This window comes from Myroides indicus, from assembly GCF_004364575.1.
In the GTDB taxonomy this organism is placed as follows: Bacteria; Bacteroidota; Bacteroidia; order Flavobacteriales; family Flavobacteriaceae; genus Flavobacterium; species Flavobacterium indicum_A.
Map to the genome: position 1 here is coordinate 60,307 of NZ_SOAG01000006.1, position 46,844 is coordinate 107,150.

The window sequence follows — 46,844 nt, forward strand, 5'->3', positions numbered from 1 at the left end:
CGGAGCAAATTCACTTAAACTTCGAAGTGATACGCGCGGAATTAAAATTCCTTTGTCTTCAGCTTCTACATCTAAATAGGCTGATGTTTTGGGAGCATCAGTGCCAATTCCAACCTGTGCTTTTGCAAAATAAACCGAACCGAATAAGGCTGCGATTAATGTAATTTTTTTCATAAACTTTGATTTTTATTATATATATATATATATCTAGAAAATATATTTTTCTTTATTTTTTAATACAAACGCTGAATAGATAAGAAGATCTTTCTCACATTATCTGTATCACCTGTTGTATTTAAGTTATCTACAATAGGGAAATAATAAATGCGATACCACTTGTCATCCAATGAGAGATCAACCTGAACGATTTCCTGTCCACTTACTCCATTTCCGCTAGGTCTAGGTGTACTTACTCCTAACACATCATTAGCTCCATAACCATAGTAAATACCATTATCTAAATTTACCCATCCGCCATCCGCTGCCAAAAGATGGTTTCCTGATCTAAAACTGTCTATAGTAGTCATAGCGCTAAACCATATTTTTACGGGTTGTCCCGAAACATTCACCAATCTCGGATTAAAACTGACTCCCCCAGCACTATTTGAGCTGGCATTAAAGTAACCGTCTAATCTGATTTTACCTCCTAAAATAGGCAGATCGTCTGCATAATAGCTCATCCATCCTTTAGCTTCAGTACCGTTTAAGGCAGTTCCACTTCCAGAGACAGATGCTAAAATCGGAGGAGTCTGATAATACACCAAATCCCCTAACGTAATACCGTCATCAGCACCAATAACCGCATCACAATTTTTCCCTCCTATTTCAATGGTAAAAACGGTTGTTTCAGGTGAACTAATTGTTGGTGTACCCTTTATTGTATAACTTAGTGTACCTGCGCCGTTAGCAAAGCTTCCAGCAGCAAGAGTTGCTGTTAACCCATTTACAGGTCCTATAGTTTGAGCGGGATAAACCCCACCGTTTCCTCCTGTATATGGAACATTCATAACTCCTTCAAAAGGCTTTCCATTTTCATATCTGCTCGGTATTAGGGTTATTGCATTACAAGTTATATCCCCTATAGCTCCATCCGCCAGAGATGAACCGCTTAACGCTCTCCATTCTTCACCATCCCAAAAAACATAACCTTTGTAAGAAAAACCACTGCCTGTTCCTAAATTGTAAACTAACAATCCTACTGCAGGATTAGGTATCGTCGTTGTATCTAATCTTGAGTTCAACGCTAACCTGGGAGCCAAAAAACCCTTTTTATTACCAGACTCTAGATTGTTCACATTTAATTCCAAAATTGCCGAAGTATCGGGTGTAGGAGTACCAATACTCATTTGAGCAGATCCGGTTAAAGAAGCTGTTAAAAAGCCTATTAAAAATGTTGCTCTTAGTAATTTGTTTTTCATAAACAATTTTTTATTCAGTTAAACTTGAAAAATAAGTTTTGTAATTTTTCGAAATAATCACTAGGCAAAGAGAAGGCTTTATTTTCTCTTTTAATTCTCAAATTATTGAGAAGAAGTTCGTCCCAATAAAATAAACAAAACGTAAGTAGCTAAATTACAGTAATTTAAAAAAATAAATGATTAAATAATTGGGAATAACACTAAAAATTTAGTTTTTTCACACAAAAACATTCATATAAAACACTTTTTTATTGTCTTTAATAATAAATAAAAACAATAAAAAAGTTTTTTATACAATTTATATTAAAAAACATATTATGTTTATTAAAAAAGCAAATACATATATAAATAGAATGGAAATGAATAATTTCATAAAAGATAAAACTATATTATTCCGGTAAAAGATGCGTAATAAATATTTTATAGTAGAATATTCACAAGCCAAAAATCATGTCGATTTAACCTTCAAATTTAATTTATGATTCTCTGCTTGTTTTTTAATATTCTTGTACTCTATCTAAAGAAAGACTTTTTCAAATAGAAAATTAATAAGAATAAAAAATCGCCTAAATAAATAGGTAAATTCAGCAGTACCAAACAAAGAGATTATTTCTTCTTCTGAAATTCTTTAGGAGACATATTGTAATGTTCTTTAAAAACTCTGTAAAAAGATGCCTGAGAATTAAACCCCGCCATAAAAGATATATCAGCAATACTCAGCTGTTTTTCTGCCTTTAATAGTTTAACCGCAAAGTCAATCCTTTTTTTATTGACATACTGACTGTAATTAGTATTAAATATCAACGAAAAAACCTGCGACAAATCATGAGATGTTATTTTTAATTCTCTTGACAACTTTTCAATAGTCAAGCTGCTGTCTATAAAAAAAGTTTCCTGCAGTGCCTCAATTTTATTTGCATAATCCTCCAATACGTTCTTATTTTTTTTAGATCTTGTGTATTTTTCTACAAGTGCATTATCACTTTTGTGAGCTAATGCTTTTTGACTAAGAAAACGTTCATCCTTTTTAACACTTTTAAATAAAAGATCTTTCAACCAAACTCGATGAATTTGGATAATAATAAATAACATGAAAATGTGCGCTACCAAACCACTGATTAGATTGTCAGTATAGCTATAATCGAGTCGCAACGCATCTCCTATCAAAAATATACTTCGTATAGCAAGAAGTAACAATCCGTCAAAAAAAAGTCTCTTCACTCTTTTTTTATTTTTTGTCAAACTATGGCAATACATAACATACATGCCAATCAAAGCATATACAAGCATCTGTATTCCTGATATCCATTGCAATATTGTAATATACACAATCAGAGATACACGCTCTAAAAAAAAACTATAGAAGATAATTTGAAGCAGAAACAATATAGAAAGTATGATTCCTGGTACTAAATGCAAGTAAAGTTTTTTGCTTTTTAACCGCAGCAAATTTTTTTCAAAAACGGCACTTCTGACAATATATAAGAATAACGGTCCATAAAATAATTTAAAAGGTGCACCTAAATTTAAGAATTGCCAATCGGGCCAAAGTAATCTTATTAAAAATGCATAACAAGAATGAACTAGAATTAAAATATTTAATGCGTAAATAGAGAAATCTGAATCATTTTTTAACCCTTTTCGCTTATATAAAACAATATTATATATAGAAAATCCAATTGCCCCCGATAGAAGTAATAACGATAAAACTTGCTCGTACGTAAACATTCTATTTCCCTTAAATATTTAGTTTTTGATCTCTGAACTCAGATGGAGTTTGTTTAGTATACTCTTTAAAATAACGATTAAAAGATGATTTTGATCTAAAACCTGCCTGAGCCATTACATAATCAATAGTATAGATATCAGCATATTTTTCCAGTAATTTCTTAGCGACCTTAACTCTTTCTTCTGCAAGCAAAGAATAAAAGCTTTTATTAAGTATATGATTTAATAAAAAGCTAATATCTTTTTTATCCATTTGTAGAGCATCCGATAAATTATCTAGCGAATAATCAAGGTCTAAAAAATCTTTACTTGTTTGAAAATAAGTATTCAAAGAATCTATTTTTTCTTTATATTCTTCTGATAATTTTTTACAGTCTTCTCTATTTTTTTGTTCGCTATTGCTTCTTTGTAAAGACCACAAAATCATCACTGTATATATGATAGAAAGTCCGATTAGTCCAATTATTAGAAAGAATGAATTAACATTTAAATCAAAAACTCCCCTTTTATAAAAAGAATACTCTACTGATGTAATGCCTAAAAGCAATAAAAACCATGCATTGTATTTTAACCAAAATTTAAAATCTGAAGCTATGTAATTATTGCTTTTATCTAATAAATATATTAAACTATATATAACCAATAATAAACCTAAAAGTACAAAATCATAATCAGCAAAAGGTTTTATAGGCAAGATAACTAAGAGTAGATATGCTATCGGTACTACAAAATAGGACAAAAACTCTAACAAATTGTATTTATTTTTAAATACGGCAGCTAATACAAGTAAAAGTGGAGCGCAAAAAACCAGTACTGTTACTTTTTCAAATAGAACAAATAGAAACAAGGATATAACAAGCCAAAAAGCATATATTTTTGAAAGCACCAATGCCAGCTTATAGGAAGATTCCGCTAATAGAATACTTTTTTTAGTAAACATAAGATGTAAAAATTAAGTTTTAAACTAAAAACTATTCATAATCAAGATTACCCGTTTTATTAAAAAACAGTTACTCAATATTTCATTAACATAAAATATTTATTTCTTGCTTCTGCTTTTTAAGCATAAATCAGATAAATCCCACAATAAACACAATACACAGCTTTATTTTTATTTACATAAAATTTACGTATATTTTTATCTTTTATACAAAAATAAAAATATTTATTTAATAATCTATATTTTATTCTGAGCATTTAACTTTATTTTCCTATCTTTGAAGTTCTTATCATTTCATTATCTTGTCTAATAAATATTTTATTTCTCATTACATAAATACTCTAAAAAGACAAATCTTATTTTATATTAAAATAATTACTAAAAATCTTAATTTTCAGTTTACCTAATAACAGAAAATCATAACTATTTAAACTAACTGTATGAATAAAACTCCAAGAGTAAGAACCACACTAAGTAAGGGAATCATCTTTCCGAGTTTGATTTTTATCATGGGGATTTCTCTCCTGTCAGCTCTATTTCCTAAAGTTACGGAAAACCTGCTAAACACTATTAAAGAATTTATCTTTATAAACCTCAACTGGATATATGTATGGGCTGTAACTATCATTGTTTTATTTCTTATATACCTTATGGTTAGCAAATACGGTAATATAAGATTAGGTAGAAATGACAGTAAACCTAAGTATTCTTTTTTCTCGTGGATCTCAATGTTATTTGCCGCGGGAATGGGAATAGGATTAATGTATTTTGGTGTATCAGAGCCTATGCAACATTATTCTAATGAAGTTTTTGCTTCGGGCTCAGTTGTAGATCAAGCAAAAAATGCCCAATTATACACTTTTTTTCATTGGGGAATCCATGCCTGGGCAATATACGGAATTGTGGGGTTGGCGCTTTCCTATTTTGCTTATCGCTATCGTTTACCTCTTTCTTTGCGGAGTTGTTTTTATCCGCTATTAAAAGATAAAATTAAAGGAAAATGGGGAAATACCATTGATGTCTTTGCTCTATGCAGTACATTTTTTGGTATAACTACTACTTTGGGTTTTGGAGTTGTACAAATTGCATCCGGATTAGAAACGCTAAACTTTATTCCTGAAAGCAATTTTATGTATTACGTAATTATCGTCTGTATCTTGGTTTCTCTTTCCATTCTATCTGCAGTCAGCGGAGTAGATAAAGGAGTGAGAATATTGAGCAATATTAATGTAATAGGCGTTATTACCTTATTATTTTTTGTATTGGCATTAGGTCCGACCGTATTTTTGATAGGAAGTTTTACAGAAGGGATAGGAAGCTACATCAACGATTTCTTTAGCCTGACCTTTAACACACATATCTATGAAGAAAATAAGCTTCCGTGGTTTTATGACTGGACAATTCTTTATTGGGCATGGTGGATTTCCTGGTCGCCCTATGTAGGTCTATTCATAGCCAAAATTTCTCAGGGAAGAACTATAAGAGAGTTTATAGCTGCTGTGCTTCTTTTGCCTACTTTATTCAATTTTATCTGGATGACAGTTTTGGGAAACAGCGCCATTTGGTTTGATCTTCATATTGCGGAAGGAGCATTAAGCCAGCTTGCCGGAAACCCTGATGCACTTATGTTTCGCTTTTTAGAGTATCTACCTTTTTCCAAAATAATCAGTTTCCTCACTATTCTTATCATCGTCATTTTCTTTATCACTTCGGCAGATTCAGGGATGTTTGTCATGAACAGTATTGCTACAAAAAATGCGCGCATTTCTCCTAAATGGCAAACCATCGGATGGGGGATCTTATTAACAACTTTAGCATTAGTTTTACTAAATGCAGGCGGATTAGTTGCCTTGCAAAGTATGACATTAATTACTGCTTTACCCTTTTCGGTTATAATGCTTCTTTTTATTGTAAGCCTTATGAAAGCATTGATTATTGACAAGGATTATTACGAACGAGATCTTTCTGTCACTTCAACCCACTGGTCTGGTGAATACTGGAAAGAACGCTTAAAACTTATTATTTCGTTTAACGATAAAAAATCGGTAAGCAGTTTTATCAATACAACAGTCAAAAGTGCTTTTACAGAACTGCAACAAGAGTTTTCTGAAAATGGAATTGAAGCTAAGATAAATCATTACGAAAAACCTTACAGAGTTGAGATTGAAATCAAACACGATATGGTTAACAATTTTATCTATGGAGTAAAAAATGAATCCAAAACGCTCTCCGATTACCTGCTTGACGAAGATAATTTGCCGGACGCAGAAGAAAGTCAAACTTATTTTCCGGAATCTTATTTTGGAGACGCCCGCGAAGGATATGATGTTCGACTTTTTACCAAAAACGAACTGATCTCCGATGTGTTGAAACACTACGAAAGATTTATCGAAATTATTTCAGAAGAACGCAACGAAATGTTTATCAGCAGTAATGCTAATCAGAGGTTCAAATAGTTTAAATATCAAATTAAAATAAGGTCAGAAATTGCCGCGTATTATTACGGTTAATTTCTGACCTTATTCTTTTTATATAGTCAATTTCTATTTAAGAAACAGAAATATCCGATCGGTTTCTAGCTGAGAACCATACATAAGCAAAATACAATAAGTGAATTGCTGCCATTATTAGAGAAAAATAATATAAAACGGTGTCTCTGCCTTCTGTATTAACATGATGCAGAATGGCAATAAAAATAAGAATTACTGCTAAAATTATATTAGAAATAGCGATCACTTTCTTAGTTTTTGTTGTTACTTTATTACCGGTTTGATTGAGCAAACTGTGTTTAGCTCCGTAAAAATAATAAAGATCAAGTCCGATAATCATCCAAATAACCAGTCTTACCCATGTGTCAAGAGGCAAAAATGCCATCATAAAAAAACAGGTTATAATTCCTAATACAGGAACAAGAGGAACCAACGGAGTTTTAAAAGCCCGGGGCGCATCAGGCATTGATTTTCGCATAACCATAACGCCTGTACAAACTAAGATAAAAGCAAACAGCGTACCTATACTGGTCATCTCTCCCACCACTCTTCCCGGTATAAAAGCAGCAAAAGCACTTACAAATACAAGAAAAAACAAATTGGATTTATACGGTGTTCTGAATTTTGGGTGAACCGCAGAAAATACTTTGGGCAGCAAGCCGTCTTTACTCATAGAATAAAAAACCCTGCTTTGTCCCAATAGCAAAACTAAAATTACAGAAGCATATCCCAATAAAATAGCAATAATAATTGACGTGTTTAACCACGGATAAGCTGGAATAACAGTTCCTGAAGCATCAATATTCCCCATATTATCAATAGCTATAGCTACGGGAGCCAGATGACTGTTTGCATCACCCGCAGTAAAAGCTCTATAGTCTACTACTCCGGTCATAACATAAGCAAAAGCAACGTATAGTATAGTGCAAATCAGAAGAGATCCCATAATACCGATGGGCATAGATTTCTTCGGGTTTTTAGTCTCCTGAGCCGCCGTACTGACAGCATCAAAACCAATATAGGCAAAAAATACAACCGCAGCTGCACGTATAATACCCGAAAAACCAAATTCTCCAAAATTGCCTGTATTATCGGGAATTAGAGGCATGTGATTTTCTGGTTTTACGTATTTAAATCCTACAACAATAAACACAATAACTATAGATACTTTTAGAATAACAATAATCGCATTTACAAATGCAGATTCACTAGTTCCTTTAATTAAGACTAATGAAGTAATAAAAACTATAAATACAGCCGGAAGATTTAACCACCCGCCGTCAAAAGGAGTATTTATGAGTTCGTGAGGCAATGAATACCCGAAATTCCCCAATAAAGCGTTTAAATATCCCGACCAACTGGATGCTACTGTTGCTGCTCCTACTGCATATTCCAACACTAAATCCCAACCTATAATCCAGGCAATATATTCCCCCATAGTTGCATATGAATATGTATAAGCACTACCCGCAACTGGAATCATTGAAGCAAACTCAGCATAACAGAGTCCGGCAAATGCACATCCCATCGCAGCAATTAAAAAAGAAAACATAATTGACGGCCCCGCATAATTTGCTGCTGCCATTCCTGTTATCGAAAACAATCCTGCTCCTATAATTGCCCCGATTCCCAAAGCAATCAATCCCCATGTGCCTAAGGTTTTTTTAAGGTTATTTGCTCCACTCGCATCAGCTTCAGCAAGCAAACCCTCCAGTGTCTTTTTAGAAAATATACTCATAATGAAATTCTTAGTTTATATCAAAAATATAAATATATTTTGTTTTTACTAAATAATAGTTAAAAAACAAAATCAATAAAAAGAATTACATCAATAAAACCATTTATTTTACAAATAAATATTCAAAAAACATACTTACATCTTTTGTACAAACCTCACTCCAATACTTAGTAAAGAAAATGTCATATACCTTTGAGCAAGCGTTCAAAAAGTTATCTCCCTCCGTTGTCTATACACCGCGAGCCGATACCCTGCCTTCTTGGGATAGAAACACATATTTTAAGCATCTTTTCTAAATAAAGCCAAAAGAACAAATCTTAGTACAGCGCATTAGGTTATCTTTAATTTTGAGTAAACCTTGATGATAATTAACCATTTAATAACACGTAAATAATACACAGGTTATACAAACAATAGAGTTTTGTTCTGATGAAAAAACAGATTTTTTTGTAAGTAATTTTTTATGTCTTTTGCCTGTCTTTTTGCTAATATCATGCGGAGATAAAGATCATTCCATTAAAATGAAAGGATCGGATACCGAAGTAAATCTGGCTGTAAATCTGGCAGAACAATACACTGAAATAGATCCTGATTTTAGTATTGCGATTTCCGGCGGCGGATCTGGATTGGGAATTACCTCATTACTGAATGGTCAGGCAGATATAGCCAATTCTTCCCGCCCTTTATCTGATGAAGAAACAAAACAATTCGAACGCAAAAATATTGTCTTACGCACAGTAGTTTTTGCTGAAGATGCCACCGCTTTTGTAGTGCACAAAGACCTGCCTTTAGACGAAATAGATTTAGCGACCTTAGCACTTATTCTCAAAGGAGATATTGTCAACTGGAATCAGCTAACCTCAGTTGACTTACCTATTAACATATACGGGCGCCAAAGTAGTTCAGGAACTCACTCTTTTATCAAAAAGAAACTTAAAATAGAATTTTCTTCGGCAGCCAAAGAAATGACGGGCAATGCCCAGATTTTAGAGGGAATCAAAACAGACAAATCCGGAATCGGGTATGTGGGTGCCGGATATATTGCACATGAATCCGGCAATCAAACAGTAAAAATACTCAACATCAAAGAATCTTTTAACTCACCTGCCTATTCTCCTATTGATGCTCATACCATCAACAATAATCTGTATTTCTTTCAAAGACCATTGTATCAGTTTATTCTAGAAGATTCATGGAAAAAAGTAAAGCCGTTCATCGATTTTGAAAATAGTGAAAGAGGTAAGCAACTAATCATTCAACACGGATATTATATTAAAGATCGTACTTCAAATGAAATATAAAATCAGAATATTGCTGGACACTATATTCAAAGACATTTTTAAAGCAACGGGGCTTTTAGTTCTTTTTTTACTGGGAGGAATTTTAGCTCTGCTAATCTACAATTCTATTTCTTTTTTTATGGATGTAAAACCGTTGGAATTCATTACTGGAATGGAATGGAATCCGACTGGTAAAAGTCCAAAATATGGTATGCTCCCCCTTATTCTGAGCACAACGCTGGTAACTTTTGGAGCCATGATCATCGCCATACCATTAGGAGTAGGAACGGCTGCTTTTATTTCAGAATATGCTGGTTCCAGATTAAAAAACATTCTTAAACCAGCGATTGAAATGCTCGCTGCCGTTCCTTCTGTGGTAATAGGTTTTTTAGGTATCGTTGTAGTTAGCCCGGGATTAGCTAATCTGGCAGATTTACCAAATGGTTTAAATGCTTTAAACGGAGCCATTTTACTCGCTGTTATGGCTTTGCCTACTATTATCACGATTTCTGAAGATGCCATACACGCAGTGCCTAAAACCTATAAAGAAGCAAGTTACGGCGTTGGAGCCACCAAATGGCAAACCTTGCGCAAAGTAATTATCCCGGCAGCCGGCCCCGGCATTATATCTGCCATTATGCTGGGCGTAGGACGTGCTATTGGTGAAACAATGACTGTTTTAATGGCTACGGGTAATGCCGCTCTCATTCCCAAAGGTTTCTTTGACTCTGTCAAAACAATGACGGCAACAATCGCTATAGAAATGGGCGAAGTACCTTATCAAACTACCCATTATTACGGCTTATATGCCTTGGCAACTATGCTTTTTTTTATGACCCTAATAGCCAATTTAGTGGGAGAATACTTTATTAACAGATTTAGAAAATATCATGCAACATAAACGATTTAAACTCTCCTCTATCATTGAATGGGGATCATTAACAGGTACAACTCTCATTGTTTGCTTTTTTCTTGTTGTCATTATATTAGAAATTGTATTTAAAGGAATCGGGAGCATGTCTTGGGAATTTATTTCTTCTATACCCAAAGAGGGCATGACAAAAGGCGGTATTTTAACCCCCATTATAGGAACCGTTCTCATAACATTAATTACTGCTGCTTTTGCAATTCCGTTTGGTATTTGTTGTGCCATTTATTTGAATGAGTATGCAGAAAATAATAAATTAACGCGCATCATTAGAGCAGCTATACGCAATCTGTCGGGGGTTCCTTCAATTATTTACGGATTATTCGGGTTAGCTTTATTTGTACAGACTTTACAATTAGGAACATCTTTATTAGCTGCAGGATTAACTCTGGGTTTGTTATCACTACCTTATATCATCACAACCACAGAAGAAGCATTAATGCAAATACCCAATAGCACCCGCGAAGCGGCTTTGGCTGTAGGAGCAACTAAATTTGAAACGATTAAAGATATTGTTATTCCCTCAGCCGTACCCGGAATATTGACAGGCGTAGTTTTAACTTTGTCCAGAGCAGCAGGCGAAACAGCTCCTATCCTATTTACCGGAGCTGCTTTTTATATCAGTGATACCAACGGATACATCAATCAAGAGTTTATGGCATTGCCATACCATTTGTATATGCTGTCCACACAGCATCAATCAATTGAAGAGGTGAGACCAATTGCATATGGCACCGCTCTCGTATTAATTTTGGTAGTCTTTTTATTAAATCTAAGTGCCTTTTATATTCGCTATAAATTCAGAAAAAATGAAAACTAAATTATCTGCTGAAAATTTAAACATCAGTTTTGCCAACAAACAAATTCTAAAAAACGTAAACGTTAATTTTCAGGAAAATGAAATAACTGCACTAATCGGACCTTCGGGGTGCGGAAAAAGTACTTTATTGCGAAGCTTAAACCGCATGCATGATTTAATTCCCTACGCTGATATTCAAGGATTAGTAAAACTTGAAGACATTAATATTTATGCAAAGAGTATTCCGGTAACAGAAATTAGAAAACGCATCGGAATGGTTTTTCAAAAAGCTAATCCTTTTCCAAAAAGCATTTATGAAAATATTGCTTATGGACTGCGAATTAACAATTTGCCCCATGACAAAACAGTCATTGAAAAAGCATTGACAGAAGCTTTTTTATGGGACGAAGTAAAAGATGATTTAAAAATGCCTGCCCATCGTTTGTCAGGAGGTCAACAGCAAAGATTGTGTATCGCTCGCGCCGTTGCCTTAAGACCAGAAGTTATTTTAATGGACGAACCCTGTTCTGCCTTAGACCCCGTGAGTACTTTAAAAATCGAAGAGTTAATTCTTCACCTGAAGCAAAAATACACTATTGTTATTGTAACGCATAATATGCAACAGGCACAACGAATAGCTGATAAAACATTTTTCATGTATTTAGGAGAAGTAAAAGAAAGCGGCAATACAAAAGACATTTTCGAAAACCCTAAACACGAAATGACAAAAAACTATATCAGCGGCATATTTGGGTGATTTTTGTCTTTTACTTTTCAAATCTACCGAAACATATACATAAAACTCAAAATATATTAAGGGTACAAATACCTGTTAATCCGACTAAATAAATATAAAAAGTACTGAAAAAAGCTCTTTTAATGAAAGCATTTTTCAGTACTAAAACAACAGCCAGCTACTTTTTTCTATTGTATTTTCTGTTATACAAAATTTTTCGTTGGCTAAAAGTGACCACTTATCGCAATCCGATTCCAGGCATTAATTACAATTACGGCCATCACGATCTGTGCTATTTGATTTTCGGTAAAAAATTTAAGAGCCTGTTCGTAAGTTTCATCGGTCAATCCATTTTTATGAATCAATGTAACTTCTTCCGTAATGGCAAGTAATATTTTTTCTTCTCCTGTAAAAACAGTATCCGTTTCCCGCCATACCATCAACAAAAAAATTCGCTGATTTGTTTCTTCGTTTTTCAAAGCATCTTTCGTATGTATATCAATACAATAAGCACATCCATTGATTTGTGATGAACGGATTTTAATAAACTCTTTCAGTGCTTTTGAAATAGAAGTCTGAGAAAGATAAGCTTCAAGTCCCAGCATTGGGTTATACGGAGTTAATGTTGATTCGATTTTGCATTTTTCTATATTTTAAAATGATAATGCAAAAATCAAGAACAACAGTTTAAAAAATATTAAACTGGTTTAAGAAAAATATTTTTTCTTTATTTCACTCAAATATTCGGGAGTAAATACCAAAAAAGAAGCAATAAGATATTGAGACACACGCTGCACAAATGCCGGATAAGTATTAGCTAAAATAAAATTCTTCCTTAGATAATGAAAAAAGATACTTTATCCGCATTTGAGAGGCCGCATACGCTCGCTGATAAACAAACCGAAAATAGCGTTCCATCACTGGAAACTTATTCACAAGTTTTTCCTGATTATCTGTCAACCACCAATTTTCTATTTCAAACTCTGTTGTTTGCTCAGTACCCTTTTCATTGATAAAAAATTTCCGAAGCAAACCATTCAGTACAAAATAATGGTATTTACAAACCTGACCTCTTCCATCAGATTTTCCCTTTTAGCAATAAGTTTTTCACTAAAATTATTTAGTACCTCATCATACTCTGAGTCTTCAATACGGATAAATTTTTCTAAATGATGTTTAAATAGCTGAGACATACAGAATTATTTTTTGCAACAATCGTCCAATTGTTCATAAGCAACCGGATCTGCTTTTACATCGTCAGCATCAAATCCTAATTTAGAGATATAGATTCTTATGGTATTTAAATCTGTTTTTTGTCCATTATAAAATACTGTAATTGTATTTTCTTCCTGATTAACTTCAAACTGTCTCATTCCCTTTATCTTATACAGTTCTTTGTTGAATTTTTTCCCACAAGACTCACATTCAAGACAATGTTCGCAATATAGAGCAGTTTTAATTACGGCTTTTTCATTCTTTTTGCCATTTTGAGCCGACAATGTAATCGACATCAAACAAGCAAATACGAACAGAATAGATCTTAGAGGAGAATAGAATATGTAATTCATAATATAGTTGTTTTAATAGTATTGCAATAAACAAAAGTATTTTAATAAATCTAAAAAACAAATATCTTGTAAACTATTTATCTGGTAATCATCGTCATCCGAATATATATTTACAAAAAGATAGTATATAAAGTTCATATTAAAACTTTTTTTTGTATTTTTCTATTTCTTAATTTAGTATACAGCAATATGATTACTGTCCTAATAGTTGTTTCTTCTTTGTTGATTATCTTAAGCGCCTTGCCGTTTATACAAAACCAACATTGGGTTTTCAGAGTGGCAGAATTCATCAAACTACAGCTTCTGATTCTGCAAATCATTGTTTTTACAGTAACACTTTTTTATGTAAGAAAACATCAGTGGCTGTGGTATCTGCAAATAACTCAACTGGGGTTGATTGGTTATCATATCTACCTACTTATGCGCTATACCAAATTTTGGAAAACGACAAAATATCCTACTACAAACAATGTTTCAGACAAAATAAAGATTATTTCGTGTAATATTTATCAATTTAATAAGGAGTACCATCGTTTTATACAACTTATTCGTCAGGAGCAACCCGATATTTTTCTAACCATGGAAAGTAATAAGAATTGGGAGCAAGCAATGCGTGTATTAGAAAAGGACTACCCAAATTATGAAAAAGTAACGCTTGAAAACACATATGGAATGCACTTTTACACCAAATTAAAAGTAAACCGCATTCAAACGCATTATTTTGTAGCAGAAGACTTGCCCAGTATAGAGGCTGAATTAAAAACAAGAGATGGACACAAATTTATATTTTTTGGTGTCCATCCTCCACCGCCAAGCCCTACGGAAGAAGATAACTCCAAAGAGCGGGATGGCGACTTGCTCAGTGTGGCTAAAAAAGTAAGAGACTATCGTCTGCCGGTAGTGGTTACAGGCGATTTTAACAATGTGGCATGGGCTAAATCATCTGTTCTTTTCAAAAAAACAAGTCGATTGATTGATGCTCGCATAGGAAGAGGAATCCTGTCCACTTTTCACGCTGATTATTGGTTTTTCAGAGTCCCCTTGGATTTGTTATTTCACAGTCCGGAAGTATTCATTGACAAGCTCTTTATTTATCCTTCGATAGGCTCTGATCATTTCCCTATTGGCTGTACTTTCCACATCGATATGAAGTCTGATCAACAAGAGGAGGAAGTAAAGCATTTAGAAAAAGGTGAAATGAAAGAAGTTGACGAAATGATAGCTGATGGGAAAGAAGAAGAAAGCGATAACAGGTAAAATTTATACTGCATCATAACTGCAACCTGTAATTCTGTATTCTATCTTCCAAATCGAAACCATTCACTCAGCGGGTGTATTTCTCCATTCATCCAATCAGACACCATTTTCATGCCTGCAACCGAAAAAGTTATACCATTACCTCCAAATCCTAAAACAAAATAACTATTTTTAAAACCTTTGTGTTCGCCAATATATGGCAATCCGTCTTTTGTTTCTCCAAATGTTCCTGCCCAGGCAAAATCTGAATAAAAAGGGATATTGGGCAAATGTTTTTCAAAGGATTTAAGCAACCTCTTTTCTTTTTTACCAATTAGTCGATCTCTTTTTTGAGGATTTCGAAATTCTTCGTCTTCACCGCCAATTAAAAAGCGTCCGTCGTCTGTAGTTCGCAAATAAATATAGGGGTCAGAAGTATTCCATATCAACAAATCATCATATAGTTTACTTAATTTTGATTCAACTTCGGATACCATAGCGTAGGTGCTGATTAAATTGACAAATTTTTCTTTAATCATCAAAGCACTTTCATACCCTACGCAATACACTATTTTTCGGGCTTTTAAAACAGCTCCTGTTTGCAGATCAATCTCATTAAATGGATTTCCGTGGCGTACTTTTACCAATTTGCTTTTATCAAAAACCCGCAACCCTCTTTTAATATTATAGTTCAAAATCTCATGAACAAGAGCAAAAGCATCTATACTCGCACCTTGATCAGACAATATACCTCCGTAAGTTTTATCCAATTGATATTGCTTTGAAATTTCATCAGCTTCCATCCATTCTACTTCAAATCCAGCTTTTTGCCGGGCATGCAACTCTTTCTTCAGATTTTTCACATCTTTTTTAAGGGCAGCAAAATAGAGTGATTTTTTCTTTTTAAATCCTGCTTCTGATTTAATTTTTTGGCATATTTCCTGTAATTCATCAATTGCTTCGGAACACGCTTTATAACTGGATATCGCTCCATCCTCGCCTATCATGTCTATTAACTTATAAAGCGGTGTATCTATTTCATATTGGAGCATAGAAGTAGTGGCCGAAGAACTCCCGTTAGCAATTTCTCTTTTGTCAATTAAGACAGTTTTATAACCATCTTCCATACATTGATGGGCAATCAAACTACCCGTAATGCCTCCTCCTACAACGAGAACGTCACAACTCAAATCTTCACGCAACGACGGATAACTTTGGATAATTCCATTTTTGACCAGCCAAAAAGGTTCGTTTGATTTTAAATCCATAAAACTGTATTTTAAAGACAATACAATGTACAAAAAATCAGCATATAGTTAAATATGCTGATCTCAAATATTGTTAAAAAGAAAATCCAGAAGAAAGGTAAACTACTATAAAACCTTTCCGCCACCTTTATTTTCATTTGATTGGACTTAATCGCAAGTCCCGTCTGTACTACAACTTTGTCCTTGTTTAATCTCTAACTTTACTTCGGGATTCAGCTTTCTCCATTCAGCAAAAGACTGGGTTATGGTTTCTAAAAACGCCTGTGGAGGCTGTGCTCCTGAAACGGCATATTTTCTGTCAAAAACAAAGAAAGGCACCCCGTTTACGCCTATGTGTTGAGCTTCCTGAATATCCTTATTCATTAAATCAGTATATTTCCTATCGGTAAAGACAGAACTGAGCTCTTTTTCATCTAATCCGATATCTTTGCCTATCCGAAGTAAGGTTTCGATATCTGCAATATTTTCTCCTTCAATAAAAAATGCTTGAAACAATCGTTCTTCTGCTTCGTTAGCTAAATTTTTAGTTTTGGCAAACTGAATGAAGTGATGCGCCTTTCTTGAATTAACCATTACAGCTTGATCTAAGTTATAATGTAGCCCCGCCTGTTCTGCCATTTGGCTAACATTTTTCAGCATATCTTTAACCTGATTTTGACTCATTCCCTTTCTTCTCACAAGATATTCTTCCTGACTTTCATTGGCTATTTCAGGTATTGAAGCATCTAGCTGAAAACTTTTCCAAACTACTTCAATATGTTCTTTGTCTGCAAACTGTTCCAATGCTTTTTCAAAATTTCGCTTGCCTATATAGCAAAACGGACACATTACATCACTCCAAATTTCTATTTTCATATTTTTATCTTTTTATTTATAAATAGGAAGGTTCAATCTATCAAATTATTTCGTCTTCCTTAAATTATTATTAAACTACTGTATGTTTTTTATATGGTGAATCTTCTTTTAATTAAATGTAAAAACAGATATTAACTCAGTGTTCTTCTGACCGCTTCCGCCAAAGAAATAGTTGGTCTGCCTATCAAACGGGAAAGCTCTTTACCATCATCAAACAAATCATTGTGGGATGTTCCGGCATCAAAACCCGCAAGCATTTGAGCTAAGCCTTCCGGAAGTCCTTGTTTGTTCAGTATTTCTACATGTTCGTCTTCAGATAAATTGTTGTAAGGAATCTTTTTTCCGGTTTGTTTGGAAATTTCTGCAGCCAAATCTTTTAACGTATAAGATTCATCACCTGCTAATTCATAAACTTTTCCAATTTGTTTGTCACTGGTCAATACTACAGCCGCTGCTTCGGCAAAATCTTCTCTGGCGGCTGAAGAAATTTTTCCATCTCCTGCACTGCCTATAAGTACGCCGGCTTGTAAAGCTCCGGAAACAGATCCCATATAGTTTTCTGTATACCATCCGTTTCTTAGAATGGTATATGGGATACCTGAATCTTTTAACATTTTTTCAGTCTCAATATGTTCTTTTGCCAAACTCAATGAAGAAGTATCTGCGTGAAGCAGACTTGTGTACACAATCCATTTTACACCTGCTTTTTGAGCAGCCTCAATAATATTTTTATGCTGTGTTTTCCGCTGACCTATTTCACTACCCGAAATTAATAAAAGATTGTCAATACCGTTTAATCCCTGTAAAATAGCCTCGGGATTATCATAATCAAAAGGTCTGGCATCAATACCTAAATCAGCAGCTTTTTCTGGTGAACGAACCAAAGCTACTAAATTGTCTGAATTTACGCGTTGTTTCATCTTTTCTACTACCAAACGTCCTAATTGTCCGGTAGTTCCTGTAATTCCTATTTTCATATTTTATATATTTTGTAATAAAAGTTGTTACATTTATATTTAAAAAAATTAATCGAATTGCTCTACAAAATTTTTTAATGTTCTGTTTTGGAGAGAATTGATAACAATACTATCCGTTTCTTCAAACAGCCTTTCTAATTTTTTATTGATATCTTTTCCTATCGGACATTGGGTATCGTAACAATTATTTTTCTTACCCAGAACGTTTGAATTTTTGACAGCGATATAGATATCAGCCAGCGAAATTTCGCAACTGGACGCACTTAACATTGATCCACCCTCTTTTCCCTTTTTACTGATAACCCACCCCAATTGCTGCAAAACAGACAGCTCTTTCCTGACAATCACAGGATTGATTTGAATACTTTCTGCAATCCAATCCGAGCTCAGCAATTGATCTGGATTTTTTGCTAAAAGCGTCAAAATATGTATAAGCGTCGCAAATCTTGTGTTGTTCATAATTAAGAGCAAAGATAATAGTTTTTTTAATTGTAACAAAATATATTACAATTAATTTTATTTTATATCAGCTAAGAGCTAAAGTTATCTTTATTTTAAATAAATTGTTATGATGTTTTCAAACAAAAAACTCTTTATACTTTTATCAACCAAATATTAATATGTAGTCTTTAAGAATTATTATCATCACTAACCATTTACCGCATAAATTCAAAAAGATTTTATAACTGATGAAAAGTATCTTTTTTACAATTATTTTGTACTGCTGCTCAATTGCATGGGCACAGCAGCCACTTAAAATAGGAGTTTTATCTGATCCCCACTTACATGATATTTACCCCATTGATACAACTGAAACTTTAATGCCGTTTTACAACTCAAAAGCCAACACATACGAATTGGTTCGATCCTTGGAAAGTCAGATGAGTTCAACACGTCTGTTTAATGAAAACTATTTTGCCTTCAGGCAAGCCCTATCCGATTTAGCAGCACAAAATGTAAAACTGGTAATTATCAGCGGCGATTATACGGATGACGGACAGTTTTTAAACGTCACAGCGACTGACCGATTATTAAGCGAATATTCAGATCGGTATGGTATGCGTTTCTTTATAACAAACGGAAACCATGAAGCTGTAAACCCAATAGATCAGGAAGGAGGAAAAACAGATTTTATAACTCAGCAAGGACAAATAATAGGTGTCTATTCTTCAGCTGAATTACTAAAAAATAAAAAAGATATCGTTTATGAACCAATGAGAGAACTAGGATACGAATCTATGTATCCTCTTCTTAAAAACTATAGCTTGGAACCCCATCCGTCAGATTTGTTTTACACCACGCCTTTTCATGTATTTGACTATGAGACGTATCAATATAGTACAGACACATTTATCCTTACTCATCGAAAATATGAAGTAAAAGGAACAGAATATACGGATCTGACTTACTTGGTTGAGCCCGTTAAAGATTTGTGGATTTTGTCTATTGACGGCAATATGTACAACAAACTAGCTGAAAGTAAATTCAAAAATATCAGCGACGGATATCATTTTATTAAAGAGAGGCAATACTTGCTTGATTGGATTAAAATGATTGTGTCAGAAGCTAAAAAAAGAAATAAAAAACTGCTTGCTTTCGGGCATTACCCTATTTTGGAATTCAATAACGCACAAACTTTAGCATTAGAAAATTTACTAGGAGAAAATCAATTTCAATTAAATCGCGTACCCACAGAAGAAACTCAAATTTCATTTCGAAATACAGGGCTACCAATTCATTTTGCAGGTCATATGCATATTAATCAGCATGGATTTTTAAAAAAAGGAGAAAACATATTGTGGAATATACAGGTTCCTTCTTTAGCCGCATATCCTCCTGCTTATAAAATTGTAGCAATTGAAAAAAGAGAATACCATATAAAAACTATTGAATTACGGGAGGTAAAAGGTTATAACACTTTATTTGATCTTTATAAAAAAGTAGCAAATGAAAGTGATTTCAGTGATTTTTTTAAAGCAGACAATTATTATGAACTAACAAAAAGCCATTTAAAATATTTAAGTGAACACCGATTCTTAAATACTGATTTTGCTGATAAAAAATGGGATATCTATAAAAATGCCATTAATTTAAGGGAGATTATGGATTCTGATTTAAAGTCAAAACTATCATCAAATAGCCTGAAAGTTATAAATAACCTTGATTTTAAGACTATTGTTTTTGATTTGTACCTCATCCGAAACGGAAATGATATCGGCATTAAAGAAATAGATCAAAACAGGCTTAAGTTATACCAGGAATGGAGTCAGGCGATTTCTGCATCCGAGTCTCAAAGCAATTTAGATAAATTGGTTCTTCTCATTTATCAGATGTACCTAAACAGTATTCCAACTCAATACTTAAAGATTGAAGGAAATTAGCCATTGTTTAATCTGGCAGTGATAATTGCCATACACTGAATAACCAGAGAATATATCCGCTAAAAGAAACTGTCTCAAAACCAGCAGAACTTATCATCCTGAATTCATTTCAGAATCTTATACACTATTGATCAATGTTTTAAAGAAGCTCAAACAAGTTCTTGGCAGAAGTGAGGACTTTGAGACAGCTGTTTTATTTTATTTCTTGAATTTTATGGCAATATTCTAACATAAGAATTATCATCAAAAATCACCTTGTATGTTGAAGGAAACAATTTGCTTGGAACGTAGTAATCCGTAGTAATAATTTGAGCCTTTGATTTTTTTGCCTGTTCAAATGTTGTATAATCATTATTTCGGGCTTGTTTTGTGCTGTCATCCGCCCGGGTTCTTATAATGACACCTTTATCTGCATATTCAGGAATGTTATCATCATACGGATTATTTATAATCATACATCCTGATTTGGGATGCTCAAAAGGAACATTTAAAAAAACAGAACTCTCTTCCAATGCTATTTTATCAAATAGTTTTAGCCGATAATCTGTATTATCAATAATCCAAACAAATTTCCCGCAAGAGGCATCAATGGTTGGCCACTGAACAAAGTTCTTCGTTCTTTTTAATTCGCGAGGAGTAATTAAGTGTTTATCCGTCAATTCTCTTGCAATAATTCTATTAATTTCCTGTATATCTTCAAAGTGATATTTACTAGACGGATCCTTTTTATCATCTTTTAACTCCAGCGTAATAAAAATAGTTTCATGATCAGGATTCTGCTCAGACCAGGCTTTTAAAGCCTGAAGCTGTTTGACAAAACTGGGCTGATGAGTTTGATAATCAATATCAGGCATGTGAAATACCTTAAACCCGGGCTCTGCCATTTCTTTTGTCCATTCAAAAGGTTTTCCTGCAATTTCAGCTCCCGAAGGATTGGCATACTTATTCCCTTCGGCATCTTTCCATATATCAATCTCTAAATTCCGCAAACCTAAATCCAGTTGCGTTTCAATAGCAGGATGTTCATAATAAAGTGTACTGACATTCTCGTCTTCCTGTAGCAAATATTCATACAATTTTCTGTCGATTGCTTTTTTATAGCTGTTATGAGACCCTATTACCTGAATTTTATGTAGCGGAATATTTTGCCCGAAAACCCCTATAGAGCTTCCCAATAATAAAGTAAAAATTATTTTTTTCATATACTGTAGAATTTCGTTAAAGGTAACTTGCTTCAGGTTATACAAAAGTTTTTAAACCATTATGTATTCATTATTATTTTTTTCGCAAGACATGGTTTTAATCTCACTTTATTTAAGTTATTATAAAACACCTTTAATCTATACCTAATACGAGATGGTTTCCTTTGCGGTGTTGAAATTAAAAACTAATCATGAAAAAACACTCTATTCATTTCCATCTGTCAAAAACTGTCTTTCGGTGGAAATTGTCAGGCGTATGCAGCGCAATTATACTGTGCTCTTCTGTCGCCTTTGCCGGCACTCCGCAGAATATAAATCACATTACCGAAAAAACCTCTGTATCCTTCAAGGAAGAGTTAATCAAAGGAAGAGTAACAGACGAACAGGGCAATCCTGTTCCTTTTGCTACAATTTATATTAAAGGTACTCAGCAAACCGCACAATCAGACGAAAACGGAAATTTTGAGATTCGTGCAACTATCGGCGATACCTTAATCGTTGAATTTATCGGATACGAACCAAGCGAATCTGAAATCACAGAAAACACATTAAACATCGTGCTTAAGACAAGAGCTGAAATGCTGGATGAACTTGTTGTTGAAGTCGGTTACGGAAACAAGCACAGAAGTGATTTAACAGGGGCTATATCTCAGTTAGATCCCGGTACATTTAAAGACGGAGTAAATATTTCACCTGATCAATTACTACAGGGAAAAGTATCAGGTATCCGCGTAGTTCAGACAAGCGGAGAACCGGGAGCCGGTGTGGATGTATCGATTCGTGGAATAGGTTCTATCCGAAGTGGATCTACTCCTTTATTTGTGGTAGACGGAATGCCTTTATCTAATGAAAGTGTTTCTCCGGAAGGAAGTAATGTCGGTTTTGGAACTTCAGGCGCTAAAAACCCTTTAAACTTTTTAAATGCATCAGACATTGAATCTATGACCGTACTAAAAGATGCCTCTGCTGCTGCAATTTACGGAGCAAGAGGATCAAACGGAGTGGTAATCATCACAACAAAAAAAGGTACGTCACAAGAGCCTACTTTCACTTTTGACAGCTCATTAGGCTTTTCAAACGTCATTAAAAAACTGAGTGTTTTATCTGCAGACGAATACAGAAAACGCATCACAGAACCTGCCTTTGATCACGGAGGAAATACAGATTGGCAGGATATTATCTTGCGAACTGCCGTTACAAGAAACAACAGCTTATCCTTCGGAACAAAATCAAAATCAGGAGGAAATTACTTTGTGTCGATTTCTAACCTCAATCAGGAGGGAATTATCAACAAAAGTGATTTTAACAGGAATAGTGCCCGCTTTAATGCAGAGGAAAAGTTTTTTGATGACCGTTTGACGATTAAAGCAAACTTAACAGCAAGTGAAATAAAAGAAAATGGAGTACCTACTTCAGACGACGGCGGATCTGACGGGCAATTAATGATTCATACCTTAATGGCTAATCCTACGTGGAGTGTTTTTGACAAAAACGGAGAGTATACAAACTTTAATATGAATGCACATTATAACCCCGCATACTTGTTGGATATTTATGAAGATGAAACCAGAACACTTCGTGCATTGGCTAATTTAGAATTGGGGTACAGAATTTTACCGGGTTTAAACTATAAATTCAATTTCGGATATGATTTAAGCAACTCAGAGCGCAACACTACCATTTATCCCAACATTACCGACCGATCTCCGCGCGGTCAATATTACCAATCTAACGTCGAAAGCAAATCCTATTTATTGGAACATTATTTAACGTACGATTTTTCTGTTGACCGACATCAATTTGATGTATTAGGAGGTTTCTCTTATCAATATTTCCACAATACAGGAAATACGATCAACTTTATTGAAATAGCAGATAGAGAAGACGGTGTTTCACCTATGGATAATCCCGGATATCAAGGAAAATTCAATGGTGTTTCCGGATATACGCAGGAAAATGAATTACAGTCTTATTTCGGACGCTTCAATTATTCTTTTGACGGAAAATACTTATTTACCGCATCATTACGAGCTGACGGATCTACCCGTTTTGGACAAAATAACAAGTATGGCTATTTTCCTTCCTTTGCATTAGGGTGGAACGTAAACAGAGAAAACTTTTTAATGGACTCTGATATTGTGAATAACCTGAAAATCAGAGGAAGTTGGGGACAGACCGGAAACCAGGAAGTTCAAAACAAAATTACCCAGGCAAGTTATTCCCAGTCATACAGCGACGGATATTATTTAAATGCTGACGGAGAGTTAGTTCCCGGTATTACAATTTCAAGAACTCCAAATCCCAACCTGAAATGGGAAGTAGTAACTCAGTACAACGTTGGAGTTGATTTTAGTTTATGGGATGATAAATTATACGGAACGTTAGATTACTTTAATAAAACAACTACTGATGCCATTTTAAATATCCCTTCCATGTCTTTAAGTCCAACGCCGGATGTTTGGGTCAATATAGACGGAGAAATTGTAAATAAAGGTTTTGAGTTTATGTTAGGATCCAATATTATTAATAAAGCAGATTTTTCGTGGAATATAGACGTAAACGGAACATTTTTATCCAATACCATTAAAAATCTACCCGTATCACAAATTTTATCCGGTAAAATTTCAGGTCCGGGACAATCCGGCGTAAATGCAAACATTTATAAAAGCGGATATGCCTTGGGAAGTTTTTATGCTTTGGATCACATTGGCTATGATGAAGACGGACGAGATGTATTCAGAGATGTAAACGGAGACGGAATAATCAGTATGGACGACCGGATTATTATAGAAAGCGCTATCCCTGATTTCACTTTTGGCATCAACTCCTATATGAACTATAAAAATTGGGATTTCTCTTTTTCAATTATCGGACAAACAGGCGGTTTCTTAGCCAATAATACCATGTTAAACGCTTTAAATATTAATAACCTTGCCTCAGACAGAAATATAGCAACACAATATGCTGATTCAGGTGCAAATATTAGCAATCCTCCGCAATTTTCTGATTTGTACATTGAAAAATCCGATTTTATACGGCTTAACTCTGTTCGTCTAGGATATACAGTTCCCTTAAAAAACATCCAATGGCTAGATCATTTAAACCTTTATATGAGCGGACAAAACTTAGTAACGATTTCCGGGTATTCAGGTTACGATCCTTTAATCAATTCAAATAAAGCTACAGGAGGAAATCAGTCTATAGGAGTTGACTACACTTCCTACCCAACATCAAAAACTATTTTATTCGGACTAACGCTTAAATTTTAATCATGAAATATAAAATATTCAATACAGTAAATAAAGTACTGCTCGCAGGAACACTTTTAACAGCCGCTGCCTGCACAGATTTAGAAGAGAAAGTTTTAGATGAAAACTTAGGCTCATCAGAAATTAATCCGATTTCAGCGCTTACTTCCGCTTATTCGCGCTTAGGTCAAAACCTGTTTGTATCAACCGGCGGTTTATTTGCCTTGCAAGAACTGAGCAGCGATGTTGCTATCTTACCGACCAGAGGAAGTGATTGGGGAGACGCAGGAAAATGGAGAGCAATTGCCGAGTTTACCTGGGCACCTGACAGCGATTTGGTTCAAGGCAACTTTAACGATTTAACCAATGGTGTTACGCGTTCTTATACTGCCATTGAAGCTATTACATTAAATGGCGAAGGAGCTTCTAAGGAATTTTACCTGGCTGAAGCAAAGGGATTGCTGTATTTCTACGTTGCTCAATTATTAGATTTATACGGACAGGCTCCCTATAAGGATTTAGATAATTTAGACGGACCGGTTCGCGTTCTAACCGCGGAAAGCGATATTGATTTTGTGATTTCCGAAGTGGAAGAACTAATCGGCCAATTACCGGATTTGGGCGAAAACCAAACTCATATCGGACGTTTTACCAAACAAGCTGCTTATGGTTTACTGGCAGAGCTATATATGAACAGAGCCGTATATAAAGATCGATATAATGCAAGTTCAACATTTGATTTTAATGCAGCTTCAGTTGACGGAACGTCTACCAATATGGATAAGGTTATCTACTATACTTCTTTGCTAATTAACGAAGGAAGATTTCAGTTAGAGGAAAACTATTTTCACAACTTTGCAATTGATAACAATACTTCCCGAGAAATGATTTTTGCTGTGGTTCAGCACGTTTCGGACATCAAGGGTTCAAGCAATGATCTGGCATACAACACCATGGAAAGAAACCAGCGCGTTACAGCAAAAAACCGCGGAACGAATGCCAGCTGTATTCGTCCTGAATTCTTTTACAGCTGGAATGGCAATCAGGATGACCCAAGGTTTCAAAGAAGCTATCAGTACGAAGACGGTACCTGGTTTATGAATGACGGAACCGATGTATCAGTACCCGCTACTTCCATTGCTCCCGGAACATCTGAACCTTGGTTTCACTTTAACAGAGGAATTCAATTCGGTCCTCAATATGGTCCTGTTTTATCATCCTCAGGAAGTTTTGAAATGACAGGAGATGGCAGAATTAAAGTTTCACCTTTGGTTATGGAAAAAAGTACGACAACCCTGATGGATTTTACTCCTGATCTTAATTTTGACAACCCTTCAGAATCAGTATTCAAGCAAGACCAGATTAACAGAGGAGCCCGCTGTTTTAAATTCGAGTTTGACGCTACTAACGGAGACAATGGTTCTTCCGAAGTTGATATTCCGATTTACAGATTAGGTGGAATGTATATGCTTAGAGCAGAAGCATATTTTAGAAAAGGAGATACGGGAATGGCACTCAATGACATTAATACGGTTCGCACGACTCGCACCCACGATGCTTTAAAAGGCTCTGTTCCGGGTAAAGCAATTGCATCTGTGGATGCTGAAGTTCTTTACAAAGAATTGGGATACGAAATGTATTGGGAAATTAAAAGAAGACCTCAAATGGTTCGGTTCGGAAAATTTGATTTGCCTTTAAGTCAATCGGCAAAACCGGAGTCTCAACCTTACCGAAGAGTATTTCCTATTCCGCAGACAATTATGGATATTGATGCAACTTTTGATCAAAATACAGGTTATTTCAATTAAGTACAACCGGATAAACTATCTAAACTTAAAGTTTTATAAAACAAAAAGGGATTTACTAGTAAATCCCTTTTTGTAATCTTAAAATACTGGCTATTTAAAGTTCCCTTTCACAACCTTCTGAAAATTATCCTTCAAGCTATATATAGCTTTATTATTTTCTGGACGTACGCATAGCTTTTACCTTTGTCAGGTTAGAATCTTTCTGCAATTGCGCGTACTGCTCAGTTTCCACACCATATATAGCTATTCTCCCTTTACTGTCTGCATGAATACCAAAACCATAGTTTTTTGTCAAGGGGGATGTTCTCAGGCAAGGTTGTCCTTTTGAAAAAAATTGCTGTCTCGCTTGTTCGTATTCTGTTGCTGTTAAATCGTTTTTCCAGGCGAATACCTGAAACAATATATCATCTGAAGTAAACTGATAAGGATTGTTTATCAACAATTCATATTGGATTTCAGCAATAGTCTTTTTACCATTTTTAGAAACCGGCTTTATCCCGCAAGAAGCTTTGGTATCTTCTGCCGCTTCAATAAAAGTATCAAAATAATTAGTGGTATGTATTTTCATTATCTGTTTTTTATAATTCCGTTTTTAGTTATTTTGTTTTACAGAGACCAGACAGCAAGCTCATATCCGTCTAAATCTGTAAACTGAAAGCGTTTGCCTCCCGGAAAATCAAAAATATCCTTTACAATAGTACCGCCTGAATTTATCACTTTATTTTTAGTTGCTTCGATATCTTCTGAATATAAAACAACTAAAACAGTCCCGTTAACAGGATCTCCATACGTAAAACCTCCGTCTACATAATCTCCGGTAAAAGAAGTATATTCGGGTCCGTAATCTGTAAATTTCCAATCAAAACATTGGGTGTAAAATTCTTTAGCACGGGTAATATCTTTCGAAAGAAATTCGATATACTGTATCTGTTCGTGTTTTAATTTACTATCTGCCATAATTCTGTCGAATTTAAAATCCTTTAATTATGTTTTAGTACTTATTAATACCAAAACAAACATTGCAATTGAGGAAAAGTAAATTTATAGAAAAAAATTTAGAACAGAAAAAAACAGAATAACTAATATCATAGTTGTTATTTAACTACTATATAAAACAAAGCTAATATGTTTTTATATATAATACCTTACTAAGGCTCTCAACAATATGTGAGATACTTCTTAACTTCTTTATCATTCATAAGCTTTAATTATTTTTACCGAAAAACAATAGATTCATCCAATTTTGAGTATTTTTAATCATCATAAATAAATTTTGGAATAAAAATCTGCCTTTTTTACAAGTAACAGAAACAAATACTGGAGCTATAAGGCTATATGAATAATCAGGTCTCACAATGAGGGAAAAATAAGTTTTTGGGATTATGAGAATTTAATCGTAAATGAAAAAAACTGAAAAGTTCACCATAAATAACTTTTTAGAACTCCGCATTTTTACCATAGTTTTTTAAATTTAAAAAGGATGAATGATACAGGCAAAGACATTATAAAAAGAAGTAAACAAATTACTGAAAGCTATTTCAAGTTTTTAGATAACCACATTGCCGATATCGTTTCTGGTAACGTTACTGATTTTATGGAAATTAACGAAATTGCTAAGAAACTTTTTTTATCACATCAGCATTTAACCGATACTATACAAAAAGAGACAGGAAATCATCCTTGCCATTTTTATGATTTAAAGATAATAGACCACGCCAAAAGAATGCTTTTGGAAACAGATAAATCTGTTTCAGAAATTGCAAGAATATTAACCTATGATCCCTCTAATTTTTCAAAATTCTTCAAAAAATTTGTAGGACAAACACCGGGACAATTCAGAAAAGAAACCAATAAATAAAAGTTCCGAAAAGTTCACCATAAATTATAGTAATCTCTTCACCATCTTTGTTTTATAAATTATATAACATTAAAAATAAAATAAAATGGCAAGAAATGATTTAAAAGGAAAAGTAGTCCTGATTGCAGGTGGCGCAAAAAATTTAGGAGGTTTATTAAGTCGTAATTTAGCAGCAAAAGGAGCTAAAGTTGTTATCCATTACAATAGTGACAGTACAAAAACTGAAGCCGAAAAAACATTAGCAGACATTACTAATGTGGGAGGAGAAGCAATTTTATTTCAGGCAGATTTAACAGATGTAAAAAACATTTCTAAACTGTTTGATGTCGCCATAAAAAAATTTGGAGGTATTGATATTGCAATCAATACGGTTGGTAAAGTATTAAAAAAATCTTTTACAGAAACAACAGAAGAAGAATATGACAGCATGAGCGACATCAACGCCAAAGTAGCATATTTTTTTATTCAAGAAGCAGGCAAAAAATTAAACGACAATGGAAAAATAAGTACTATTGTAACTTCATTATTAGCAGCATTTACAGGATACTATTCTACTTATGCCGGAGCAAAAGCACCTGTTGAACATTTCACCAGAGCAGCTTCTAAAGAATTTGGTTCTCGTGGAATTTCCGTAACGGCAGTTGCTCCGGGCCCTATGGACACCCCTTTCTTTTATGGACAAGAAAGTGAAGAGGCAGTAGCTTACCACAAGCAAGCTTCTGACTTAGGAGGCTTAACTGATATTAAAGATATTGCTCCATTGGTAGAGTTTTTAATAACTGAAGGCTGGTGGATTACGGGACAAACTATCTTTGCAAACGGCGGTTATACTACAAGATAACAAACATCAATTTATATTCTACAAGGCAGGCAAAAAAGTTGTTTGCCTTGCTTTTAGAATTTTAGAGCTATTAAACTTTATTCAAATGTAGTTTATACGCCATTATTCAAACTTTTTTAAGATGATAAATTACTATCTATCACAATAAAAGCAACCTCTGTTTTCAGTTCTTTTCAAAGACGAAACCACCATAGAAAAAGCAACCGTTATCTTGTTTCTCAATTCCCCAAGTTCTTTAGAAAGCTTGTAATTTTGGGTGATACTTTGAAACTCTTCCTGCCAAATTAGTAATTGTTGTTTCTTCTTTTCTAAATCTTCATTGTTTCGTACAATACCAACATTTTGCTGAATAAGATTTCTTAACATCGAATCTCTGTCACGGATAAACTCTTCAGATACTTGTGGTTTATTAAGCTTGTCTTCCAATGTAAACACAACATTGGCTGAAACAATTTCTTTATTCTTCAAAAAGAGAAAAATTCGATGGGCATAAACCACCGCTTCCAACAGCGAATTAGAAGCTAGTCTATTAGCTCCATGCAATCCGGTTCGGGAACATTCTCCGCAGGCAAATAAATTTTCAACCGAAGTTTGTCCGAAACTATTTACCGTGATTCCGCCACATAAATAATGTTGTGTAGGAAAAACGGGAATCCAGTCTTTGACCACATCAATACCTTGTTTCCAGCAATATTGTGTAATTGCCGGAAAATGTTTTTGAAAAGCATTTATTTCCAAATGAGTGCAATCTAAATAAACACATGCTTCTCCCGATTTTTTCAGTTCGGTTTCAATGCTTCTTGAAACAATATCTCGCGATGCCAACTCGCCGCGCAAATCATAACCAAACATAAACCGGTGTCCGTTTTTTGTTTTTAAATGTGCACCAAAACCTCTTACTGCTTCGGATATCAAAAAAGTGTGTTCCGATTTTGCATACAATGCCGTAGGATGAAACTGAACAAACTCCATATCATCTACCTCAGCATTTGCCCGAATCGCCATCGCAATTCCGTCGCCGGTGGCAATTACAGAATTGGTTGTATGCTGGTAAAGCTGACCGATTCCGCCAGTTGCCAAAACAGTAAAGTCTGCATAAATCAAAAACTGCTGACCGCTCTTTTCATCTAAGACAACAGCTCCGTTACAGCGATTGTCTGCAACAAGCAAATCAACTGCAAAATGATAATCCAGAAATTCAATGTTGTCATTTTGCTGTGCTTTTGCTAAAACTGCACGCTCAATTTCTTTTCCGGTCTCGTCTTTGTGGTGCACTACCCGGTAATCCGAATGTCCGCCTTCTTTTACCAGATCTAACCTTCCGGTTTCCGTTCGGTCAAACTGCACCCCCCAATCTATAAGCTCCTGTAACCGTTCAGGTCCTTCGGTAACGACTATTTCAACAACTTCCTTATCGCACAATCCGTCACCGCAAATCAAGGTATCTGCGATGTGCTTTTCAAAATTATCGTTGATTTCATCCATTACCACCGCAATCCCACCTTGTGCATACTGCGTATTGGATTCTTCTTTACTGGATTTAGTGACGATAATAATTTTCCTGTCTGGAAATTGTTCCGCCAACTTTATGGCGATCGTGAGTCCGGCAATGCCCGATCCTATAATCAGATAATCGGCTTTCATAATCTTATTTTGACAGCTCAAGCATTCGTTTAATAGGAATCAATGCCTTTTTCGCCACTTCTTCCGAAACCGTGATTTCTGGAGATTCCTTGACCAGACAGTCGTACACTTTCTGCAACGTATTAAGCTTCATATAAGCACATTCACTACAAGCACAGGTATTATCTTCAACGGATGGCGCTGGAATCAATATTTTATCAGGAACTTCCTGCTGCATTTTAAATAAAATTCCGGCTTCGGTCGCTACGATAAATTTTTGTTTGGTGCTTTGCTTAACATAATTGATCATTCCGGCAGTAGAACCGATATAACCTGCCGTTTTCAAAATATGTGCTTCGGATTCGGGATGCGCAATAATGGCCGCATCAGGATGTTGTTTATATAAAGCGATTAATTTATCCATCGAAAACGCTTCGTGTACAACACAGCTTCCATCCCACAAAACCATTTTCCTGCCGGTTTTGCTGTTGATGTAATTTCCGAGATTTTTATCCGGTGCAAAAATGATCGGAACATATTCAGGTACAGAATTGACAATTTTTTCAGCATTGGAAGATGTACAAACCAAATCGCTCATTGCTTTGATTTCTGCCGAACAATTGACATACGTAATCACAATATGATCGGGATGAGCTGCCGTAAATGTTTTAAAAGCGCCAGGCAGACAGGAATCTGCGAGTGAACAACCGGCATTTAAATCCGGTAAGATGACTTTTTTTAACGGATTTAAAAGCTTTGCCGTTTCTGCCATAAAGTGCACTCCGGCAAACAAAATAATGTCCGCATCTGTTTTTTCGGCTTCCTGAGACAATCCCAGACTGTCGCCTACAAAATCCGCAACTTCCTGTATTTCGGGTTCTTGGTAGTAATGCGCCAAAATCACAGCGTTTTTTTCTTTTTTAAGTGCAGTTATTTTTTGTTTCAGCCCTTCCATAATTTCAATATATTCATAGTTTCACTTCGTTGAGCTGTAAACTGTACATTTCCAATTGCCGTTGAAGCTGCTCTTTTTCCCCAGTAAAAAAGTGGGTTTGCGCAAACAGTTCTTTGTAATAGTCAATTCCCTTCTGCAAATTGTCTTTAAATCCTGTCCACTTTTTGGTTTGAATGGCGGTCATTGCTTCTCCCGATTCTGCGATACCTTTTTTTAAATGCTCTACATACATTTGCAATTCTTTTATAAACATATTTGGTCGGTTATTATCAGCAATAATGTTGTTTTTACCGTAAATATGTTTCACCATATCCGCTAAAGAAATGATTTTGTCAAAATACGCTAAATTCGGTCCCGGACAAATGACTACACCTTGCTGCTGTCCTTTGATTTCCATCCCATTTTCAAGATATGAAGCGTTTGCCAAACCTACGCACAGACAGGCTTTTTCAAATATCTCGGCTTTTTTCTGCTCGATGGCTTTTTCAGAAAGTGTCTTCTTTTGCTGTTCTAATTCGGCCAGCTTAATATCCTGATATTTTTTAGATGCCGTGCACATTCCCTCCGCGTCGTATTCTTTGTTGAGTGCCAAAAACTTTTTGGGACACGAACTGCCTGCTTTATTGTCTTTAATGCGTTTTTGTTTCCATAAATCGTTGCTCATTCCTTTGACGGTATTAAACGGAACACCTAAAGGCGAGATATTGCTCAGATAAAAATCGTCTTCTTCCGCTTTTGCCAGTAAAGTACGGGTTTCCTCATCAACGGAAGTCGCTTCGGGCACCAATAAAAAGGGCGATCCCCAACCTACGGAATCAATCTGGTAGTGATTCAACAAAAAGCTGTGCTCCTCAGCCGTGCCCACCCCGCCTTGTGCTGTTATTTTCAAAGCTAAAGGCTGTTGCGGTACCGGCAGATTTTTAGTTTCTAACGCTTTTATCATCAATTCGTGAGCAGATTGTACCAACTGTTCTTTTTTGGCTTTAAATTCTTCCAAAATAGGTCCGAACAAAAAGCCATCAGTCGCAAAAGCGTGTCCGCCGCAATTTAATCCCGATTCTATACGGTATTCTGAAACCCAAAGTCCTTTTTTTGCCAGAAAGTTCCCTTGAATCATCGCCGAACGAAAATCGCTTACTTTCAGGATTATTTTCTTTTGAAGATGTCCGTCTGCATCCGGATAAAATGCCGGAAATTGTTCAAAATAGCTGTACAGTCTCGGATTCATTCCTGCGGAAAGTACCACAGAAGAATTCAGATTGCTTTCTGCAAAACCGCGAAGCGACGCGTGTGCATCATTAAACGTTATCGGAAGTTGCTTCCCTTTTTCATAATTTTCCTTATCAACTTTGGTCATAATATTGACATCAATGGTTCCGGGAATAAAATGGTCTGCAAGATATTTTTTTACCTGTTCTTTCATATGCAAGCCTTCCCCAATAAGCTTTTGCAAACCATTCTTCAATTCAGAAGTATCGGGAAGCAGTGAAATATACTGATTTAAAGCCTGCTTGTTTTCTGAGAGTTCTTCCTTAAACTGCTGGAATTTTTGTGTTACCACTTCATTCATCAGATTGAGATAGGCTTTGATGCGTTCAGCACGGTAATCGGAACATTTTTTTGTAATTTCCCGATATGGAAGCAGGAATTTTTTACAATAAAAAGCGCGCATACGTTCCGTGAGTTCATCATCTGTGATAGAAACTACTGATGAAATTCCTAAATGAGCAATCCGAATCGGGCTGTCAATTGTATAAGACAAACCCATCACGGGAATGTGAAAAGTATGTGGATGGAATATAGACATACGCAAATAATTAAAAAATGATTAACGAGCGAAGTTTGTATTTTTTTTCTGCTTAATCTATGATATATATCAGTAAAAAATTAGGTTGAATAAAAAACCTGCGCAAGTTTATTTTACGTTTATTAGAAGTTTGTTCAGTTATTTTTATTTAGAATTAACTCTCAAAAAAAGCACTCATAACAAAACATTTTTCAAAATAAATGATTAAATTTGAATATAAATTCATAAAAAATAATCAAATTATAAATATTTAAATCTAGTATAATGGAAATAACAGCAGCAATAGTAAAAGAAAAAGGAGGAGATTTTGAATTGGTCAAAATGAACTTAGATGAACCTAAAAATGATGAGGTTCTTATAAAAATTATAGCAACCGGAACTTGTCATACGGATATGGCGGCAAGAGATTTACTGACAGGTCCGCTTTCTTTTCCAATGGTTTTGGGACATGAAGGCGCAGGGATTGTTGAAAAAGTAGGCGAAAATGTAAGTAACATAAAAAAGGGAGATCATGTTGTTTTAACTTTTGGATTTTGCGGAGGCTGTAGCAATTGCCAAACGGGAATACCTGCCTATTGTGAAAACTTTGGTGCACTTAACTTTGGCGGTGCCAGATTAGACGGTTCGCATAGCCATCATATACACGGAGAAGTGGTACAGGATAACTTTTTTTCGCAGTCGTCTTTTGCTACTTATGCTCTTGCCCATAAAAATAATGTAATAAAAGTGCGTAAAGATGCACCAATAGAATATTTAGGTCCGCTTGGTTGCGGGATACAAACCGGCTCGGGAGCAGTATTGAACTCGCTGGATGTAAAGGCCGGACAATCGATCGTGATATCTGGTGGAGGAGCGGTAGGTTTAGCCGGAGTTCTTGCTGCCAAAGCTATTTCTGCCGGAAAAATTGTAGTTGTGGACATAAATGAGGAAAGACTTAAATTTGCCAAAGAACTTGGAGCAACGCACATAATAAACAGTATAAAAGAGAATGTTGCAGAGAAACTAAAAGAGATTGAACCAAAAGGCTTTGATTGCGGTTTAGATACAACAGGAATTTCACCTGTTATTCTCGATTCTATAAATGCCTTGCGCTCGCATGGAAAAATGGGAATACTGGGAGTTGCCAAAAAACCTCTTGATATTGAAATGAACAGCTTTGTGGCAACAGGGAAACAATTAATTGGCATTGTCGAGGGAGATAGCGTTCCCAATGAATTTATTCCGAGACTGGTTAATATGTATATGAACGGACAATTTCCTTTTGACAAGTTGATTAAAACTTATAAGTTTGAAGATATAAATCAGGCTATTGAAGATTCTGAAAAAGGGATTACCATAAAACCGGTTATATTGATTGGAGAATACAAAGGATAATGTTATTGTTTATATAAATAACAACATTAAATATATATAAAAAAGTAAACCTCTTTAAAAAATATTCTAAAGAGGTTTTACATTTTATTTGAACAGAGTTCAAATGCCAAAACTGCTCAAAAACAAACGGTTTTGGTTATTAAAAATAAAACAACTCATGGTTTTAATAGCCACATTACACTGTTGATAGTGTCTCCCCCTTCAAACTGCCGATTGACAGCATCAGACAGATTTTTATTATTATTTACAGTTTCAGCAGCCGGATACATCCATCGTTTAGGAATACGTCCCTGATTTAGTATTCCGCTTCCATCCACATTAAATTTTGGAAATCCCGTCCGGCGGTTATCATAAAAAGATTGCCATCCGCTGTTCATAAAACTGGCAATGTGTTTTTGGGTCATAATACGTTCCAGATTATCAGTTGCATTTAATTTCACAACATCCTGACTCAGATAATCAGCAGGCATATCCACTTTCAGAAATTTAAAAGAGCTTTCTATTCCCTGATTATAATAGGTTTCTGCAGAACCGCTAATCCATCCTCTTTCAGCCGCTTCAGCCAAATTAAACTGTAAAGACCAATAACTTAGCAATACGCCGGGTTCATTGACAGGATCAGTATAATATCGGGCATTCACTCTTGAGGCTTCTCCATCAACTGCTTTTTGAGAATTTTCATTCATTGAATTGCTTCCCTTTAATCCACCATAGTTTTTAAAGTTAGTAAGCTCCTCATCTTCTCTTTTATTTTTCATCGCAGCAAACCTGAATAAACGCGTATCTTTTAATAAAACAAGTTTATCTACAAAGCTTTCTTCCATGTAATAAGCTGTTTGCAAAGCATTATTATTAAAATAAGGATATTGGTTGCCCTTGCTGTCAACAAATTCTAAAAATGCAGAATCTTCTAAATTTTCAAAAACAGGATACTGAGCAGGATTGCTTATAAGAGTTTGAAAGCGTTCTTTTATTTTTAGGTCGGAATCGCCAACTTTGTTAGACAAATCCATCAAAACTTTTAATGTGTATGAGTTAATTAATTTTCTCCACTTCAATTTATCTCCCCGATAAATTACGTCTCCTTTTATTACTCCGTCGCTTTCTGCCAACAGTTCATTAGCCTGAGCCAAATCTTCCAATACTCTTAAAAAAATATCTTTTTGGGTATCGTATTTAGGCTTCTGTATGCCTTCTCCTATTTTTAGAGCTTCACTATAAGGTACGTCTCCAAAAACCAAAGTAGTTTCGACAATATAATATGAGTAAAAAAACTTAGCAAGGCTTTTATATACTTCTTCCTCATAGCGATCGGCTTCCTCTTCCATCTTTTGAACCTGCTTTAGCTTGTGATAATTGTCAAAGGAAGATCTCTGCCAGTTATAATATTGCTCATTACTCACTCCGTCCGTATTCGTTAACTGCCTGCTTGCCAACCCCGCTCCCGTTCCGATATTTTTAACAGCTTCAATTTCTATATCAGTCAGCAGCAGATCAGGGGTAACACTTGCTACTCTATTAGGATCGTCCTGTAAAGTGTCTATGCTTTCGCAACCTGACAACAAAATGATAAATAAACAACTTAGATTAAAAACTATTTTTTTCATAATTAAAACTTAGCATTAATATTAAAACCTATACTTTTCATAGTAGGTGTTTGTAAAGCATCTTTTCCAGAATCCGGATCAACGTTTTTAATTTTGGAAGCCATCCACAAATTACTTCCTATCAAAGAAACGCTTAAACTGCTAAAAGGCGTCCTGGACAACACAGAAGGTTTTAACTGATAAGTCAAGGCTATATCTCTCAGTTTAATAAAATCTTGTTTGTAATAATGATAATTTTTCTCTGAATTATTACTTGTTGTCTGCATATATGAATTGTAGTTTACAGGTACATCATTCGGTGCAAAAACACGATTATCAAAAACAATATTTCCATTACTGTCGTAGCGCAATTCTCCCGATACTACTTTTACTCCACTGGCTATGTAAGTGGCCTTTCCTTCATTGGCATCATCTCTGTATTGATTTACTGTACCCGGATCAACTCCTCCCCACCACATTTTTTGATTGGTTTGAGAAAACATTACGCCTCCTATCCTGCCGTCTAATGTAAAGCTAAGCGAGAAATCTTTATAATTTATTGTATTAGTCCATCCAAAAGTCCAGTCTGGATCTTCATATCCAATAAAACGACTGTATGGATCAACTACCGGATAACCGTTTTCAAAAACAATATTCCCTTGCCCATCGGTCTGGTATTGAGAAATGTAAATCCCGTCTGTACGCTCTCCCTCTTTAATATACTTATCCGTTTGTGTACGATCGTTAGATAATTCTGTAAGATATTTGTTGTATTTACTCATATTAACGGTAGATACCCATTCCCATACCTCATTGCGCACAGGGGTAAAGTCCAATACCAATTCAAATCCTTTCCGTTTAAAACGGTCTCCGTTCACTAGTGTATTCTCATATCCTGTAGCAGAAGACACCGGCATATAAATCAGGTTATTAAAGTCATTCGTCTGATAGTAAGTAAGGTCAATCCCCAGTCGGTTTTTAAAAAAACGTACATACGCCCCCACTTCCCATGTATCGGAAGTTTCAGGTTTTAAATCCGAAGAAAGCAGAGAATTTCCAAAATAGGCAGAAGGCACACCATCCCATGTAATCCCTTTTTCATAGCCTTGAATATGGCTATATGGATTTTCACCTATTCTGCCTTCAGAAACACGCGCCCATGATCCTCTTACCTTTGCAAAATCAATCCACTGTGGCATTCGAACAAGATTGGAAATAACAACAGAAGACGCGATTGAAGGATAGAAAAATGAATTATTGCCTTTTGGTAAAGTGGAAACCTTGTCGTTTCTCGCTGTCAGAGACAAATAATAAGTGCTGTCATACGACAAATCCACAAATCCGTAAAAGCTGTTTATTCCTTCTTTTTCTTCCCGGTTAGAAGAGATAATAGAGGGGCCTGCATTATTGTCCAGATTGTAAAATCCCGGAATATTTAATCCGTCTGTTGCACTGGTTAGTTTATTCCAGTTTCTTCGGTAACGCGAATAGGCCACTTCTCCGGACAATTGAAGCAAATCAGTTAACTCCTTGTTTACTTTAATTCCAAAATCGGTAGTAATATCAAAAAAATTCTCATTCATCACCGTATAATTACCTCTTGACTTATCGCCGTAACCAATATAACTCTTCGGTTCTTTATAGGTTCTGTTCAACCCGTAATAGTTTATTCCTCCTGTAGATTTAAAACTAATACCATCGTAAAACTCGTATTCTAAGTTATAATTCCCAAAGGAGTTATTTTTATCATATCCTCTCATATATTCAAATGCCTGAAAATAAGGGTTGTTATAATATGATATATTGTAATGTCTTTGCTGTACTCCTTCTTTCCCCGGCATCCAGTAGTTTTTTAAATCTCGGATATCCACATCTGTTCCCGTCCAAAGTAGCAGATTGTACAAATAATTTGTCGGACCATAACCTACCTCCGGAAAGTTATCTGTAAACTGCTTGTTGTAAGTATAGTTTGCAGAAATTCTCAATTTATCAGTCGGGGTCAGCTGCCCTCCGATTGAAAAAGAAGTATTATTTAAATCTGTATTTGGCACAATTCCCTTTTGATATTGATTTGATATGGATACCCGATAGCTTGCCTTATCGTTCCCCCAGTCAACAGCAACATTATTGGCTTGGATGACTCCTGTTCTGAAAAAGTTTTCAACATTATTTTTTCCTCTTGAAATAAAAGGCAGCGGAATCAGTTTGCCCGTTGCGGGATCAATCTCGCTATTGTATTGAGGGGTTTCAAAATAACCGCTTGCTGTACTCGGATCTTTCTGATCTAATCGCGGTCCCCAAATCCATCCTCCACCTTCCGTACCCCCGCCAGTTCCGTCAATGTAAGCATAAACTCCCTGATTTCCATTGCCGTAAACAGTCTGTCTTTCCGGTTTTCTCAAAAAAGAAGTCTGAAACATAGTCGAATTATTAAATGAAACCGTCAACTTTCCTTCTTTTCCTTTTTTGGTTGTAATCATAATTGCTCCGCTTCGACCTACCGAACCGTATAAAGCAGAAGCCGTTGCTCCTTTTAAAACGCTGATATTTTCAATGTCATCCGAGTTTACTCTCCAGATATCTGCCGTGCGGTCGGGTATTCCGTCGATCACGATTAAAGGTGAAGCTCCGCGTAGACTTATTTCAGGATTTTGAAACAGATCGCTTGAATTTTTTATGTTCAAGCCTGCTACTTTTCCGGTTAGCGAACTTACTGCGTTGCTTTCCTTTACTTTTTCCAACGCCTTGCCTGATAAGTCCTGAACGGCATATCCTAAAGCCTGTTTTTCTTTTTTAATACCCAAAGCAGTGATCACAACTTCATCCAAACCACTGCTCGTCTCCAGCATATTTACTGCAAAATTGGTTTGTGTTCCTATTTTTAACTGTTGAGTTGTGTAACCAATATAACTTAATTCCAATATTTGACCATCTTCTGCTTCTATCACAAACCCACCGTCTATATCAGTCATGGTTCCGTAAGTGGTTCCTGTCAAAGTAATGGTTACACCAATTAACGGTTCTCCTGTGGCAGCATCCTTTACTACTCCGGTTCTCTTAATCTGAGCAAATCCCAATCCATAGCACAAAAGTACCAGTACAAAAACAATTGTATTTTTCATTTTGTTTCAATTTAGAGTATCCAAGTATTTAAATTACCCACCTCAGATTTTAAAAAGATTTTATAAAATCCCGTTTCAGATTTTTTTACTTTAAAAGAAGCTTTTTCTTTACTTAAATCCGCCTTCCCCAACAAAATATATTCATCCTTGCCTCCGCTTTTTACATGGTTGGTTGTTGCTAACCAAATCTCTGCAGATCTACTGCCGACAGAAGCATTATAATTCCAATAAACATTCAATTTACTGCCTTTTACCTCTGCTGTCAGCCCTTCTACTTCTACATTGTCAAACATAGAATTTCCATCCCATTCTCTTTTTGTTTCAATCGGTATATCCAATTTCATAAAATCGGCTATAGACGGGGCAATATCAACTACAGAAGGAGTAAATTTATTGGTATTTGCTATCCACTCAGCCTGATTGGAAAGTATCCAAACACTTCGCTCTCTGTCGCTTTGTCCGCCATGGTGTTTTCCGTCTGTTTCTGTACGTCCATGATCGGTTGTCACTACAAACAGCCATTCTTCATCAAAGTTTTTCTCTCTGTATTCAATCGCTTTATACAGCTTACCTATCAGTTCATCCTCAAAAGTTATTCCTTCATACAATTTTTTTCCATCTCCATAGCGGTGCCCCATATCATCCGTATATTGAAGATATACCCAAGACAAATCAGGAGCGTATTTAGCAATATATTCCGATGCTCTGTGCACAACCGCATTGTCAACTTCCTTTATATACTCACTATTGTTGTCATGCGGGTATCTAAACTCATCCAGTTCCAACCCGTCAAAAGCATAGTCCATTTTTATTTGATTAGTCTCTGTCAACCCCTCTCCGATCAGCTTGGTTCGGTTATCTTCCCAAGTCGAAAAAACTGCCGTTTTCAATTCCGGTTTCTGATCCTTGATCAAACGGAATAAAGTCGGATAATTATAATTAGGGTCAGCTATACCATTATCCCATACATTGTGCTTATTAACCCAGGTACCTGTCAGCAAGCTGTTGTATCCTACTGCAGATATAGTGGGAGTTTGAGAATAACTGTCTTTTTTACCTCCGATATATGCAGGTATAAGACTTCCTTTTGCAGCGATATAATCTATATTAGGAGTTGCTGTTTTAGCCAACATATCATAGGCAATTCCGTCCACTATTACAAAAACGGTTTTTCTTTGCTTTTTATCAGACGCCAATGCCGAAAAACTAAAAAATAAACTGAAGCCATACATCAAAAGCTTCCCATACTTTACTCTCATTTATCTGTGTTTTTAAATTTCAGACAAATGTAAAAACACTTCTACCTGTAGACTTTTCCTTACAATTATGTATTAATCATATAATGGTTACCGTTGGGTTACCATAACTTTTTAAATCAGGAAAATAAGGGATATGTTATCTTTTGATTAAAAACAAAAGATTAACAACGGTTATTTCCATGCTAACAAGCTAAATTCTGCTTCGCATTTTGCGATTCAGATGAAATATAGAAATCTCTTTTCTGATATGCATGACCTAACTATAGACAGTGTACTGCCCTTCATATTATCTTGATACAACGATTTTAAAAAAAATCGCTTAAAATCAAATAATCACTAAACTCCTATCAAAATAGACACAAAGTGAAGTAAAACATATATCAATTTTCTGTTCTCTTGACATAAAAGATCAAGACTGCATTTCTCTTATCGGTATTTCTAAAATTTATTTTACAAAATATATGACAGCGGCTTCTCCCATATAATTTAATACAAAACGGAGCCAAGAAAACACTCGACAGAGAAATGAGGTAATATCAAAGGCATTACAGAACATTTTAAAGTAAAAACGAGAAATTATGATTTATAAACCCAAAATAAACATCCTCATCAAACGCCATTATATAATTAGCCAGAGTCGTCTTAGCGCAGGAACGTTATGAGAAATCATACCCGAAGCTCAACAAATATAGTTCAAGCAAGTATTTATTTAAGATATACTTGATGATCAAAAGATATAAAGTCAGTTTAAACTGACTTTTTCCTGTTTATAAAATATTGAAATACAAATGCCAGAATAATTGCCAGCAAAGCACCCAAAGGATTCAGCCATAAAAAGCTTATAACTTCCAACGAGTAAACGTAAATCACAATGATTTGCGTAATTAAAGCTGACCAAAAGGTTGCCTTTGCTTTGCAGTATTTGAAGAAAAACGCGATTAAAAAGATGCCTAAAACGGTACCATAAAATATAGATCCGATAATGTTTACCAACTGAATCAGGTTTTCAAACAACGTAATCAAGCAAGCCATTAAAATACAAATGATTCCCCAAAAAACCACCAGGTATTTGGTTGCTTTCAGATAATGCTTTTCTGATTGATTGGGTTTGTACGTTTTATAAATATCAATTGCCGAACTCGAAGCTACTGCATATAATCCCGAAGCCGAAGCCGACATTGCTGCACAAAAAATGACAGCAAGCAAAAAGCCAATTACGCCGTGTGGTAAATAGTTCAAAATAAAATAGATAAATACATAGTCTTTGTCATTTAATTCGGCTGTTGCATCTACTTTAGCAATAATTTCTTTGGCTTCATTTCTCAGTTGCGTTTCACTTTCGTTCAGCGAAACCAGCTTTTCTTCTAAAACATTGTTAGTATTTCCCTGGTTTAACTGCCCGGCATAAACCTGCGTCACTTCGTTTTTTTCATTGAGTAAATCTTCCAGTTCCAGTTCTAAATTGCGATACTCTTCCCTATATTCCGAGCTTAAAACTTTTTCGGTATTTACAGGATTAAAATGCAACGGAGCCTGATAAAAATGAAAGAAAATAAACACCATAACCCCAACTAACAAGATAAAAAACTGCATGGGAACTTTTAAAACTCCGTTCATCAATAATCCCATTTGGGTTTCTTTTATGCTCTTTCCCGACAAATAACGCCCCACTTGTGACTGATCGGTACCGAAATAAGCCAGCATAAGGAAGAAACCAGCTGTTAATCCATTCCAAACGGTATAACGTTCGCTAAAATCGGTTGAAAAATTTAACAGATTCATTTTTCCGCTTACTTGAGCAACCTCAAAAACATTTCCCAGATTTACTTCCTGAGGCAATCGGAATAAAATAATGAAAAACGTTAAAAACATTCCCGCCATGATAACGAAAGCTTGTTGTTTTTGGGTAATATTCAACGCTTTTGTTCCGCCAAAATAAGTGTAAAAAATAATGATAACTCCAATAGAAACAATAATATAAGTCAAATCCCAATTCAGAATCGAAGACAAGATAATTGCCGGCGCATAAATGGTAATTCCTGTCCCCACACTTCTTTGAATCAAAAAGATAACCGAAGCCAGTGTCCGCGTTTTTAAATCGAATCGGCTTTCTAAAAATTCATATGCCGTATACACTTTCAACCGATGAAAAACAGGAATAAAAACCATGCAAATCACCACCATTGCCAACGGAAGTCCGAAATAAAACTGAACAAACCCCATTCCGTCGTGATAGGCCTGTCCGGGTGTAGACAAAAACGTAATTGCGCTTGCCTGAGTTGCCATCACCGACAAACCTACGGTAAACCAATTGGTAGATTGATTTGCCAGAATATAGTCTTCTATATTTTTGCTTTCTTTGGTTTTATACGTACCGTAAAGAACAATGAACAAAAGGGTTCCCAATAAAATAATCCAGTCTGAAAGTTCCATATTACTTGAAAAAGTTCATTAAAAAATAAAACAGAACCAGATAAAGCAGATTGATCAGCAAGACAAGAGTATAACTCTTTCGCCATTTTATGTATTTAAAACCACTCATTTTTTCAACTCAATTAAATTGACAAAAAGCTCCAATGCACCCATATTTCCTACAGGCAATTGTCTAAAAAAGCTCAAACCAGTATAAACATAATATCCTTTTCCGTAAGCAGCCATAATCAAAGCTCCGTTTGTATTTTTTTTATCAAAATCATGCGACGAAAGAACCGGTTTAAACTCATCAGCAAATTCCTCAGCATAATATAAACCCTGTTCATGAACCCAATTTGTAAAGTTTTGAGAAGTAATTTTAAAGGGTTCATTTAAAACCGCTGCGCCTGAATTAACAAACTGAACCTCGGCATTTTCATCGGTAACCCTGGTTTTGCCGATTTTGATAGAATATGGTGCAATTCCTTCGGTTTGCAAATTTGCATCTGTTTGATATTGTACAATAACCGTTCCTCCGTTTTGGGCATAATCAAACAAAAACCGTTTTTTTTCTGCCAAAGCTTTTTCGGTGTTAAATGCTCGAATTCCGACAATAATAGTTTCATATTGTGAGAGTTCTCCGTCCTTTAAAGTTTCTAAATTGATGAAATCTACCTGATATCCGACATTTTCCAATACTTGTGGAATTTCATCACCCGCACCCATGATATAGCCGATACGCTGCTTTTTCAGCTTGGAATTATCAAAATTTACAATTTTAGTTTGCGCCGGTTTTAAATAAAACGTTTCCGGAATGTGATCGTAAGAAATCCATTTAACTTCATTCGCAAATGTGTTTCCTACTTCCTTAAAATGTACCTGATAAATCCCATCAGCAATAGTTTTCTGAATGCATATTTCTTTGTTTTTTTCATTTCTTTTTAAAGAGATAGCTGTTTTGTAAACCTCTTTTTGAGCTTGATTCAACAACAAAAGTTCGCCGTTAACTGTTGCATTGGAATAATTAGTAAGCATCAGGTCAATCACCAGATTTTGATTGGAATTACTGATATAAACTGATTGCTTAAACTGAACAGAAACCTTGGGAACAACGTTAAATGGTTTATAGATTTCACCTTTGGCAACGTCTTTATAATGATATTGGATTTGTACCGGAAATGATATATATATTCCGTTGATTTCCAAACCAATTTCATTTCCATTATTTTGATTAAACTGATTTTTAAAATCGTAAAATGTATCAATAAACTTAAAATCTGTCAAATCATCTCTTGTGAATCGGGTATTAAAATCACCATAAAAAACTCCCTGATCCATCAAAGGTTTGTTTATCATTATTTTTTGACTGTTTACAGTAACATCCTTTAAAATAACATTGTGAGAAGATCTGTTTGCAATTTCCGCTTGAATCACAACAGGGGTATTCGGAATCGAGCAAGGTACATCTGTTGTAAAATCCAAAAACAAACCGGCGCAGTTTTTAATCAGTTCTTTGACTTCATTTTGCTTGCGGGTTTTCCAGATCGTTTCGGGTAGTTTTTCTATTTCAGTATAAATTTTTGTAAGTTGCTCAATTGATTTTGCAGGATCTTTAAAATCATATTCTTCTAACAGCTGTTGAACAAGCGGTTCGATGTTTTTCCCGCCTTCAATGCGATTCCAGCTGGTGTCAATCCCTTCAAACAAATTGGATGAACTAAGAGGCATTCCGTCAATCAGTTCAACATAATCTATTTGCTCTCCACGAGAAGACAAATCGCCAAACCCTTGTGACTGATGCTGGCTCCGGCTCAACGAAGCAATTTCCTGATTATTTTTACCCAACTGATTATAAAAAACACCTATATTCAGCGGAATATATTTAGATTTATCAGCTTTTTCAAACGCTTGTTTACTGCCAAAGAAAAACCATGAAGCGTTAAAAAACAAACGCTTGGGATTCCAGATATTCAGTTTTTCATCAGATGTAATTTTATAGGAATCATCCTGTGCCAAAGCAAATGCTTCTTTAGACAATTGCGCCGAAGCCGTATGGTGTCCATGCGTCGTTCCTTCGGTTCGGTGGTCAAAACGATTGATGATAACATCGGGCTGTTCCTTGCGAATCAGGTAAACCATCTGTTCTAAAAGCGAAGCTTTATTCCATTTTTCAAAAGCTTCACGAGGATGTTTCGAAAAACCGAAATCGTCTGCTGTAGAAAAAAACTGTTTTCCTCCGTCAATTTTTCGGGCGTTCCAAAGTTCGTTCGTTCTGATTACACCTAAATCGGTCCCCAGTTCATTACTGATTAAATTTTGTCCGCCATTGCCGCGCGTCAACGACAAATATTCGGTATAAGCCTTTTCGTGATGCGTTAAATAAGTAATCAAATGGGTATTTTCGTCATCGGGATGTGCCGCAATGTATAAGGCACTCGCCAAAACGTTTAACTGTTCCATTTTGAAATAAATCTCGGAAGACGTCAGTGTTTCGGGCTTTTGTGCGTTTATAGGTTGAAATATGGCAATACATAAAATGTATAAAAACAGCTTTTTCATTCTTATAAGAATATTTTTAAACCACATAGATACATAGTTTCTTGGTTTTTGACAACTAAAATGATCAGATTTTGTATTCTTACTGTAAGCAGTATATTATAAAACCATAACAGATGTTTGTAAAAACAAGTTATTTAGACGGTATATTCTGTTGCTTTAGCCTTTAACTTCGCTATTTTATAATATAGTTGTCCCCTTTACAAAAGAATATAAAAAAAATGCTGTAGCAAGTTCAGAAGGGCAAGGCTCCCTTCATTTTATCTTGATATAAAAGAAACAAAAGATCAAGACTGCATTTCTCCTATCGGTCTTTCTAATGCTTATTTTGTAAACTATATGAAGGTGACTTCGCCCCATATAGTTTAATGCAAAACTGCACCAAGAAGACACCCGACAGAGAAATAAGGTCATTGGAATAGAATCAAAAAATAATTAAAAGTAAAAATGAGAAATTATGATTTATAACCCGAAAATAAACATACGCACCAAACGGTATTATGTAATTAGCGAGCGCAGTCTTAGCGCAAGCACGTTATGAGAAGCAATGTCAGAAGCTTAACCAAATATAATTCCACCAAGTGTCTATTTTAAAAGGTGTCTCATGGATGCTAAAATATTTTATTTCGAATAGAAACAAGTGGTTGATAACCTATAAATTACATGTAGACAGACCTTTTTACCATATACCAAGAACTGTGTAAGTATAAAATTCTATTTGTCTTAGAAAACCAAGTAAAATTTCTTTATATATTTAACCCGTGGTGCATTTAGGTAATATTAATTTTTAAGTTGTTTATATTTCTATTAGCACTTCCGTTTATTGTTTGAATAATAGTAAGAGTTACTATT

Annotated in this window: 34 protein-coding genes; 12 read left to right on the forward strand and 22 right to left on the reverse strand. The window is 35.1% G+C overall.

Translation table 11 applies throughout. The features are described from left to right. Positions 1-233: 233 nt before the first annotated feature. From C8P70_RS03815 to C8P70_RS03825, 3 genes are all read right to left on the reverse strand, one after another. Positions 234-1,418 carry a hypothetical protein gene (locus C8P70_RS03815; protein ID WP_133712013.1) on the reverse strand — a complete coding sequence of 395 codons (1,185 nt, stop codon included), beginning with the start codon at positions 1,416-1,418 and terminating at the stop codon, positions 234-236. Between the two features lie 606 nt (positions 1,419-2,024). Continuing rightward, the gene (locus C8P70_RS13775) at positions 2,025-2,639 is read right to left on the reverse strand and encodes a helix-turn-helix domain-containing protein (protein WP_166666167.1); all 615 of its coding nucleotides are present in this window, start codon (positions 2,637-2,639) and stop codon (positions 2,025-2,027) included. Between the two features lie 517 nt (positions 2,640-3,156). Continuing rightward, positions 3,157-3,897 carry a helix-turn-helix domain-containing protein gene (locus tag C8P70_RS03825; protein ID WP_166666168.1) on the reverse strand — a complete coding sequence of 247 codons (741 nt, stop codon included), beginning with the start codon at positions 3,895-3,897 and terminating at the stop codon, positions 3,157-3,159. Between the two features lie 629 nt (positions 3,898-4,526). On the opposite strand from C8P70_RS03825, the gene C8P70_RS03830 reads away from it, so the two are divergent. Beyond that, the gene (locus C8P70_RS03830) at positions 4,527-6,542 is read left to right on the forward strand and encodes a BCCT family transporter (RefSeq protein ID WP_133712016.1); all 2,016 of its coding nucleotides are present in this window, start codon (positions 4,527-4,529) and stop codon (positions 6,540-6,542) included. A gap of 91 nt (positions 6,543-6,633) precedes the next feature. Here the strand turns inward: C8P70_RS03830 and C8P70_RS03835 are convergent, their stop codons facing one another. Then, positions 6,634-8,313 (reverse strand): amino acid permease, encoded by a 1,680-nt coding sequence (locus C8P70_RS03835; protein ID WP_133712017.1) that lies wholly within the window; start codon positions 8,311-8,313, stop codon positions 6,634-6,636. A gap of 521 nt (positions 8,314-8,834) precedes the next feature. Between C8P70_RS03835 and C8P70_RS03840 the strand changes: the two genes are divergently transcribed. Genes C8P70_RS03840 through pstB form a run of 4 tightly spaced genes read left to right on the forward strand, consistent with a single transcriptional unit; the run spans position 8,835 to position 12,077 of the window. Continuing rightward, the gene (locus tag C8P70_RS03840; RefSeq protein WP_133712018.1) at positions 8,835-9,614 is read left to right on the forward strand and encodes a substrate-binding domain-containing protein; all 780 of its coding nucleotides are present in this window, start codon (positions 8,835-8,837) and stop codon (positions 9,612-9,614) included. After that, a complete protein-coding gene (pstC, locus tag C8P70_RS03845) occupies positions 9,604-10,494 on the forward strand; it encodes a phosphate ABC transporter permease subunit PstC (protein ID WP_133712019.1) in 891 nt (296 codons plus the stop codon). The genes C8P70_RS03840 and pstC overlap by 11 nt, the downstream gene beginning before the upstream one ends. Next, entirely contained in the window at positions 10,484-11,341 is an 858-nt protein-coding gene (gene pstA / locus C8P70_RS03850; protein WP_133712020.1) for a phosphate ABC transporter permease PstA, read from the forward strand. The genes pstC and pstA overlap by 11 nt, the downstream gene beginning before the upstream one ends. Continuing rightward, positions 11,331-12,077, forward strand: coding sequence for a phosphate ABC transporter ATP-binding protein PstB (gene pstB / locus C8P70_RS03855; RefSeq protein ID WP_133712021.1), 747 nt, complete (start codon positions 11,331-11,333; stop codon positions 12,075-12,077). Before pstA ends, pstB begins: the two co-directional genes overlap by 11 nt. Before the next feature lie 203 nt (positions 12,078-12,280). Here pstB and C8P70_RS03860 read toward each other — a convergent pair whose 3' ends face one another. The 3 genes from C8P70_RS03860 to C8P70_RS03870 all read right to left on the reverse strand — a co-directional run bounded on the left by C8P70_RS03860 (position 12,281) and on the right by C8P70_RS03870 (position 13,624). Further along, positions 12,281-12,661 (reverse strand): carboxymuconolactone decarboxylase family protein, encoded by a 381-nt coding sequence (locus C8P70_RS03860; RefSeq protein ID WP_133712022.1) that lies wholly within the window; start codon positions 12,659-12,661, stop codon positions 12,281-12,283. 432 nt (positions 12,662-13,093) lie between these two features. Then, a complete protein-coding gene (locus C8P70_RS14305; RefSeq protein WP_166666169.1) occupies positions 13,094-13,249 on the reverse strand; it encodes a hypothetical protein in 156 nt (51 codons plus the stop codon). A gap of 6 nt (positions 13,250-13,255) precedes the next feature. Next, positions 13,256-13,624 (reverse strand): heavy-metal-associated domain-containing protein, encoded by a 369-nt coding sequence (locus C8P70_RS03870; protein WP_133712023.1) that lies wholly within the window; start codon positions 13,622-13,624, stop codon positions 13,256-13,258. Positions 13,625-13,813: 189 nt separating this feature from the next. Between C8P70_RS03870 and C8P70_RS03875 the strand changes: the two genes are divergently transcribed. Further along, positions 13,814-14,881 carry an endonuclease/exonuclease/phosphatase family protein gene (locus C8P70_RS03875; protein WP_133712024.1) on the forward strand — a complete coding sequence of 356 codons (1,068 nt, stop codon included), beginning with the start codon at positions 13,814-13,816 and terminating at the stop codon, positions 14,879-14,881. 41 nt (positions 14,882-14,922) lie between these two features. On the opposite strand, the gene C8P70_RS03880 is transcribed toward C8P70_RS03875, so the two are convergent. The 4 genes from C8P70_RS03880 to C8P70_RS03895 all read right to left on the reverse strand — a co-directional run bounded on the left by C8P70_RS03880 (position 14,923) and on the right by C8P70_RS03895 (position 18,419). After that, positions 14,923-16,128, reverse strand: a complete 1,206-nt coding sequence (locus tag C8P70_RS03880) for an NAD(P)/FAD-dependent oxidoreductase (RefSeq protein WP_133712025.1) — start codon at positions 16,126-16,128, stop codon at positions 14,923-14,925. Between the two features lie 147 nt (positions 16,129-16,275). Beyond that, a complete protein-coding gene (locus tag C8P70_RS03885) occupies positions 16,276-16,983 on the reverse strand; it encodes a DsbA family oxidoreductase (RefSeq protein WP_133712026.1) in 708 nt (235 codons plus the stop codon). Between the two features lie 131 nt (positions 16,984-17,114). Beyond that, positions 17,115-17,960, reverse strand: a complete 846-nt coding sequence (locus C8P70_RS03890; protein WP_133712027.1) for an SDR family oxidoreductase — start codon at positions 17,958-17,960, stop codon at positions 17,115-17,117. A 48-nt stretch (positions 17,961-18,008) separates the two neighbouring features. Further along, positions 18,009-18,419, reverse strand: a complete 411-nt coding sequence (locus C8P70_RS03895) for an Rrf2 family transcriptional regulator (protein ID WP_133712028.1) — start codon at positions 18,417-18,419, stop codon at positions 18,009-18,011. A 230-nt stretch (positions 18,420-18,649) separates the two neighbouring features. Here C8P70_RS03895 and C8P70_RS03900 point away from each other — a divergent pair, with 230 nt between their 5' ends. Next, positions 18,650-20,341 (forward strand): metallophosphoesterase, encoded by a 1,692-nt coding sequence (locus C8P70_RS03900; RefSeq protein WP_133712029.1) that lies wholly within the window; start codon positions 18,650-18,652, stop codon positions 20,339-20,341. A gap of 212 nt (positions 20,342-20,553) precedes the next feature. Here C8P70_RS03900 and C8P70_RS03905 read toward each other — a convergent pair whose 3' ends face one another. Next, positions 20,554-21,543 carry a Ca2+-dependent phosphoinositide-specific phospholipase C gene (locus C8P70_RS03905; RefSeq protein WP_133712030.1) on the reverse strand — a complete coding sequence of 330 codons (990 nt, stop codon included), beginning with the start codon at positions 21,541-21,543 and terminating at the stop codon, positions 20,554-20,556. A gap of 191 nt (positions 21,544-21,734) precedes the next feature. Here C8P70_RS03905 and C8P70_RS03910 point away from each other — a divergent pair, with 191 nt between their 5' ends. Continuing rightward, positions 21,735-24,812, forward strand: a complete 3,078-nt coding sequence (locus C8P70_RS03910; protein WP_133712031.1) for a SusC/RagA family TonB-linked outer membrane protein — start codon at positions 21,735-21,737, stop codon at positions 24,810-24,812. 2 nt (positions 24,813-24,814) lie between these two features. Further along, positions 24,815-26,599: a RagB/SusD family nutrient uptake outer membrane protein gene (locus C8P70_RS03915; protein WP_133712032.1), complete on the forward strand. Its 1,785-nt coding sequence runs from the start codon at positions 24,815-24,817 to the stop codon at positions 26,597-26,599. 151 nt (positions 26,600-26,750) lie between these two features. On the opposite strand, the gene C8P70_RS03920 is transcribed toward C8P70_RS03915, so the two are convergent. Further along, on the reverse strand, positions 26,751-27,167 hold the full coding sequence (locus C8P70_RS03920; RefSeq protein ID WP_133712033.1) for a DUF6157 family protein: 417 nt from the start codon (positions 27,165-27,167) through the stop codon (positions 26,751-26,753). Positions 27,168-27,205: 38 nt separating this feature from the next. Continuing rightward, the gene (locus C8P70_RS03925) at positions 27,206-27,556 is read right to left on the reverse strand and encodes a VOC family protein (protein WP_133712034.1); all 351 of its coding nucleotides are present in this window, start codon (positions 27,554-27,556) and stop codon (positions 27,206-27,208) included. A 523-nt stretch (positions 27,557-28,079) separates the two neighbouring features. Here C8P70_RS03925 and C8P70_RS03930 point away from each other — a divergent pair. Next, complete coding sequence (locus tag C8P70_RS03930; protein WP_133712035.1) at positions 28,080-28,457, forward strand: helix-turn-helix domain-containing protein; 378 nt, start codon at positions 28,080-28,082, stop codon at positions 28,455-28,457. 85 nt (positions 28,458-28,542) lie between these two features. Continuing rightward, entirely contained in the window at positions 28,543-29,298 is a 756-nt protein-coding gene (locus C8P70_RS03935; protein WP_133712036.1) for an SDR family oxidoreductase, read from the forward strand. 132 nt (positions 29,299-29,430) lie between these two features. Here C8P70_RS03935 and nadB read toward each other — a convergent pair whose 3' ends face one another. Genes nadB through C8P70_RS03950 form a run of 3 tightly spaced genes read right to left on the reverse strand, consistent with a single transcriptional unit; the run spans position 29,431 to position 33,683 of the window. Then, on the reverse strand, positions 29,431-30,942 hold the full coding sequence (gene nadB, locus C8P70_RS03940) for an L-aspartate oxidase (RefSeq protein WP_133712037.1): 1,512 nt from the start codon (positions 30,940-30,942) through the stop codon (positions 29,431-29,433). A gap of 4 nt (positions 30,943-30,946) precedes the next feature. Continuing rightward, a complete protein-coding gene (nadA, locus tag C8P70_RS03945) occupies positions 30,947-31,876 on the reverse strand; it encodes a quinolinate synthase NadA (protein ID WP_133712038.1) in 930 nt (309 codons plus the stop codon). 13 nt (positions 31,877-31,889) lie between these two features. Continuing rightward, positions 31,890-33,683 carry a hypothetical protein gene (locus tag C8P70_RS03950; protein WP_243832657.1) on the reverse strand — a complete coding sequence of 598 codons (1,794 nt, stop codon included), beginning with the start codon at positions 33,681-33,683 and terminating at the stop codon, positions 31,890-31,892. Positions 33,684-33,947: 264 nt separating this feature from the next. Here C8P70_RS03950 and C8P70_RS03955 point away from each other — a divergent pair, with 264 nt between their 5' ends. Further along, positions 33,948-35,057, forward strand: a complete 1,110-nt coding sequence (locus C8P70_RS03955) for an NAD(P)-dependent alcohol dehydrogenase (protein ID WP_133712039.1) — start codon at positions 33,948-33,950, stop codon at positions 35,055-35,057. Positions 35,058-35,212: 155 nt separating this feature from the next. Here the strand turns inward: C8P70_RS03955 and C8P70_RS03960 are convergent, their stop codons facing one another. The 5 genes from C8P70_RS03960 to C8P70_RS03980 form a co-directional block, all read right to left on the reverse strand. Next, the gene (locus C8P70_RS03960; protein WP_133712040.1) at positions 35,213-36,664 is read right to left on the reverse strand and encodes a SusD/RagB family nutrient-binding outer membrane lipoprotein; all 1,452 of its coding nucleotides are present in this window, start codon (positions 36,662-36,664) and stop codon (positions 35,213-35,215) included. A 2-nt stretch (positions 36,665-36,666) separates the two neighbouring features. Beyond that, the gene (locus C8P70_RS03965) at positions 36,667-39,765 is read right to left on the reverse strand and encodes a SusC/RagA family TonB-linked outer membrane protein (protein WP_133712041.1); all 3,099 of its coding nucleotides are present in this window, start codon (positions 39,763-39,765) and stop codon (positions 36,667-36,669) included. Between the two features lie 11 nt (positions 39,766-39,776). Then, a complete protein-coding gene (locus C8P70_RS03970) occupies positions 39,777-41,024 on the reverse strand; it encodes an alkaline phosphatase family protein (protein ID WP_243832658.1) in 1,248 nt (415 codons plus the stop codon). Between the two features lie 747 nt (positions 41,025-41,771). Then, positions 41,772-43,457, reverse strand: a complete 1,686-nt coding sequence (locus C8P70_RS03975; RefSeq protein WP_133712042.1) for a sodium:solute symporter — start codon at positions 43,455-43,457, stop codon at positions 41,772-41,774. Positions 43,458-43,562: 105 nt separating this feature from the next. Continuing rightward, entirely contained in the window at positions 43,563-45,995 is a 2,433-nt protein-coding gene (locus C8P70_RS03980; protein WP_166666170.1) for a PIG-L family deacetylase, read from the reverse strand. Between the last annotated feature and the right edge of the window lie 849 nt (positions 45,996-46,844).

Bases quoted from the DNA above. Each gene is read 5' to 3' on its own strand.
- C8P70_RS03815 (WP_133712013.1), bottom strand. From the start codon at position 1,418: ATGAAAAACAAATTACTAAGAGCAACATTTTTAATAGGCTTTTTAACA.
- C8P70_RS03830 (WP_133712016.1), top strand. From the start codon at position 4,527: ATGAATAAAACTCCAAGAGTAAGAACCACACTAAGTAAGGGAATCATC.
- C8P70_RS03835 (WP_133712017.1), bottom strand. From the start codon at position 8,313: ATGAGTATATTTTCTAAAAAGACACTGGAGGGTTTGCTTGCTGAAGCT.
- C8P70_RS03840 (WP_133712018.1), top strand. From the start codon at position 8,835: ATGAAAGGATCGGATACCGAAGTAAATCTGGCTGTAAATCTGGCAGAA.
- pstC (WP_133712019.1), top strand. From the start codon at position 9,604: ATGAAATATAAAATCAGAATATTGCTGGACACTATATTCAAAGACATT.
- pstA (WP_133712020.1), top strand. From the start codon at position 10,484: ATGCAACATAAACGATTTAAACTCTCCTCTATCATTGAATGGGGATCA.
- pstB (WP_133712021.1), top strand. From the start codon at position 11,331: ATGAAAACTAAATTATCTGCTGAAAATTTAAACATCAGTTTTGCCAAC.
- C8P70_RS03860 (WP_133712022.1), bottom strand. From the start codon at position 12,661: ATGCTGGGACTTGAAGCTTATCTTTCTCAGACTTCTATTTCAAAAGCA.
- C8P70_RS14305 (WP_166666169.1), bottom strand. From the start codon at position 13,249: ATGTCTCAGCTATTTAAACATCATTTAGAAAAATTTATCCGTATTGAA.
- C8P70_RS03870 (WP_133712023.1), bottom strand. From the start codon at position 13,624: ATGAATTACATATTCTATTCTCCTCTAAGATCTATTCTGTTCGTATTT.
- C8P70_RS03875 (WP_133712024.1), top strand. From the start codon at position 13,814: ATGATTACTGTCCTAATAGTTGTTTCTTCTTTGTTGATTATCTTAAGC.
- C8P70_RS03880 (WP_133712025.1), bottom strand. From the start codon at position 16,128: ATGGATTTAAAATCAAACGAACCTTTTTGGCTGGTCAAAAATGGAATT.
- C8P70_RS03885 (WP_133712026.1), bottom strand. From the start codon at position 16,983: ATGAAAATAGAAATTTGGAGTGATGTAATGTGTCCGTTTTGCTATATA.
- C8P70_RS03890 (WP_133712027.1), bottom strand. From the start codon at position 17,960: ATGAAAATAGGAATTACAGGAACTACCGGACAATTAGGACGTTTGGTA.
- C8P70_RS03895 (WP_133712028.1), bottom strand. From the start codon at position 18,419: ATGAACAACACAAGATTTGCGACGCTTATACATATTTTGACGCTTTTA.
- C8P70_RS03900 (WP_133712029.1), top strand. From the start codon at position 18,650: ATGAAAAGTATCTTTTTTACAATTATTTTGTACTGCTGCTCAATTGCA.
- C8P70_RS03905 (WP_133712030.1), bottom strand. From the start codon at position 21,543: ATGAAAAAAATAATTTTTACTTTATTATTGGGAAGCTCTATAGGGGTT.
- C8P70_RS03910 (WP_133712031.1), top strand. From the start codon at position 21,735: ATGAAAAAACACTCTATTCATTTCCATCTGTCAAAAACTGTCTTTCGG.
- C8P70_RS03915 (WP_133712032.1), top strand. From the start codon at position 24,815: ATGAAATATAAAATATTCAATACAGTAAATAAAGTACTGCTCGCAGGA.
- C8P70_RS03920 (WP_133712033.1), bottom strand. From the start codon at position 27,167: ATGAAAATACATACCACTAATTATTTTGATACTTTTATTGAAGCGGCA.
- C8P70_RS03925 (WP_133712034.1), bottom strand. From the start codon at position 27,556: ATGGCAGATAGTAAATTAAAACACGAACAGATACAGTATATCGAATTT.
- C8P70_RS03930 (WP_133712035.1), top strand. From the start codon at position 28,080: ATGAATGATACAGGCAAAGACATTATAAAAAGAAGTAAACAAATTACT.
- C8P70_RS03935 (WP_133712036.1), top strand. From the start codon at position 28,543: ATGGCAAGAAATGATTTAAAAGGAAAAGTAGTCCTGATTGCAGGTGGC.
- nadB (WP_133712037.1), bottom strand. From the start codon at position 30,942: ATGAAAGCCGATTATCTGATTATAGGATCGGGCATTGCCGGACTCACG.
- nadA (WP_133712038.1), bottom strand. From the start codon at position 31,876: ATGGAAGGGCTGAAACAAAAAATAACTGCACTTAAAAAAGAAAAAAAC.
- C8P70_RS03950 (WP_243832657.1), bottom strand. From the start codon at position 33,683: ATGTCTATATTCCATCCACATACTTTTCACATTCCCGTGATGGGTTTG.
- C8P70_RS03955 (WP_133712039.1), top strand. From the start codon at position 33,948: ATGGAAATAACAGCAGCAATAGTAAAAGAAAAAGGAGGAGATTTTGAA.
- C8P70_RS03960 (WP_133712040.1), bottom strand. From the start codon at position 36,664: ATGAAAAAAATAGTTTTTAATCTAAGTTGTTTATTTATCATTTTGTTG.
- C8P70_RS03965 (WP_133712041.1), bottom strand. From the start codon at position 39,765: ATGAAAAATACAATTGTTTTTGTACTGGTACTTTTGTGCTATGGATTG.
- C8P70_RS03970 (WP_243832658.1), bottom strand. From the start codon at position 41,024: ATGAGAGTAAAGTATGGGAAGCTTTTGATGTATGGCTTCAGTTTATTT.
- C8P70_RS03975 (WP_133712042.1), bottom strand. From the start codon at position 43,457: ATGGAACTTTCAGACTGGATTATTTTATTGGGAACCCTTTTGTTCATT.
- C8P70_RS03980 (WP_166666170.1), bottom strand. From the start codon at position 45,995: ATGAAAAAGCTGTTTTTATACATTTTATGTATTGCCATATTTCAACCT.